The 55,414-nt window shown below is 69.9% G+C and carries 56 protein-coding genes (1 of these 56 cut by a window edge); 26 read left to right on the top strand and 30 right to left on the bottom strand.

The genetic code is table 11. The features are described from left to right. The 6 genes from WU80_RS03835 to WU80_RS03810 form a co-directional block, all read right to left on the bottom strand. Positions 1 to 392, bottom strand: partial view of a DUF1345 domain-containing protein gene (locus WU80_RS03835; protein WP_055401374.1) — the 5' portion only. 259 nt of this gene lie to the left of the window's left edge; only the first 392 of its 651 coding nucleotides appear in the window; the start codon lies at positions 390 to 392; its stop codon lies beyond the left edge, outside the window. A 40-nt stretch (positions 393 to 432) separates the two neighbouring features. Next, positions 433 to 834: a hypothetical protein gene (locus WU80_RS03830; RefSeq protein ID WP_055401371.1), complete on the bottom strand. Its 402-nt coding sequence runs from the start codon at positions 832 to 834 to the stop codon at positions 433 to 435. A 28-nt stretch (positions 835 to 862) separates the two neighbouring features. Continuing rightward, a complete protein-coding gene (locus WU80_RS03825) occupies positions 863 to 1,597 on the bottom strand; it encodes a superoxide dismutase family protein (RefSeq protein WP_055401369.1) in 735 nt (244 codons plus the stop codon). 37 nt (positions 1,598 to 1,634) lie between these two features. After that, complete coding sequence (locus WU80_RS03820) at positions 1,635 to 2,114, bottom strand: hemerythrin domain-containing protein (RefSeq protein WP_055401367.1); 480 nt, start codon at positions 2,112 to 2,114, stop codon at positions 1,635 to 1,637. Next, positions 2,111 to 2,995, bottom strand: a complete 885-nt coding sequence (locus tag WU80_RS03815; RefSeq protein WP_055401365.1) for a Rieske 2Fe-2S domain-containing protein — start codon at positions 2,993 to 2,995, stop codon at positions 2,111 to 2,113. The genes WU80_RS03820 and WU80_RS03815 overlap by 4 nt, the downstream gene beginning before the upstream one ends. 215 nt (positions 2,996 to 3,210) lie before the next feature. Next, positions 3,211 to 3,519 (bottom strand): WhiB family transcriptional regulator, encoded by a 309-nt coding sequence (locus tag WU80_RS03810; protein WP_055401363.1) that lies wholly within the window; start codon positions 3,517 to 3,519, stop codon positions 3,211 to 3,213. Positions 3,520 to 3,871: 352 nt separating this feature from the next. Between WU80_RS03810 and WU80_RS03805 the strand changes: the two genes are divergently transcribed. From WU80_RS03805 to WU80_RS03795, 3 genes are all read left to right on the top strand, one after another. Then, the gene (locus tag WU80_RS03805; protein WP_156349477.1) at positions 3,872 to 4,690 is read left to right on the top strand and encodes a hypothetical protein; all 819 of its coding nucleotides are present in this window, start codon (positions 3,872 to 3,874) and stop codon (positions 4,688 to 4,690) included. Positions 4,691 to 4,780: 90 nt separating this feature from the next. Next, complete coding sequence (locus tag WU80_RS03800) at positions 4,781 to 5,356, top strand: sigma-70 family RNA polymerase sigma factor (RefSeq protein ID WP_055401359.1); 576 nt, start codon at positions 4,781 to 4,783, stop codon at positions 5,354 to 5,356. Further along, the gene (locus WU80_RS03795) at positions 5,343 to 6,089 is read left to right on the top strand and encodes an anti-sigma-D factor RsdA (protein ID WP_197281159.1); all 747 of its coding nucleotides are present in this window, start codon (positions 5,343 to 5,345) and stop codon (positions 6,087 to 6,089) included. Before WU80_RS03800 ends, WU80_RS03795 begins: the two co-directional genes overlap by 14 nt. A gap of 6 nt (positions 6,090 to 6,095) precedes the next feature. Here WU80_RS03795 and WU80_RS03790 read toward each other — a convergent pair whose 3' ends face one another. Continuing rightward, positions 6,096 to 6,503, bottom strand: coding sequence for a DUF5319 domain-containing protein (locus WU80_RS03790; protein WP_055401395.1), 408 nt, complete (start codon positions 6,501 to 6,503; stop codon positions 6,096 to 6,098). A gap of 152 nt (positions 6,504 to 6,655) precedes the next feature. Here WU80_RS03790 and guaB point away from each other — a divergent pair, with 152 nt between their 5' ends. From guaB to WU80_RS03775, 3 genes are read left to right on the top strand one after another with little or no spacing between them, the layout of a single operon-like run. Next, a complete protein-coding gene (gene guaB / locus WU80_RS03785; RefSeq protein ID WP_055401355.1) occupies positions 6,656 to 8,254 on the top strand; it encodes an IMP dehydrogenase in 1,599 nt (532 codons plus the stop codon). Between the two features lie 7 nt (positions 8,255 to 8,261). Beyond that, a complete protein-coding gene (locus WU80_RS03780; protein ID WP_055401353.1) occupies positions 8,262 to 9,389 on the top strand; it encodes a GuaB3 family IMP dehydrogenase-related protein in 1,128 nt (375 codons plus the stop codon). A 49-nt stretch (positions 9,390 to 9,438) separates the two neighbouring features. Further along, positions 9,439 to 11,184, top strand: coding sequence for a GMC oxidoreductase (locus WU80_RS03775; protein ID WP_055401351.1), 1,746 nt, complete (start codon positions 9,439 to 9,441; stop codon positions 11,182 to 11,184). Positions 11,185 to 11,190: 6 nt separating this feature from the next. On the opposite strand, the gene WU80_RS03770 is transcribed toward WU80_RS03775, so the two are convergent. After that, positions 11,191 to 12,090: a TauD/TfdA family dioxygenase gene (locus tag WU80_RS03770; RefSeq protein ID WP_055401392.1), complete on the bottom strand. Its 900-nt coding sequence runs from the start codon at positions 12,088 to 12,090 to the stop codon at positions 11,191 to 11,193. A 61-nt stretch (positions 12,091 to 12,151) separates the two neighbouring features. Here WU80_RS03770 and WU80_RS03765 point away from each other — a divergent pair, with 61 nt between their 5' ends. Next, entirely contained in the window at positions 12,152 to 12,718 is a 567-nt protein-coding gene (locus WU80_RS03765) for a TetR/AcrR family transcriptional regulator (RefSeq protein ID WP_055401349.1), read from the top strand. 3 nt (positions 12,719 to 12,721) lie between these two features. Here the strand turns inward: WU80_RS03765 and WU80_RS03760 are convergent, their stop codons facing one another. From WU80_RS03760 to WU80_RS03730, 7 genes are all read right to left on the bottom strand, one after another. After that, a complete protein-coding gene (locus WU80_RS03760; protein WP_055401347.1) occupies positions 12,722 to 15,088 on the bottom strand; it encodes a glycoside hydrolase family 65 protein in 2,367 nt (788 codons plus the stop codon). Beyond that, positions 15,085 to 15,831: a beta-phosphoglucomutase family hydrolase gene (locus WU80_RS03755; RefSeq protein WP_197281157.1), complete on the bottom strand. Its 747-nt coding sequence runs from the start codon at positions 15,829 to 15,831 to the stop codon at positions 15,085 to 15,087. Before WU80_RS03755 ends, WU80_RS03760 begins: the two co-directional genes overlap by 4 nt. A gap of 91 nt (positions 15,832 to 15,922) precedes the next feature. Continuing rightward, a complete protein-coding gene (locus WU80_RS03750; RefSeq protein ID WP_231633735.1) occupies positions 15,923 to 16,807 on the bottom strand; it encodes an alpha/beta fold hydrolase in 885 nt (294 codons plus the stop codon). A gap of 5 nt (positions 16,808 to 16,812) precedes the next feature. After that, positions 16,813 to 17,628: a class I SAM-dependent methyltransferase gene (locus WU80_RS03745; RefSeq protein WP_231633734.1), complete on the bottom strand. Its 816-nt coding sequence runs from the start codon at positions 17,626 to 17,628 to the stop codon at positions 16,813 to 16,815. Continuing rightward, entirely contained in the window at positions 17,613 to 18,443 is an 831-nt protein-coding gene (locus WU80_RS03740; protein ID WP_055401340.1) for a methyltransferase domain-containing protein, read from the bottom strand. Before WU80_RS03740 ends, WU80_RS03745 begins: the two co-directional genes overlap by 16 nt. Beyond that, positions 18,440 to 19,528 (bottom strand): NmrA family NAD(P)-binding protein, encoded by a 1,089-nt coding sequence (locus tag WU80_RS03735; RefSeq protein WP_055401338.1) that lies wholly within the window; start codon positions 19,526 to 19,528, stop codon positions 18,440 to 18,442. The genes WU80_RS03740 and WU80_RS03735 overlap by 4 nt, the downstream gene beginning before the upstream one ends. Beyond that, positions 19,525 to 21,039, bottom strand: coding sequence for a DHA2 family efflux MFS transporter permease subunit (locus tag WU80_RS03730; RefSeq protein ID WP_055401336.1), 1,515 nt, complete (start codon positions 21,037 to 21,039; stop codon positions 19,525 to 19,527). The genes WU80_RS03735 and WU80_RS03730 overlap by 4 nt, the downstream gene beginning before the upstream one ends. Positions 21,040 to 21,117: 78 nt before the next feature. On the opposite strand from WU80_RS03730, the gene WU80_RS03725 reads away from it, so the two are divergent. Then, complete coding sequence (locus tag WU80_RS03725) at positions 21,118 to 21,759, top strand: helix-turn-helix domain-containing protein (RefSeq protein ID WP_055401388.1); 642 nt, start codon at positions 21,118 to 21,120, stop codon at positions 21,757 to 21,759. Between the two features lie 3 nt (positions 21,760 to 21,762). Here WU80_RS03725 and WU80_RS03720 read toward each other — a convergent pair whose 3' ends face one another. Further along, complete coding sequence (locus WU80_RS03720; RefSeq protein WP_055401334.1) at positions 21,763 to 22,416, bottom strand: TetR/AcrR family transcriptional regulator; 654 nt, start codon at positions 22,414 to 22,416, stop codon at positions 21,763 to 21,765. A 59-nt stretch (positions 22,417 to 22,475) separates the two neighbouring features. On the opposite strand from WU80_RS03720, the gene WU80_RS03715 reads away from it, so the two are divergent. Beyond that, complete coding sequence (locus tag WU80_RS03715) at positions 22,476 to 23,672, top strand: acyl-CoA dehydrogenase family protein (RefSeq protein WP_197281155.1); 1,197 nt, start codon at positions 22,476 to 22,478, stop codon at positions 23,670 to 23,672. Between the two features lie 10 nt (positions 23,673 to 23,682). On the opposite strand, the gene WU80_RS03710 is transcribed toward WU80_RS03715, so the two are convergent. From WU80_RS03710 to WU80_RS03700, 3 genes are read right to left on the bottom strand one after another with little or no spacing between them, the layout of a single operon-like run. Beyond that, on the bottom strand, positions 23,683 to 24,249 hold the full coding sequence (locus WU80_RS03710) for a TetR/AcrR family transcriptional regulator (protein ID WP_055401329.1): 567 nt from the start codon (positions 24,247 to 24,249) through the stop codon (positions 23,683 to 23,685). Positions 24,250 to 24,261: 12 nt separating this feature from the next. After that, on the bottom strand, positions 24,262 to 25,098 hold the full coding sequence (locus tag WU80_RS03705; protein ID WP_055401327.1) for an SDR family oxidoreductase: 837 nt from the start codon (positions 25,096 to 25,098) through the stop codon (positions 24,262 to 24,264). A 1-nt stretch (position 25,099) separates the two neighbouring features. Then, complete coding sequence (locus tag WU80_RS03700) at positions 25,100 to 25,903, bottom strand: SDR family oxidoreductase (RefSeq protein ID WP_067820437.1); 804 nt, start codon at positions 25,901 to 25,903, stop codon at positions 25,100 to 25,102. 204 nt (positions 25,904 to 26,107) lie between these two features. Between WU80_RS03700 and WU80_RS03695 the strand changes: the two genes are divergently transcribed. The 4 genes from WU80_RS03695 to guaA all read left to right on the top strand — a co-directional run bounded on the left by WU80_RS03695 (position 26,108) and on the right by guaA (position 31,381). Next, positions 26,108 to 26,536 carry an MmpS family transport accessory protein gene (locus tag WU80_RS03695; protein WP_055401323.1) on the top strand — a complete coding sequence of 143 codons (429 nt, stop codon included), beginning with the start codon at positions 26,108 to 26,110 and terminating at the stop codon, positions 26,534 to 26,536. Further along, positions 26,515 to 29,373: an MMPL family RND transporter gene (locus WU80_RS03690; RefSeq protein ID WP_197281163.1), complete on the top strand. Its 2,859-nt coding sequence runs from the start codon at positions 26,515 to 26,517 to the stop codon at positions 29,371 to 29,373. The genes WU80_RS03695 and WU80_RS03690 overlap by 22 nt, the downstream gene beginning before the upstream one ends. Continuing rightward, complete coding sequence (locus tag WU80_RS03685; protein ID WP_055401318.1) at positions 29,370 to 29,753, top strand: SRPBCC domain-containing protein; 384 nt, start codon at positions 29,370 to 29,372, stop codon at positions 29,751 to 29,753. The genes WU80_RS03690 and WU80_RS03685 overlap by 4 nt, the downstream gene beginning before the upstream one ends. 92 nt (positions 29,754 to 29,845) lie before the next feature. Continuing rightward, positions 29,846 to 31,381, top strand: coding sequence for a glutamine-hydrolyzing GMP synthase (guaA, locus tag WU80_RS03680; protein WP_055401316.1), 1,536 nt, complete (start codon positions 29,846 to 29,848; stop codon positions 31,379 to 31,381). 19 nt (positions 31,382 to 31,400) lie between these two features. Here the strand turns inward: guaA and WU80_RS03675 are convergent, their stop codons facing one another. Then, on the bottom strand, positions 31,401 to 31,994 hold the full coding sequence (locus tag WU80_RS03675) for a hypothetical protein (RefSeq protein ID WP_156349475.1): 594 nt from the start codon (positions 31,992 to 31,994) through the stop codon (positions 31,401 to 31,403). 99 nt (positions 31,995 to 32,093) lie between these two features. Here WU80_RS03675 and WU80_RS03670 point away from each other — a divergent pair, with 99 nt between their 5' ends. The 3 genes from WU80_RS03670 to cmaA1 are packed head-to-tail and all read left to right on the top strand — an operon-like array spanning position 32,094 to position 35,292. After that, positions 32,094 to 32,786, top strand: coding sequence for a hypothetical protein (locus WU80_RS03670; protein ID WP_055401314.1), 693 nt, complete (start codon positions 32,094 to 32,096; stop codon positions 32,784 to 32,786). A 36-nt stretch (positions 32,787 to 32,822) separates the two neighbouring features. Then, positions 32,823 to 34,364 (top strand): DNA polymerase Y family protein, encoded by a 1,542-nt coding sequence (locus WU80_RS03665; RefSeq protein WP_055401312.1) that lies wholly within the window; start codon positions 32,823 to 32,825, stop codon positions 34,362 to 34,364. Positions 34,365 to 34,404: 40 nt separating this feature from the next. Next, positions 34,405 to 35,292, top strand: coding sequence for a cyclopropane mycolic acid synthase CmaA1 (gene cmaA1, locus WU80_RS03660; RefSeq protein WP_055401310.1), 888 nt, complete (start codon positions 34,405 to 34,407; stop codon positions 35,290 to 35,292). Positions 35,293 to 35,343: 51 nt separating this feature from the next. On the opposite strand, the gene WU80_RS03655 is transcribed toward cmaA1, so the two are convergent. Genes WU80_RS03655 through WU80_RS03635 form a run of 5 tightly spaced genes read right to left on the bottom strand, consistent with a single transcriptional unit; the run spans position 35,344 to position 40,410 of the window. Continuing rightward, positions 35,344 to 35,802 (bottom strand): hypothetical protein, encoded by a 459-nt coding sequence (locus tag WU80_RS03655; protein WP_055401308.1) that lies wholly within the window; start codon positions 35,800 to 35,802, stop codon positions 35,344 to 35,346. Beyond that, complete coding sequence (locus WU80_RS03650) at positions 35,799 to 36,830, bottom strand: nucleoside hydrolase (RefSeq protein WP_055401305.1); 1,032 nt, start codon at positions 36,828 to 36,830, stop codon at positions 35,799 to 35,801. Before WU80_RS03650 ends, WU80_RS03655 begins: the two co-directional genes overlap by 4 nt. A gap of 20 nt (positions 36,831 to 36,850) precedes the next feature. Continuing rightward, a complete protein-coding gene (locus tag WU80_RS03645) occupies positions 36,851 to 37,594 on the bottom strand; it encodes a 2OG-Fe dioxygenase family protein (protein ID WP_055401386.1) in 744 nt (247 codons plus the stop codon). 43 nt (positions 37,595 to 37,637) lie between these two features. Beyond that, positions 37,638 to 39,644 (bottom strand): SDR family oxidoreductase, encoded by a 2,007-nt coding sequence (locus WU80_RS03640; RefSeq protein ID WP_055401384.1) that lies wholly within the window; start codon positions 39,642 to 39,644, stop codon positions 37,638 to 37,640. A gap of 52 nt (positions 39,645 to 39,696) precedes the next feature. Then, a complete protein-coding gene (locus tag WU80_RS03635) occupies positions 39,697 to 40,410 on the bottom strand; it encodes a histidine phosphatase family protein (protein ID WP_055401303.1) in 714 nt (237 codons plus the stop codon). Positions 40,411 to 40,494: 84 nt separating this feature from the next. Here WU80_RS03635 and WU80_RS03630 point away from each other — a divergent pair, with 84 nt between their 5' ends. Beyond that, positions 40,495 to 41,367, top strand: a complete 873-nt coding sequence (locus WU80_RS03630; protein WP_055401301.1) for a MaoC family dehydratase — start codon at positions 40,495 to 40,497, stop codon at positions 41,365 to 41,367. On the opposite strand, the gene otsB is transcribed toward WU80_RS03630, so the two are convergent. Together otsB and WU80_RS03620 are read right to left on the bottom strand one after the other, a co-directional pair. Then, positions 41,364 to 42,491, bottom strand: a complete 1,128-nt coding sequence (otsB, locus tag WU80_RS03625; RefSeq protein ID WP_055401300.1) for a trehalose-phosphatase — start codon at positions 42,489 to 42,491, stop codon at positions 41,364 to 41,366. The genes WU80_RS03630 and otsB overlap by 4 nt on opposite strands. Positions 42,492 to 42,532: 41 nt before the next feature. Next, the gene (locus WU80_RS03620; RefSeq protein ID WP_055401298.1) at positions 42,533 to 43,861 is read right to left on the bottom strand and encodes a wax ester/triacylglycerol synthase domain-containing protein; all 1,329 of its coding nucleotides are present in this window, start codon (positions 43,859 to 43,861) and stop codon (positions 42,533 to 42,535) included. 161 nt (positions 43,862 to 44,022) lie between these two features. Here WU80_RS03620 and WU80_RS03615 point away from each other — a divergent pair, with 161 nt between their 5' ends. Both WU80_RS03615 and WU80_RS03610 read left to right on the top strand, forming a co-directional pair. After that, positions 44,023 to 47,313 (top strand): error-prone DNA polymerase, encoded by a 3,291-nt coding sequence (locus WU80_RS03615; protein ID WP_055401295.1) that lies wholly within the window; start codon positions 44,023 to 44,025, stop codon positions 47,311 to 47,313. Between the two features lie 211 nt (positions 47,314 to 47,524). Then, positions 47,525 to 47,869, top strand: coding sequence for a hypothetical protein (locus WU80_RS03610; RefSeq protein ID WP_055401293.1), 345 nt, complete (start codon positions 47,525 to 47,527; stop codon positions 47,867 to 47,869). Between the two features lie 16 nt (positions 47,870 to 47,885). Here the strand turns inward: WU80_RS03610 and WU80_RS03605 are convergent, their stop codons facing one another. Further along, a complete protein-coding gene (locus tag WU80_RS03605; protein WP_055401291.1) occupies positions 47,886 to 48,302 on the bottom strand; it encodes a TIGR03667 family PPOX class F420-dependent oxidoreductase in 417 nt (138 codons plus the stop codon). Between the two features lie 22 nt (positions 48,303 to 48,324). Here WU80_RS03605 and WU80_RS03600 point away from each other — a divergent pair, with 22 nt between their 5' ends. After that, complete coding sequence (locus WU80_RS03600) at positions 48,325 to 48,969, top strand: nitroreductase family protein (protein WP_055401289.1); 645 nt, start codon at positions 48,325 to 48,327, stop codon at positions 48,967 to 48,969. On the opposite strand, the gene WU80_RS03595 is transcribed toward WU80_RS03600, so the two are convergent. Both WU80_RS03595 and WU80_RS03590 read right to left on the bottom strand, forming a co-directional pair. Next, positions 48,970 to 49,296, bottom strand: a complete 327-nt coding sequence (locus tag WU80_RS03595; protein WP_055401287.1) for a YciI family protein — start codon at positions 49,294 to 49,296, stop codon at positions 48,970 to 48,972. Between the two features lie 36 nt (positions 49,297 to 49,332). Further along, complete coding sequence (locus WU80_RS03590; RefSeq protein ID WP_055401285.1) at positions 49,333 to 49,797, bottom strand: tRNA (cytidine(34)-2'-O)-methyltransferase; 465 nt, start codon at positions 49,795 to 49,797, stop codon at positions 49,333 to 49,335. A gap of 17 nt (positions 49,798 to 49,814) precedes the next feature. Here WU80_RS03590 and WU80_RS03585 point away from each other — a divergent pair, with 17 nt between their 5' ends. From WU80_RS03585 to WU80_RS03560, 6 genes are all read left to right on the top strand, one after another. Then, positions 49,815 to 50,420, top strand: a complete 606-nt coding sequence (locus tag WU80_RS03585) for a bifunctional 2-polyprenyl-6-hydroxyphenol methylase/3-demethylubiquinol 3-O-methyltransferase UbiG (RefSeq protein WP_055401283.1) — start codon at positions 49,815 to 49,817, stop codon at positions 50,418 to 50,420. Positions 50,421 to 50,659: 239 nt separating this feature from the next. Further along, on the top strand, positions 50,660 to 53,413 hold the full coding sequence (locus WU80_RS03580; RefSeq protein WP_055401382.1) for an ATP-binding protein: 2,754 nt from the start codon (positions 50,660 to 50,662) through the stop codon (positions 53,411 to 53,413). Next, positions 53,410 to 53,808 (top strand): serine protease inhibitor, encoded by a 399-nt coding sequence (locus WU80_RS03575; protein ID WP_055401282.1) that lies wholly within the window; start codon positions 53,410 to 53,412, stop codon positions 53,806 to 53,808. Before WU80_RS03580 ends, WU80_RS03575 begins: the two co-directional genes overlap by 4 nt. Positions 53,809 to 53,814: 6 nt before the next feature. Then, positions 53,815 to 54,189: a DUF742 domain-containing protein gene (locus WU80_RS03570; protein ID WP_055401280.1), complete on the top strand. Its 375-nt coding sequence runs from the start codon at positions 53,815 to 53,817 to the stop codon at positions 54,187 to 54,189. After that, on the top strand, positions 54,170 to 54,763 hold the full coding sequence (locus WU80_RS03565; RefSeq protein ID WP_055401278.1) for an ATP/GTP-binding protein: 594 nt from the start codon (positions 54,170 to 54,172) through the stop codon (positions 54,761 to 54,763). Before WU80_RS03570 ends, WU80_RS03565 begins: the two co-directional genes overlap by 20 nt. After that, entirely contained in the window at positions 54,760 to 55,311 is a 552-nt protein-coding gene (locus tag WU80_RS03560) for a pentapeptide repeat-containing protein (protein ID WP_055401276.1), read from the top strand. Before WU80_RS03565 ends, WU80_RS03560 begins: the two co-directional genes overlap by 4 nt. Positions 55,312 to 55,414: the final 103 nt, after the last annotated feature.

Genomic DNA, 55,414 nt, shown 5'->3' with positions numbered 1-55,414 from the left:
AACAACGTGTGCACGGCGAACCAGGATGCCGCGACGGTCAGGATGCCGACGACGGCGGCCGTTACGGTTCCAGGGCCCGAGTGCGACGCCGCGGCCACCACGTAACCGACCCCGCCCAGGCTCGCGACGCTGGCCGACACGATGACGGCGTCGGCCACCCAGCGGGTGGGGTCCTCCTTCGTCACGTATCTGCAGGTTTGCTCGGCGTCCATTCCGCCCAGGATGAGCCTCGTCCACAGCACGTAGACACCCGCGGTGACGATCCAGCCGGCGAGCGCGAATCGCCAGCCGATGGTGTTACCCACCCCGAACGCGACGGCGACGCCGAGCGCGACCGCAACCCCAATCCGGGCCGCGACCGTGTCGCGAAAGAAGGCAGCGAGGGATTTCACAACCCGACCTAAGCACGAGCGCTCGTCGTCCGGCGCGAAATCAGATCCCGACGATGACGATGCCCACGCCCACGACGATCGCCAGCGCGAGTGAGACCAGCAGGAAGCTGACGATCCACTCCTTCGGCGCCGAGGCCTCGTGGTCGGCCGCCGCGATCGGGGCCAGCCTGCGGCCCGCGCCCCATGCCGCCGCGAGCAGGGTGGCCAGCCAGTTCGCGTAGGCGGCGTACACGATCAGCACGACGGCCGCGACGCCCCAGGCGGTCGGCAGGTGGACGTGTGGCCACAGCAACCCGAGCAGCACGAGGAACATGCCGTTGAAGACACCCTCCAGGTGGCTCGACAGGGCCATGCGCGAGTTCTTCAGCGCCGGCACCGCTAACCCGGTGAGCAGACCGATCAGGAACAGCACCAACCCGAGCGTGAAGAGCATTGTCTGCACGTCAAGCACGCCGGGTCGCTCCGCCGGATCAGCGGGTTCCGGGCGGAAGGCTGGGCGGCGTCGTCACCGTCGTGGTCGGCAGGGTCGACGACGTGTAGCTCGGGGTGACGGTGACGGTGCTGGTGCTCGTCGACGGCGGCGGCACTTCGGTCGTGGTGGTGATCGTCGTGACGCTGGTGGTCGTCGAGGTGGACGACGTCGTCGTCGCCGACGCGGCGGCGATGACGCCGCAGGCCACAATCTTGCCCGAATCGCCGGTGGAGGTGCCGCTCAAGTTGTCCGCGTTCTGGTGGACGACGAGCGCGGTGCCCGAGCTGCTCCTCAGGTCCGATGAGGTGATCAGGCTGGTGGTGGTGACGAGCTTCGCCGAGCCGTCGTTGCGCACCTGCAGTGCGGTCAGGTCACCGCTGGCCGGAAAGCCCGTGTGATTCGGCGCCTGGTAGACGGACCCCGAGGACTGGAAGTCCCCCTCGCATTTGCCCACCGAGTGGATCATCAGCGCGTGGAATCCGGGGCTCAGGACCTGGTTCGGGCCGGCTTCCACGGTCACCGTGGCGTAGCCGTTCGCGAAATCGATGGTGGCGGTGCCGACCTGGTTTCCGTCGGCGCTCTTCAATTGCGTGGTCATCCGCTCGCTGCCGGGCGGCGCGCTGGAGGACGGCGACGTGGTGGCCTGGCCACCCTGTTGGTTTGCGCATGCGGCCAACGGTGCAATGGCCGCGGCTAGCACCGCGGTCTTGAAGGATACGCCCTTGTTCTTCATGGGCCGGTCGTACCCCGATTGGCGGCGATCGAAACGATTACAGCAAACTCAGCATGGCCGCGCGGCCGCGGACGCGCAGCGTGTTGATGGTGGACCGGCGTAATCGATCCATCCGCTCGAGCATCCGCTCGCCCAGCGCGTCGAGCATCTCGGCGCTCAAATCTATTGGGGCGGGACACAAGTCACGCTCCTCTTCGCTGGCGTGCGCGTCCAGGACGGTGACGAAGGAATGCCACTCGTCCTCGTACTGCGGCGCCGACGCCGGTGTTCGAAGCAGCACGGCCAGCTGATCCCAGACTTGCCGGTGCTCGGCGTGGGCGATGGCGACCAGCGTGCTCGCCTGCGACACCGCCGGATAGAACAGGTCGTCCTCGATCCGCATGTGGATGTCGAGCTCGATCAGCAAGCCGTCGAGGGCGTCTTGGCGCTCGTCGCTGTCCGGGGGCAGCGCGGTGATCTTCTCGCAGAACCCGCGCAAGACCTTGTGGTGCTCGAAAAGCACGTCGTAGGCGTTCATCTCGCGGCTCCCCGCACCTCGACCAACCCGGCGCGTATGCGCGCCGGGTAGTGGGGGAGCGACGCCGTCGCCGGTCCCCGCAGCACTTCCCCCGACTCGCAGGCGAAGCGCGAGCCGTGCCAGGGGCAGACGATTCGATCGCGATCGATCCAGCCGTCGTCCATCGGCGCACCCAGGTGGGGGCAGTGCGCGCCGACGGCCAGCACTCGTTCGTCGTCCCGGTACAGCACCACGCCCACGCCGTTCAGCTCGACCCGCCGGGGCCGGCCGTCCAGGGCCGAAGCCGGCAGCACCGGCGTCCACCGGTTCTCGCTCAGCCGGCTGCCGGAACGATCCACCCCGGTGCCCGATCCGAACACCAAGGCGCCGCCCAGATAGCCGCCGCCCAGGGTCAGGCCATAGCCCAGCGCGCTGCTCGCCACCCCGCGTCGCCGGCGGCCGTGGCCGCGGTCCCACCACGACAGCGCGTACAACGCGGTCGCGACGCCGTTCACCACGCCATGGATGAGGCCGACCCGTCGGGACTCCTCGTGGGTGTGCTGCCAGTCGGTCAGGCCGGTCGCGGCGGCGCCGACGCTGCCGGCGAGCCCGACCCCGAGCGCGAACCTCGACGCGTCCCGCCACCGGCCGGCGTTTCCGGGCAGCAGCGAGGCCGCGTCCATCGCGACCGTCGTCGTCACGGCCCCCGTCGGCACGGACGTCAGCGCCGGGTGCAGCGGATGGCCCAGCCAGGTGCCGTGCAGCGCGTTGCTGATCCGGTCCCGGTGCCGGCCCATGGCCGCGAAGAGGAATGTCAGACCGTGCTCGAGCCGATAGCTCGGCCGATCCAGCCATTCCTGGCGTCCCAGGGCGGTCACTCCTGCGTGTGGTTGTTGCTTCACGGCACCTCCTGTGCGCGTGAGCGAACCGACGCGGGCTCCCCTGCACGACGGAACGCCCGAATTCTGTATCGGTGCGACGCCATTTCGCGCCGCTTCGATGCGAACTCGGCCGGTCGGCGGCCTAGTCCATGACGGTTACACGGATCGCGACGGCGAATCGTTCAACGACGTCGTGCGGGAGGCGTGCCGCCCCACCGGGGCGGCTGGATCGGCGCCTAGGCCGAGCGGCGGATGCCGCGGGCGCGACCGATGTCGCCCTTCAGCAGCAGGTCGCGCTCGGATTCCGAGAGGCCGCCCCAAACCCCGTAGGGCTCACCAACTTCCAGGGCGTGCGAGCGGCACTCCTGAATGACCGGGCACTGCCGGCACATTTCCTTCGCGCGCTGCTCGCGCTGCATGCGGGCCCGGCCGCGCTCACCGTCGGGATGGAAGAACATCGACGAGTCGACGCCGCGGCACAAGCCCTGCAGTTGCCAGTTCCAGATGTCGGCGTTGGGTCCAGGTAGCTGCTCCGGCTGTGGCATTGGTGTTTCCCTCTCTGCACGGCACGCCCAGTAAGGTCAGGATCGCGAAGCGATAGTGCAACTGAAATGAAGCGGCGTCACCGATGACTACCCGTCATGCGTACGTTAGGGCGGACGGTGAATTTGCGTCAATAGCCACTTAGCCCGACAAAATATGTAATGGTTATAAAAGAATTAACGTCGCGTTCATCTGCCACCCAATGGTGAAACATGCACCGTGCTACCAGGCACTTGACCGAAACGAGATTTCCCAGCTCATGGGCCGACGGAGGGGCGACCGCGGTTAGTACAGAATCCATTGTGATTAACAGTTCGGTAACGCGAACTGCACAAAGTGTTTACTACCATCGTGGTGATTGAAACTCGTCACACTTCCGTGATTGGCGGGCAGTTGGCCGCCGCCGCCTTCGGTGACCGGCCAGGCACCTGGCCGCTTCCGACGGCGGTCACGCCGGAGGACCTGTGGCTGCGCGCGGTGGCGGCGGGCGGGCAGGGCCGCTACGGCAGCGCCTACCGCGATTTGGCGGAGCTGCGGCGCAGCGCGCCCGCCGGGCGGCTGGTCTCGCTAACCCACAGCACGCAGGGATCGTTCCTGCGCCAACTCGGTTGGCACACCTTGGCGCGCGGCTGGGACGGGCGCGCGCTCGCGCTGGCCGGGGAGGACGCCCAGGCGCGCGCCGACGCCCTGATCGGGCTGGCGGCCGACGCGCTGGGTGTCGGCCGCTTCGCGGCCGCGGCGACGCTGTTGGCCCGCGCGGACTCGGAGCTGGCCGCCGGTGCGGTGCCCGACCGCCTGCCGGTGCGCCGCGGCTGGGTGGCCGCCGAGTTGGCGATGGCTCGGGGTGATGGCGAAATCGCCGTCCGCCATGCGAACGAAGCGGTGGACCTGGCCGGAGCCATGGCCGCCCCGTCGGCGCGGCACGCCGTCAAAAGCCGGGTGGTGCTGGCGGCCGCCCTGTGCAGCGCCGGGGCCGCCGAGCGCGCCCGGGCGGTGGCGGAGGAGGCGCTGGACGCCACCGGGGCGCTCGGCCTCGTCCCGCTGCGGTGGGCGCTGGCGTGCTTGCTGATCGATCTCGGAGGCGTCACGTTTTCGGCACAACGGCTGCGGGAAATTCGCGATGTCTGCGCAGGCCAAGTGCGGCTCGCCGGTGCGACGTGGCGTTCCGCTTGAAATGGCCTCGCGCCCGTTATTGTCATTGCGTTAGTTAGCCCGGTTAGCTCGCGATGTGTCCGGTTCGTAACGTTGGAGATACCGCCGTCGATGACAATTCAAGGGGATCGTCTCGACGCTGTGGTTGCCAAGGCCGTGGCGGGGGACACCAATGCACTACGGGAGGTGCTGGAGACCATCCGTCCGATTGTCGTGCGGTATTGCCGGGCGCGGGTCGGGACAGTCGAGCGGGGTGGCCTGTCAGCGGATGACGTCGCACAGGAGGTGTGCTTGGCGACTATCACGGCGTTGCCGCGGTATCGGGACCGGGGGCGTCCCTTTCTGGCCTTCCTGTACGGCATCGCGGCGCACAAGGTCGCGGACGCTCATCGCGCCGCCGGCCGTGATCTGTCCTACCCCACCGAGGTGCTTCCCGAGCGCTGGTCCTCCGACGCCGGCCCCGAACAGCGGGCCATCGAAGCGGATTCGGTCAGCCGGATGAGCGAGCTGCTCGAGATCCTGCCCGCCAAGCAGCGCGAGATCCTGATTTTGCGCGTCGTCGTCGGCATGTCCGCCGAGGAAACCGCGTCCGCCGTCGGCAGCACCACGGGAGCGGTCCGGGTGGCCCAGCACCGCGCGCTGTCGCGGCTCAAGTCCGAAATGATCGCGGCAGGTGACTGTGCCTGACTCCCTGGACGAATTCGCCCGCACCGACCTGCTTCTCGACGCGCTCGCCGAGCGGCGGCCGGTGCACGTCGGCGACCCCGACATGGACGCGGTGGCCACCCTGCTGGAGGACTGGCGCGACAACCTGCGCTGGCCGCCGGCCAGCGCGCTGGTGTCGGCCGAAGAGGCCGTCACGGCCCTGCGCACCGGATTGGCCGACCGCCGCCGCAGCCGTCGCGGGATGGCGACGATCGGATCGGTGGCCGCGGCGCTGTTGGTGCTGAGCGGATTCGGGGCCATGGTGGTCGAGGCCCGTCCGGGCACCACGCTCTACGGGCTGCACGCGATGTTCTTCGACCAGCCGCGGGTCAACGAGAAGCATCAGGCCTTGCTGTCGGCCCGGGCCGACCTGGCCAAGGTGCAGGAGTCGATCGACCGGGGTGAGTGGGACCAGGCCCGGAATCAGCTGACCGAGGTGAGCAGCCTGGTCCAGTCGATCGAGGACCCGGCCAGCAAACAGGAGCTGACGAATCAGCTGAATCTGTTGAATGTCCGCGTCCAGTCGCGCAACCCGAACGCGACGCTGCCGGCCCCGGCGAACACCCCGTCGGCGTGGTCGACTCCCACCACCGCGGCGCCAACGGCGTCCGGGGCGGCCCCGAGTTCATCGGTCACGCCGTCGCCCAGCCAGTCGTGGAGCAAACACCGGCATCACGAGCAGACACCCGGCCCGTCGGCGTCGAACACGCCCTAGCGGTGTTTAGCGCCGGTACCCGTCGGCGTCCGAGGTGGCCTCGTTGAGCGAGGCGTCGGCGTACCCCCGGCAGTAATCCCACGTGACGTAGGCGTCCGGCTCGGGGTCGTAGGCCGGCTCGTGCGGGCGGACGGTGCCGTCGATCAGCAGCTGCAGCAGGTTCGCCCGCAACATGTCCCAGTCGTGGTAGTGATCCTGCTGACATTCGTCGCAACACACCACGAGACCGCGAATGCCCTTGTGCGCCAACAGGGCCTCGTATACCGCCAGGTCGGCGAGATCCGCCTCGACCGCCATCCGCTCCTGGGCGTCCAGGGGTTGGCCCGGCTCTACGGCTTCCAGCGCCGCCGACGGATCGCAGGGTTCGTCGGCGAAAGGATCGGGCGGCAAACCCGGTGGGAGGTGATCGCGCACGCACACTAGCCTACGCAGCCCGGCCGGGATAACGCCAGCAGGGAAGCCCCACGTCGTTTCTGCGTTTCGGGTCCGCGGCGCGCCCCGGGTCGCCGGGGGAGCGTGCCGATAGGATGGTGGTCTCACGCCGCATCGTATGGAGGGCCCCACCGATGACCCGTGGCATGTCCCACCTGGAAGACAGCTCCGACCTGGTCGGTAGCCCCTACGTGCGCGACCCCCGGATCGGGGGACTGGTCGACGAGCCGGTGCCGACCGGCGGCGACAACCCGCACAAGGTCGCGATGCTCGGCCTCACCTTCGACGACGTCCTGCTGCTTCCCGCCGCTTCCGACGTGGTTCCCGCCACCGCCGACACGTCCAGCCAGCTCACCAAGAAGATCAGGCTCAAAGTGCCGCTGGTCAGCTCGGCGATGGACACCGTCACCGAGTCGCGGATGGCGATCGCGATGGCCCGGGCGGGCGGCATGGGCGTCCTGCACCGCAACCTGCCCGTCGCCGAACAGGCCGGACAGGTCGAGATGGTGAAGCGCTCGGAGGCCGGCATGGTCACCGACCCGGTCACCTGCCGGCCGGACAACACCCTGGCGCAGGTCGACGCGCTGTGCGCCCGCTTCCGCATCTCGGGCCTGCCGGTGGTCGACGACTCCGGGTCGCTGGTCGGCATCATCACCAACCGCGACATGCGCTTCGAGGTCGACCAGACCCGCAAGGTCGCCGAGGTGATGACCAAGGCCCCGCTGATCACCGCCCAGGAGGGGGTGAGCGCCGACGCCGCGCTGGGGCTGTTGCGCCGCAACAAGATCGAGAAGCTGCCCGTGGTCGACGGCCACGGCCGGCTGACCGGGCTGATCACCGTGAAGGACTTCGTCAAGACCGAACAACACCCGCTGGCCACCAAGGACAGCGACGGCCGGCTGCTGGTGGGCGCCGCCGTCGGCGTCGGCGGCGACGCCTGGGTGCGCGCGATGATGCTGGTCGACGCCGGGGCCGACGTGCTGATCGTGGACACCGCGCACGCGCACAACCGCCTGGTGCTCGACATGGTCGGCAAGCTCAAGGCCGAGGTCGGCGAGAAGGTAGAGGTGATCGGCGGCAACGTGGCGACCCGGTCGGCGGCCCTGGCGCTGGTGCACGCCGGCGCCGACGCGGTCAAGGTCGGCGTGGGCCCGGGCTCGATCTGCACCACCCGGGTGGTCGCCGGGGTCGGCGCGCCACAAATCACGGCGATCCTAGAGGCGGTCGCGGCGTGCGGGCCGGCGGGCGTGCCGGTGATCGCCGACGGCGGGCTGCAGTACTCCGGCGACATCGCCAAGGCGCTGGCCGCCGGCGCGTCGACGGCCATGCTGGGCTCGCTGCTGGCCGGCACCGCCGAGGCCCCAGGCGAGCTGATCTTCGTCAACGGCAAGCAGTTCAAGAGCTACCGCGGCATGGGCTCGCTGGGCGCCATGCAGGGCAGGGGCGGGGGGAAGTCCTACTCCAAGGACCGCTACTTCGCCGACGACGCGCTCTCCGAGGACAAGCTGGTGCCCGAGGGCATCGAGGGCCGGGTGCCGTTCCGCGGGCCGCTGTCCTCGGTGATCCACCAGCTCACCGGCGGCCTGCGCGCCGCGATGGGCTACACCGGATCGCCCACCATCGAGGCGCTGCAGCAGGCGCAGTTCGTCCGCATCACCTCGGCCGGGCTGCGGGAAAGCCATCCGCACGACGTCGCCATGACCGTCGAAGCGCCCAACTACTTTGCGCGCTGAGGGCGGCATGGTCGAAATCGGCATGGGCCGCAACGCCCGTCGCACCTATGAGCTGAGCGAAGTCAGCATCGTGCCGTCGCGGCGCACCCGCTCGTCGCAGGACGTGTCCACCGCGTGGCAACTGGACGCCTACCGCTTCGAGATCCCGGTGATCGCCCATCCGACCGATGCCCTGGTCTCCCCGGAGTTCGCCATCGAGCTCGGCCGCCTGGGCGGGCTGGGCGTGCTCAACGGCGAGGGGCTGATAGGCCGGCACGCCGACGTCGAGGCCAAGATCGCGCAGCTGGTCGAGGCCGCCAGCAAGGAGCCCGAGCCGTCGGCGTCGATCCGGCTGCTGCAGGAGCTGCACGCGGCGCCGCTGGACCCGGACCTGCTGGGGTCGGCGGTCGCGCGCATCCGGGAGGCCGGGGTGACCACCGCGGTGCGGGTCAGCCCGCAGAACGCCCAGGCGCTTACCCCGGTGCTGTTGCAGGCCGGCATCGACCTGCTGGTCATCCAGGGCACGATCGTGTCGGCGGAACGCGTGGCCAGCGACGGCGAGCCGCTGAACCTGAAGACCTTCATCTCCGAGCTCGACGTCCCGGTGGTGGCGGGCGGCGTGCTCGATCACCGGACCGCGCTGCACCTGATGCGCACCGGCGCCGCGGGCGTCATCGTCGGCTACGGCTCCACCCGGGGCGTGACCACCAGCGACGAGGTGCTGGGCATCAGCGTGCCGATGGCCACCGCCATCGCCGACGCCGCCGCGGCGCGGCGGGAATACCTCGACGAGACCGGCGGCCGGTACGTGCATGTGCTGGCCGACGGCGACATCCACACCTCCGGCGAGCTGGCCAAGGCGATCGCCTGCGGCGCCGACGCGGTGATGCTCGGCACGCCGCTGGCCGAATGCGCCGAGGCGCTGGGCGAGGGTTGGTTCTGGCCGGCCGCGGCGGCGCACCCGTCGCTTCCGCGCGGGGCGTTGCTGCAGATCGCCCTCGGCGAGCGGCCGCCCTTGGAGCGGGTGCTCAACGGCCCGTCCGACGACCCGTTCGGTTCCCTCAACCTCGTCGGTGGCCTGCGCCGATCGATGGCCAAGGCCGGCTACTGCGACCTCAAGGAATTCCAGAAGGTCGGGCTGACCGTCGGTAGCTGAGGCTCGCGGCCGCTGGTTTATTACCCGGCGGTAAGGCCATACTGGTGCGATGAGGCCGGATTACGACGTTCTGATCATCGGTTCGGGTTTCGGCGGCAGCGTCAGCGCGCTGCGGCTGACCGAAAAGGGCTACCGCGTAGGCGTATTGGAGGCCGGCCGGCGCTTCGCCGACGAGGATTTCGCCGAGACGTCCTGGGACCTGCGCAGGTTTCTGTGGGCGCCCAGGCTGGGTTGCTACGGCATTCAGCGGATTCATCCCTTGAAGAACGTGCTGATCCTGGCCGGCGCCGGCGTGGGCGGCGGGTCGCTGAACTACGCCAACACGCTCTACGTGCCGCCGGAGCCGTTCTTCGCCGACCGGCAGTGGTCGCACATCACCGACTGGCGCGACGAGTTGATGCCGCACTACGAGCAGGCGAAACGGATGCTCGGGGTGGTCACCAACCCGACCTTCACCGACGCCGACCGCGTCCTGAAGGAAGTCGCCGACGAGATGGGCTGCGGCGACACCTTCGTGCCCACCCCGGTGGGGGTGTTCTTCGGCCCGGACGGCACCAAGACGCCCGGCAAGACCGTGCCCGACCCATACTTCGGCGGCGCGGGACCGGAGCGCACCGGCTGCCTCGAGTGCGGTTGCTGCATGACGGGCTGTCGGTACGGCGCCAAGAACACGCTGCTGAAGAACTACCTCGGCCTCGCCGAATCGGCTGGCGCACAAGTCATTCCGATGACCACCGTCAAGGGATTCCAGCAGCGTCCCGACGGAGTGTGGGAGGTGCGCACCGTGCGCACCGGAAGCTGGCTGCGCAGGGACCGGCGCACCTACACCGCGACGCACCTGATCCTGGCCGCGGGCACCTGGGGCACCCAGCATCTGCTGTTCAAGATGCGCGACAAGGGCAAGCTGCCGCGGCTCTCCGAGCGGCTGGGCGTGCTGACCCGGACCAACTCCGAGTCGATTGTCGGCGCCGGCAAGCTCGAGGTCGACCCGAACCTGGACCTGACCCACGGCGTGGCGATCACGTCGTCGATCCATCCGACCTCGGACACCCACGTCGAGCCCTGCCGCTACGGCAAGGGTTCCAACGCGATGGGGCTGCTGCAGACGCTGATGACCGACGGCACCGGTCCCGAGGGCACCGACGTACCGCGCTGGAAGCAACTGCTGGACCAGGCCCGCGAGGACCCGCGCCGCATGATGCGGATGCTCAACGTCCACCAATGGAGCGAGCGCACCCTGATCGCCCTGGTCATGCAGCACCTGGACAACTCGATCACCACGTACACCAAACGCGGCAAGCTCGGCATCCGCTGGTACACCAGCAAGCAGGGGCACGGCGACCCGAACCCGGCCTGGAACCCCGTCGGGAACAGGGTGACCCGGCGCATCGCCGAAAAGGTCGACGGCGTGGCCGGCGGCACCTGGGGCGAGCTGTTCAACATCCCGCTGACCGCGCACTTCCTCGGCGGCGCGGCGATCGGCGACGCCCCCGACAACGGGGTCATCGACCCCTACCACCGGGTCTACGGCTACCCCACGATGTTCGTGGTGGACGGCGCCGCGATCTCGGCGAACCTGGGCGTCAACCCGTCGCTGTCCATCACCGCCCAGGCCGAACGGGCCGCCTCGTTGTGGCCCAACAAGGGCGAGGACGATCAGCGCCCGCCGCAGGGCCAGGCGTACCGCCGGCTGGACCCGATCGCACCGAGGCAGCCCGTGGTGCCGGCAACCGCGCCCGGTGCGCTGCGCTGGTTGCCGATCACCCCGGTGCGCTCCGCCGCCGACGCCGGCTAGCTTCGGTCAGCTCGCGATCGCCTCGAGCGGGGCGCCGCTGACCACCCGGCTGCGTTGCCGGTGCACGTTGAAGGGCACGTCGCCCATCAGGGTCACGCGGTGCATCAGCCGCGGCTGGTCGTCGTAGTCGTCGATGGCGCGGTGCTGGGTGGCCCGGTTGTCCCAGATGGCGACGTCACCCGGCGCCCAGTTCCAGCGAATGGTGTTCTCCGGCATAGTGATTCGCCGCTGCAGCATGTCGAAGAGCACGGTTGATTCGTAGTTGTCCAGGCCGACGAACCCGCGCACGAAATCTCCCAACAGCAGCGTGCGCTCGCCGGTCTCCGGGTGCACCCGCACCACGGGATGCTCGGTGCGGAAGTCCGGTTTCTCGAAGGCCTGCCGGAACGTCCGCTGCGCGTCGGTCATGCCCACGGCTTCGGCGGTCACGTAGTCGTAGCGGTTGCTGTGCAGCGCCCACAGGTCGTCGACGAGCCAGGCCAGCGGCTCGGGCAGGTCCTCGTACGCCGCGGCGGTGTTGGCCCACAGCGTCGACCCGCCGTAGCGGGGCAGCGTGACGGCACGCAGGATCGAGGCCGCGGGATAGTTCGCGACGAACGTGACGTCGGTGTGCCAGCGGTTCGCCTTGCCGAACTCGGAATTGATCGGGGTGATCACCGGCGCGTGCTTGGCGGCGAGCGCCTCGGCGGCCGGGTGGCCGACGGGCGTGCCCAACAGCCCGGCGAACGCCAGCTGCTGCTCGTCGTCGAGCTGGTGCTGGTGGCGGAAGAAGATCACCTTGTGGGCCAGCAGCGCCTGCTGGATCTTCTCGATCGCGGCCGCGTCGAGGTCGCCCCCGAGGCGCACCCCGTCGACGCGGGCGCCGATGCGGCTGCCCAGCTTGGTGACGGTTATCTGACCGATCATTTTCATCATTCCTACTGTTAAAGGGGCGTAGTCATCTGACTACATAGAGTACTGTAGTCGTATGACTACATCGTCCGCAAGGGCCGCCGGGAAAATGCCAACGGGTCGGGCCGAGGTCGCCGCCGCGATCCTGGCGGCCGCCACCGACCTGTTCGCGCAGCGCGGACCCGCGGCGACCTCGATCCGCGACATCGCCGCTCGAGCCAACGTCAACCACGGGCTGCTGTTTCGCCACTTCGGTACTAAGGAACAACTGATCGGCGCGGTGCTGGATCACCTCAGCGCCGACGTCGGCGCCCTGCTGAGCGACGAGGCGCCCGCCGGCGAACTGGACCGGGCGTTGGACCGGCAGATGCGCGTGATGGCCAGGGCCTTGCTCGACGGGTATCCGGCGGGTCAGCTGCAGACGCGCTTTCCCGCCATCGCGGCGTTACTCGACTCGGTGTTGCCCCATCACGACGACGAGGCCGAGGCGCGGCGCGCCGTCGCCAACGCGCTTGCGCTGCAATTCGGCTGGCGGTTGTTCGCGCCGATCCTGCGCGCGGCGACCGGAATCGACGAGCTGACGGACGCCGAGATACGGATGGCGGCGACCGCCGAGGCGGGGCGGCTGCTCAACCCCGGCTGATGCTCACTTCTTGCGGGTCAGCGCCCGGCGGTGCAGCGGCTCGCGGCCCGGCGGCTGCTGCGGGGGCGGCAGCAGTGGTTTGCGTTCGCGCACCGCGAAGGTCTTGGGCGCGTCGGTGCTCAGGGTGACATCCTCGCCGGCGTGCCGGATGGTGAGTTGGCCGCCCGGCCCGTCGCGCACCGTGTACGTGACGTCGGAATGGTTGACGTCGACGGTCACCCGGAAATCGCGCCACCGAAGCCGAAACCGCAGCCGCGAAATGCCGTCGGGCAGTGCGGGATCCAGCGCCAGGATGCCCTCGTCGTCGCGCAGGCCGCCGAAGCCGCCCACCAACGCCGTCCACGCGCCCGCGAGCGAGGCCATGTGCAGGCCGTCGCGGGTGTTGTGGTGCAGGTCGCGCAGGTCGATCAACCCGGCCTCGTAGGCGTAGTCGTGCGCCAGTTCCAGGTGTCCGACCTCGGCGCACATCACCGCCTGGGTGCACGCGGACAACGACGAATCGCGCACCATGCGCCGCTCGTAGTAGTCGACGTTGCGCGCCTTCTGTTCCGGGGTGAACGCGTGACTGCGCCACTGCATCGCCAGCACCAGGTCGGCCTGCTTGATCACCTGCGCGGGGTAGAGCCGCACGTAGGGGTCGTGCAACAGCAACGGATAGGAGTGGTTCTCCTGGAAATTCCATTCCGCGAGCGTGGTGAAGCCCTCGCACTGCTGATGCACCCCCAGGCCGGCGTCGTAGGGGATGTTGGCGGCGTCGGCCGCGTCGCGCCAGGAAGCCGTCTCCTCGGTGGTGACGCCCAGCGCCTCCGCCACCTCGGGGTGGCGGTTGCAGGCCTCGGCGGCGGTCCGCAGGTTGTGCGCGGCCATCAGGTTGGTGAAGACGTTGTCGCGCACGATCGCGGTGTACTCGTCGGGGCCGGTGACCCCGTCGAGGTGCCAGACGCCATGCCGGTCGTGGTGGCCGAGGGTGACCCAGAGCCGGGCGGTTTCGACGAGAACCCCTAGGCCGCAATGCTTTTCCAATTCCTCGTCGCCGGTGACGATGCGGTATCGCTCGAACGCCATGGCGATGTCGGCGTTGATGTGCCAGGCCGCGGTGCCGGCCGGCCAATACGCCGAGCACTCCTGCCCGCGGATGGTGCGCCAGGGGAAGGCGGCGCCTTCGAGGCCGAGTTCGGCGGCCCGCTCCTTGGCGAGGTCCAGCGTCGACGCCCGCCACTTCAGCGCGTCGGCCACCGCGTGCGGCGCGGTGTAGGTGAGCACCGGCAACACGTAACCCTCGGTGTCCCAGAAGGCGTGGCCGTCATAGCCGGTCCCGGTGAGTCCCTTGGCCGAGATCGCCCGGCGCTCGGCGCGCGCGCTGGCCTGCAACAGGTGAAACAGCCCGAACCGCACGGCCTGCTGGGACTCGGGATCGCCCTCGACCTCGACGTCCGCGCAGTCCCAGAACTCGTCCAGGTACTTGCGCTGCGCGTCCACCAGCCCCTGCCACCCGCTGTAGCGGGCGCTGTGGATGGCGGCGGCGGCCTGGTCGCGCAGCGCGGGGCGCGAGCGCATGCTCGACCAGCCATACGCGAGGTACTTGACGATGCGCAGCTTCTGCCCGGCGCGCAGCCCGCAGATCACGGTGGTTCGCGCCAGGTCTTCGCGCGCGTCGGTGCTGTACTCGACGCGACCGGGAACGTCGATCTCGTGATCCATCGCGGCGGACATCATCAGGGCGCTGCTGCGGGTGCGGTGCATGAGAAGCGCCCCGGTGTCGGTGTTTTCGTGGTCGACGGCCACCAGGGGGCTTTCCAGGATGGCCGCCACCCGCGGGTCGCCCGACGTCTGGGGCTGGTCCTCGTTGGTGACCAGTTCGGACTGCACCGTCACCCGGACGAAATCGCCGACCGCTTCCACGACGTATTCGATGGCGGCCACGCCGCGTTGCGCCAGCGACACCAGCCGGGTGGACACCAGCTTGATTTCCTTGCCCGCGGGCGAGCGCCAATGCGCGTGGCGGGCCATCGTCCCCGCGCGCAGGTCGAGAACCCGTTCGTGCGAGAGCAATTCGCCGTAGCGGACGTCGAACGGCTCGTCCTCGACCAGCAGGCGGATGATCTTGCCGTTGGTGACGTCGACGATTGTCTGGCCGGCCTCGGGGTAGCCGTATCCGGCCTCGGCGTAGGGCAGCGGCCGGATTTCGTAGAAGGAGTTCAGGTAGGTGCCGGGCAGGCCGTAGGGCTCACCCTCGTCCAGATTGCCGCGCAGCCCGATGTGCCCGTTGGACAAGGTGAACAGCGATTCGGACTGGGCCAACAGGTTCAGGTCGAGCTTGGTTTCGCTGACCAGCCATGGATCGACGGGGAAGGCTTCGTCGGTGATCATGACTGCAGCAACTCGGCGAGGTCGGTGACCACCACGTCGGCGCCGTTGCGCCGCAGATCGTCGGCCTGCCCCACCCGGTCGACGCCCACCACGTAGCCGAAATTACCGGCATGGCCGGCCTGCACGCCCGAGATGGCGTCCTCGAAAACGGCCGCTTCGTCGGCGCCGACGCCGAGCAACTCGGCGCCCCGCAGGTAGGAGTCGGGGGCCGGCTTGCCGGCGATGTGCTCGTCGCGCAGCGTGACGCCGTCCACCCGCTGCTGGATGAACCGGTCCAGACCGGTGATCTCCAGGACGTCGCGGGTGTTGGCGCTCGAGGACACCACCGCGACGCCCAGGCCCGCCTCCGAGACCGCCTCCAGGTAACGCCGCGACCCCTCGAACACCTCGACGCCGTCCTTGCGCAGCACCTTCTGGAACGCGTCGTTCTTGCGGTTGCCGAGCCCGTACACGGTGTCGGCGTCGTCCGGGTCGTCGGGACTGCCGTCGGGCAGATCGATGCCGCGGCTCTGCAGGAACGAGCGGACGCCATCCTCGCGCTTCTTGCCGTCCACGTATTTGCGGTAGTCGGCGGCCGCGTCGAAGGGAACGAACTCCTCCCCGGTGCGCTTGGCCCGTTCGGACAGGAAGTCGTCGAACATGGTCTTCCAGGCCTTGGTATGGACGCTGGCGGTATCGGTCAGCACCCCGTCGAGGTCGAACAGACAGGCATGCACTTTCTCGGGCAGACCCAAAGAATGCACCGGCGGACCTCGCTCTCTAGTGTCTGACGGACTAGGTAAGCGATACCCACTCCACCATGCCGAGCAATCCGCGCGCCACCTTGGGCGCCTGTTATGTGCGCCGACGGCTTTCCCGGATGAGGCGGACCATTTCCCTCGGGCTTTCGAGGGCCGAGAAATGGCCGACGCCCGGCACGGTGACGGCGTCCGCGGTCAGCCGGGCGGCGACGTGCTCGCGCTCCGCCGCGCGCGACCAGTCGCGCTCGCTGTAGACGAGCGTGACGGGCACGCTCACCCGCGCGTAGCGGCTTCGCGCGGCGACGAACCCGGCGAGGCTGCGCATGATGGCCCGGTTGACCCGGGGGTAGCCGCGGCGGCGTCCGCTGCGGCGCAGCTCGGCGAGGAACCCGCCGGGCAGCGCGTGGCGGTCGGCGAAGCCGCCGGCCAGCACACCGGCGAGGATCGGGCGGTTTTCCAGCCGGGCGAAAACCGGTCCGGTGCCGGGCAGGCGGACGGCCGTCCCGATCAGGCGGGCGAACCAGTTGCCGCGCTCCAGGCCGCCCGGGTAGTCGTAGGGATTGAAGGCCACCACGTTGCGCACCCGGCCGGTCAGGTCCATCGACGCCAGCAGCGCGATCGCGGCGCCCATCGATTCACCGGCCAGCGTGACGTCGCGCAGGTCGAGGGCTTCGACGAATTCGACGACGGCGCCGCACAGTTCCGGTTGGTCGTAGCGCGCGCCCGGCACGATGTCCGACCATCCCATCCCGGGCAGATCCAGCGCGTAAACCGTGAATTCGTCCCACAGCTCGGGCAACACCCGCTGGAAGTAGTCGAGCTGCGTCCGCACGGTGTGCAGCAAAACCAGCGGCGGCCCCGTGCCCGTCGTGAAGTAACGCAACCGCGATCCGTCGCGGCGACGTAGAAACTTCACCTCGCCGCGACCACCGCTCCACGTCATCGCGTAGCGCCGGTCGGCAATCTCGTTGGGGGACAAGTCTTTCAACTTTCGCACACGGCCTGGATGGCGCGCAGCCGTCCGTCGGCCAGCGCTTGGGTGAGGTGGTGGACTTTGGTGTCGAAGTCGGCGACGAAGGCGTGCAGCCCCAGCGGGCTGGCGGGCTGTGCCAGCAGGGCCCGCATCAGCGCGACTGCCTCGTCGGTGCGGTCGTTCCAGTGCGCGACGGTGAAACCCGCGGACTCGACGGCGGCGCGCAACTGATCGGGGGTGACCAGGTGGCTGCGCCCGGGGTTGTCGGCCCACGGCAGCGGATAGTCGAGCGGGCCGCGATCTCCCGTCGTGATGTCCCACAGGGCGAGCCGCCCGCCGGCCTTGAGGACGCGGCGCGCTTCGGAGTAGAGGCGCGCCTTGTCCGCGACGTTCATCTGGACGTGCTGGCTCAGGACCACGTCGAACGTCCCGTCGGGGAACGGCAGGTCGGTCACGTCGGCTCGGTGGACGGATATCCGGTCATCCAGGCCGACAAGGCGATTGAGCCAGCGGTGCGTGTCGCAGTATTCGTCGGTGAGATCGACGGCGGTGACCGCGCAGCCGTAGCGCGCGGCGACGTAGCGGGCGGTACCCCCGACCCCGCTGCCGGCGTCGAGCACTTCGCTTTCAGCGCCGATCTCGACCAGGTCCACCAGTTGGGCGGTGGCGATGCGGCCCATGGTGTGGAAGTCCTCCAGCAGCGCCAGGTCGGCGGGTTCGAGGCGGTCGAGGTCCTTGCCGGCAACGACCAGCGCGCGCTCGATGTTGTTCCGCGACAGGCCGGTTGAGTATTGCTCTTGGATGACGTTGCTCATTTGCGCACCCATGCCGTGATGATGGGCGGCATCGTGATGAGGGCATTGGCCGCGAGCACCTCCTCGCGGAAACGCGGCACGAACTCGTCGATGTCGGCGACCTCGTCGATGGCGAAGCCGCCCTGTTGCGCGATGGGGGAGACCAGCCGCCAGACTTCCGCGCCGTAGGCCAGGATGTCGGTGCGGGCGGCCGTGCCGATCGGGGCGCCGACGGTCAGCTCCGGCGAACCCAGGCCGGCGTCGGCGAATATCGTGTGCAGCGTGGTGCCGAACCGCGCGGACAGGCCCATGGCCTCGAAGGCCCGCACGATCCCCGCTATCACCTGACCGAACAGCGGCGTGTCCGGGTCGCTGCGCGCCGATTGAATGTCGTTCTCGGAGAACGCGATGACGCCGCCGGGCCGCACGAACTGACTCAGGCGCCGCAGCGTGTCGGCCGGGTCGGGCAGGTGCATGAGGATCAGCCGGCCGATCACCGCGTCCACCGGCTCGTCGGGCGTGATCGCGTCGATCGCGGATTGGGTGAAACGCGCTGTGCCGATGCCTTGTTCGGCGGCGCGGGCGCGGGCCAGCTCCACCATGTCGGGTGCGGCGTCCACCCCGAGCACGCTGCCGGTCGGACCGACCAGCCGGGCGGCGATGAACGACACGTCGCCGGGGCCGCTGCCGATGTCGAGCACCCGCATGCCCGGGCGCAGGCCCGCGAGCCGCAGCGCGTGCTCGGTGTAGTCGTTGTAAAGCCGCCCCTGCAGGAGCAGCCGCCGTACCTCAACGTCGGCATGGCCGAGGACATAGGTGCTGCCGCTGGCAGCCGGTGTGGTGTTCATCGTGCTATCGCCCTTTCCGGTTCGAATGTCGCTATGTGTTCTTGTCGCCACCCCACGGACTCGCCCGAGAATGTGGGATGTGCAGGGCGTGGATGTTGTTGGAGCCGGTCGAACCTGTCCAGCCGGCGCATCGGCACCAGCCCGGTCAACAGGAAGATGCCCAGCTGATGGATGAAATTCGCTGGGGTGCGGCGTGTTTCGGGACCGGTGGCGTAGCGGCGCGCTATCGTCAGGAAGTCTTCGGGCTCGACGCCCGCGACGTCGCGGACATGCGTCGTCGGGCCGCCCACCTCCCACGTTCCCAGCGCGTACTCCGGAAGGTAGTGGCGCAGGCCGGACTGGAAGAACAGGTCGACCCCGAGGCGCTTCGCGCTGACGCGCACCGCCCGCATGAAGATCCACGGGGGGATGTCGATGTGGCGCACGCGCCGGCCCAGCGCCTCCCCGACGGCATCGGCGATCTCCGCGCCGGACAGCAATGCCGGTCCGGTCGGGCGGTAGGCGCGGCCGTCGTGGCGGTGGGGGTCGAGCAGCGCGCCAACGGCGACCCGGGCGATGTCCTCGTTGGAGGGTGGGGCGTTTCGGCGGCCCCCGGTCGGCGTCGGCAACACTCCCAGCTGGGCGGCCATACCGATCAGCTGCAGGTAGTTGTCGGCGAAGTAGCCCGGGTCGACGGCCACGTGCGCGGTGTCCGGCAGGAGCTCGAACAGCTTGTCGGTGAGCCAGGCCTGCCGGGTCATCAGGGAGGGATGCTCGGGGCTGGCCAGCCATTGCCCAAGTGCCACCACCGCTTCCACGCCGGCGCGCCGGGCGGCGACCGCGAACGCGACCGCGCTGTCCAGCGCGTGAGGGTGATAGGGAGGGTTGAAATACAGCCGGCCGACGCCGTCCATCGCGGACGAAACCTGGTTGATGTCAAACATATCCGCGACCACGACCTCGGCGCCCAGCTGGCGCAGCCGCGCGCTGCGGGCGTCGTCGCGATGCACCATCGCCCTCGTTGGGACGCCCTTTTCAAGCAGCTGGGTGGCGACGGCACCGCCGACCTTGCCCGTGGCACCGGTTACCAATACCCGACTATTCATCGAATCTCCCTTTCCTGACGCGCCGGCAATAACCAGCCGACGACGATGGCCGCGCCCAGCGCGATGCCCGCACACACCAGCGAGCTCACCTGCAAGCCGTCCAGGAACGCGCGATCGACCGCGGCGCGGACGCCGACGGCCCGTTGCGCGGGCAGCTGCGCGATCACACTGTGCGCCAGCGCCATCGACTGCCGCATGGCCTCGGCGGGTAGCCCGGTCAACGCCGACGCGGCGAGGTGTCCCGAGTAGACCGAGGCGAAGATGCTGCCGGCGATCGCGACACCGAGCGTGCCCCCGAGCTCGCGCGTGGTGTCGTTGACGGCCGAGCCGACCCCGGCCTTGTCGGCGGACAGCGACCCCATGATGGCCTCGGTGGCCGGCGAGACCGTCAGGCCGAGGCCACCGCCGAGGAGCAGCATCTGGGTGGCGATCTGGGTGTACGGCGTGGCGGCGTCGGCCGTGGAGGCCCACGCCAGCCCGGCGGCGAACACGGTCAGCCCGGCGGCGACGACGGCGGTGGTGCCGACCCGCTCGACCAGCCGTGGGCTCGCGATGCTGGCCAGTGCGATGGATGCGGCGACCGGCAGCAGCCGCACCCCGCTCTGAAAAGCGGTGTAGTCCTTGATGAATTGGAAGTACTGGGTGATGACGAAGATGAAGCCGAACAGAGTCAGGAAGCCGGCCGTCACCGCCAGGCTGCCGCCGGAGAACCGCCGGTTGGCGAAGACCGAGATGTCCAGCATGGGCTGGGGGGTCCGCCGCTCCCAGAGCGCAAACACCACGAGGATCGCTGTGGCCAGGGCGAACCCGCCCGCGGTCCGGCCGTTGGTCCATCCCCAGGTGGGCGCCTCGATGACCGTGTAGACCAGCGCCGTGATGCCGGCCGCGGACAGGATCAGGCCGCCGACGTCCACGCGTGGCGCCGCGGGATCGCGGGAGGTCGGCACGAACAGGACGCCCCCGACGATCGCCAGCACGGCGATCGGGATGTTCACCATGAAGATCGAGCCCCACCAGAAGTGCTCGAGCAGCCAGCCGCCGCTGATCGGCCCGACGGCCACCCCGACGCCGACCATCGCCGCCCACAGCCCGATCGCCTTGGCCCGCGCCACCGGGTCGGTGAAGATGTTGGTGATCAACCCGAGCGTGGTCGGAAAAATCACCGCCGCGCCCACCCCCATCGCGGCGCGCGCCGCGATCAGCTGGCCGGCCGAATCGGTATGCGCCGCAACGGCAGAGGTGACCGCGAACAGCGCGAGCCCGGAGTTCAGCCAGCCGAGCCTGCCGAATCGGTCGGCCAGGCTGCCCGCCGACAGCAGCAGGCCGGCCATCACCAGGGTGTAGGCGTCGACGATCCATTGCAGCTGCGCGGTGTTGGCGCCGAGCTCGCGCGACAGGGTCGGCAGCGCGACGTTGACGATGGTGGCGTCGACGCTGATGACGAAGACACCGAGGCAGATGACGGCGAGCGCGGCTATCGGATGGTTGCGGACGCGGCTTGCGATGGGCATAGACGAGACCCTAAAGCGGGTAGACAAGGAAATCAAGCAAATAGTTGAAAAAGGTGTCTGAAGTGCTAGGGTGGGGTGGTGGCGACCCGCCGGACCTACAACCAGAACTGCCCGATCGCGCTCGGGCTCGACGTCCTGGGCGAGCGGTGGACGCTGCTGATCTTGCGCGAGCTGGTCGGCGGCCCCCGCCGCTACGGTGACCTGCGCGCCGAATTGCCAGGCATCGCAACGAATCTGCTGGCCGAGCGGCTCAAGGAACTGCAGGACGCGGGGCTCGTCGACCGCGCCGATCTGCCCGCCCCGATCGGGCGGACCGTGTACACGCTCAGCGACGTGGGCTGGCAGCGGGTGCTGCCCGTGCTGCGTAGCGTCGCGTGGTTCGGCCTGGACCGGCTGGACCCGGTCGAGGGCGAGCCGGTCTCTCCGCTCAACGGGTTTCTGGCCGGGATTCTGCTCGGCTTCGACTCGGCCAAGGCCGCGGGGCTGGAGGCGACGTGCCGGGCCGAGATCGACGGCCGGCGCTTCGACTTCGCGGTGACGCAGGGGCGGCTGGCCGGTGCGCGTGGTGAGCCGTCGGCGACGATCACCGCCGCCGCGGCCGATCTGGTGACCGCCCGCCTCGGCGCGAGCGAGGCCAAGCGCAAGGCGGCGGCGCGGCGCATCGCGGTGACGGGCGATGCGGCGGCCGTCGACGGCGTGCGTCAGGCGTTCGGGCTGTAGCGCTCAATCCGCGGGTTCGAGCAGCGCGCCGATGAGCGCGTCGGCGATGAACGTGCCGTATCGCTTGGCCGACCAACCCCGTTCGAGCACGAGGAGCTCGTAGAGCTCCGGCGCGTGATACGTCCACAGGATGTCGCGCGCTTGCTTCGAGCCGACGCGCAGCCGTCCCGTGCGGGCCAGATCGGCCGCGAACATCGTCATGGCGTTGAGAGTTTCCTGCCGAATCTGCTGCCAGACCTCGCGCGCGTCGGGTGACGACGCGGCGCCGTCGCGCGCGAGCAGCTGCACCGGAGCGCTGCGCGGCATGGTGGCGGCCAGGTGGTCGGCGTAGATCTGTAGCTTGCGGTCCGCCTCGGTCGCCTCGATGACGTTGCGGATCACGTCGCGCTGGGCCATCGGGATCGGCTCGTCGTCGCCGGCCACCGAGACGTCGAACAGCGCCTTGAGCACGCCCGCCTTGGTCGCAAAGGCCTTGTACACCGTTTCGACCGACACGGAGGCGTCCCGCGCGATCTCGGCGATCGTGGTGGTCGCGTAGCCCTGGGCCAAAAATCGCCGCCGGGCGGCGGCAAGCACCGCGTCCCGGTTGCGCTGCGCCTGTTCGCGGCGGCGGGTCGAGTCGTAGCGGCGTGGTGGCGTGCCCTTGACAGATCCCATAATTAGTTACATGCTCCTGTATCTATTACAGATTACTGTATCAGAATTAGGAGCATGACATGACCACCGCAACGTGCCCCGCCGTCGGCCTGTCCGGAGGCGCCCACCCCATGGACGTCGCGCGTGCCCTGGCGCCCGAGATCACCCGGCGCGCCGGCGAGGCGGAGGCGCTCGGGACGACGCCACCCGATCTGGTCGGGCGGCTGCGTGCGGCCGGTGTCTTCCGGGCGCTACAGCCGCGCTCGCTCGGCGGATTCGAAATGGCGCCAACCGAATTCATCCACATGATCGAGGAGCTGGCGCGCGCCGACGGATCGACGGGCTGGATCGCGGCCATCGGCGCCGGCGGCCCGGCATTCACCGCCTGGCTCGAACCCGCCGCCGCCACGGCGCTGTTTGGGCCGGACGCCGATTTCCTGGCGGCCACGGTGTTCGCCCCCACCGGGCGCGCCGTCCCGGACGGGCGTGGGCGCTTCGCCGTCGACGGCCGGTGGCCGTTCGCCAGCGGCTGTCGCCATGCCGAATGGGTTTTGGCCGGGATGTTCGTCTTCGACGGCGACACGCCGCGAATGATCCCCGACCAGGGCCCCGACTGGCGCCTGGCGTTCTTCCCCCGCGCCGAAGCCGAAATCGTCGACAACTGGGACGTTTTGGGGCTGCGCGCCACCGGCAGCAACGACCTGGTCGGCCGGGGCCTGCGGGTCGACGAGGAACACACCATCAGCCCGTTCTTCTCTCCGGCCCGCCAGGACGGCCCGTTGTGGAGGCTGGCGTTCTTCACGCTCGTCGGGGTCGCGATCGTGGGCGTCCCGCTCGGGATCGCGCGTCGCGCGCTGGACGAATTCACCGAGCTGGCGGCGACGAAGACGCGTGCCGGCACGTTCGAGCCGCTCGCCCAGGATTCCGCCGCACAGGTCGAATTCGCCGGTGCCGAAGCCGGTTTGAGGGCGGCGCGGGCCTTCGTTCTGGACGAGGCCGCCGCCCTGTGGGAAAGCGCGTGCGCCGGCGACCCGCCGACGCTTGGGCAGCGCGCCGGCTTCCAGCTCGCCGCCCAACAGGCGATGCGCGCGGCGCGTCACGCGGTGGATACGGCGTTTCACCTGACCGGCGCCGGCGCGGTGCACGCGAACCACCCGCTGCAACGATGCTTCCGGGACCTGCACACGGTCGGCCAGCACGTGTACTTCAGTCCGGCGGCGTTGAAGCGCTACGCCGGCACCCGCTTCGGCATCGCGCAACCGACACACCTGATGTGACGGCGCCGCGTCACACCTGCAGTGCAGTTATCCACTTCTCGAGGCGGCGGGCTTGTTGGGCCATCACTTCGGGCTGCCCCAGGGCGTTGGTCAGAACGGCACTGCCCTCGTAAGCGATGACGAGTTCGAGGGCCAGCTCGCGGGCGTCGCGGCGGCCCATGGCGTGGAACTGCTGCTCGGCCCAGTCCAGCAGCGTCTGCATGATGGGAGCGGTCAGGTCGGGCGATCGGCCTGGCTGGTTCGCGAGTTCGGTGCACAGTGTTCCGAGCGGGCATCCGTGGTCGGCGATCGTGTGGCGCGACTCCGCCAGCATCGCCACGAGTGCCTTGAGCCGCGCCTTGGGGCTGCCGTGCCGGCGCTGCAGGGCGGCGGTTGCGGATCGGACCTCCTCGGTGCGCGCCTCGGCTACCGCGGCAACGATGTCGTCTTTGGTCTTGAAGTAGTAGTACACGTTGCCCAGGGGCACCTGCGCGGCCTCGGCGATGTGCGCCAGTGTGGTGCCCGCTATGCCCTGGCGATAGAACAGGTCGCACGCGGCGGCGATCAATCGCTCCCGCTTGCCGGTTGAGTCAGCCATATCACTCACGGACTATAGACGGCATGCGTCCATGCTCAGGTTCCACAGGTGGTCGCGGTACTCCGGGGTGTTGTACGCGGTCCTGACCTTCTTCGGCCGGGCATTCGTGAAGTACTGACCGGAGACCCGCGACGCGGCGGGGGAGCCGGCGAGAAACACCGACGTGGCCGCACCCCGGTCCGCTGACCGCGAAAACGGCAGCGCCGCAAAAGAGATAGCGCGCAGTACCCCTTCCGCTTCACGCATCATCGGCGTCCTGACGATCCCGGGGTGCACGGCGTTCGCGGTGACGCGCGTCGGCGCCAGTCGCTGCGCCAGCTCGATGGTGAAAAGCAGCACGCACAGCTTCGACGAGGCGTACGCGCCGATGGTGGAGAACCGGCGCTCGCCTTGCAGGTTGTCCGGGTCGAACTTGCCGGCGCGGTACACGCTCGAGCTCAGGTTGACGACCCTGCCCTGCCGGCTCGTCTCCAGTGCGTCGAGCAGCAACTGGGTGAGATAGAACTGCGCGAGGTAGTTGACCTGAAACATCGTCTCGTAGCCGTCCTCGGTCAGCACGCGTTGCGGCATGACGACGCCGGCGTTGTTGACCAGAACGTCCAGCCGCGGGTAGCGCGCCGCGAACGCCGTGGCCAGCGCGCGCAGTTGGGAAAGCGACCCGAGATCCGCGGTGAGGTAGTCGACGTCGCGGTTGCCGGTCGACGCGACGATTTCGGATGTCACGGTCGCCGCCTTGGCCGCGCTGCGCGCGGCCAGCACGACGGCATAACCCTCGCGGGCGAGCGCGGTCGCGGTGACTTTGCCGATGCCATCGGTGGCCCCGGTGACGAGACAAATGGGCCTGTCCATGTTAATTGGCGGCCGTTTTGAGCTCGGCGGGCCGCGCCAACATGCGCGACATCATCGAGCGGGTGACGGTCGCGGGCACTAGCGCGGTGGTCACCCGGTTGAGCCGGCCCGGTATGCAACGGGCCCGGTTTCGCTCTAGCGCGCGCAGTGCGTCACGGGCGCAAACGTCCGGGGCCATGGGCGGCATCGGCAGTTTGTCTGGGTCGAGGCCGAGTTGGGCGATCGCCGGCGTGCGGGTGGGCCCGGGGTGCAGCACCGTGACGTGCACCCCGTGCTTGGCCAGCTCGCCGTGCAGGCCGGCACCGAGGCTGGCCACGTACGCCTTGGTCGCCGCGGTGTGCGCCAGGTACGGCACGCCGTGTATCGCGCCCAGGGCGGAGACCAGCACGATGCCGCCACGGCCGCGCCGCGCCAGCCGTGCACCGAAGTGGTGCGTGAGGCCCAAGTGCGCGGCGGTGTTGAGCCGCAGGATGGCCCGCTGCGCCTGAAGATCGGAGTCTAGGAACGGCCCGGGCAGGGCGGCGCCGGCGTTCGACACCAGCAGGCCGACGTCGATGTCGTTGGTGGCGTTGGCGATTGGGGTCAGCATCGCCGGGTCGGACAGGTCGACGCCGACGGCGCGAAAGTCGACGCCGCTTTCCCGGGCCAGCGCGCCACCAAGCTCCTCCAGCGCGGTCAGGCGCCGCGAGACGAGGACCACGTTGATGCCCGCGGTGGCGAGCTGGCGAGCGAATTCGCGCCCGATCCCTGACGACGCCCCAGTCACGACCGCCCAGGGGCCGAACCGATGTGTGTTGATACTCATGGTGTTTTGACCTCTCTGGTGGCCCGTTCGCGGCGCCGTCGTGGATGAGCACGTTAGTTACACAACTTACTATCGCCGACCTCAATCAAGCAAGCGATTGGCTTGAGAGGTGCAAATACGCAGTTCGATCCGGCTATTGTGCTGGAGGGGCGGTTGACCTAATGTGTTGGGCAACTAACTTATGTCGGAAGAGCGGGGTGGAGGATGGCCATCGTCAAACGTGCGTGGATCCCGCTCGTCGTGTTGGCCCTGGTCGTCGTCGCGGGTTTCGCCGTCTACCGGCTGCACGGTGCCTTCGGTGCCCGGGCCACCGCGTCGGCCGTCGGCGCCCGCGCCGATGACATCAAACCCTTCAACCCCAAGCATGTGACGCTGGAGGTCTTCGGCCCCGCTGGCAGCGTGGCCGACGTCAACTACCTCGACGTCGACGCCGTGCCGCAACGAGTCGACGGCACCCGGTTGCCGTGGACCTACAGCGTGGCCACAACCGCTCCCGCGGTGAGCGTCAACGTGGTGGCGCAGGGCGACGACGACAACATCGGTTGCCGGATCACCGTTAACGGCGACATTCGGGCCGAACGAACCGTGGCGGGAATTCATCCCCAAACTTTCTGCCTGGTGAAGTCCGCGTGATCGCTCGCACGGTTCGCCGGCTTTCGGTACCCATCCTGCTTTTCTGGCTGGGGCTGGCCGCGGTCACCAATATCGCTGTGCCGCAACTGGAAGCGGTCGGCGAGGCGCACGCGGTGTCGATGAGCCCCGACGATGCCCCGGCGATACGGGCCATGAAGCGCGTCGGTGAGGTGTTCAAGGAATTCGACTCCGACAGCGCGGTCATGGTCGTCCTCGAGGGCCAAGCCCCGCTGGGTGATGCTGCGCATCGGTTCTATGACGAGCTGATCCGCAAGCTCGCGCAGGACCACCGGCACGTCGAGCACATCCAGAACTTCTGGGGCGATCCGCTCACCGCGGCCGGCTCGCAGAGCGCCGACGGCAGGGCCGCCTACGTTCAGGTCTTCCTCGTGGGCCGCCAAGGCGAGACGCTGGCCAACGAGTCGGTCGACGCCGTGCGGCGCATCGTGTCGAACGTCCAGGCGCCCGACGGCGTCAGGGCTTACATCGCCGGCCCCGCAGCGGTGACCACGGATCAGCTCGAATTCGGTAACAAGAGCGCCCGCAAGGTGATGGGCGTGACGGTCGCGGTCATCGTCGCGATGTTGCTGATCGTGTATCGCTCTGTGGTCACCGTTGTGCTGACGCTTCTGATGGTCTTCATCGAACTGCCGGCAATGCAAGGCGTGATCGCCTTCCTGGGCGGTCACGGCCTACTGGGGCTATCGACATTTGCGGTGCAGATCCTCCCGATACTCGCGATCGCCGCGGGCACGGATTACGCGATCTTCATCGTTGGCCGATATCAGGAGGCCCGGCAGGCGGGTCAGGACGCAGAAGCCGCGTACTACACCATGTTTCGCGGCAGCGCCCACGTGGTCCTGGGCTCGGGGCTGACCATCGCCGGCGCGATGTTTTGCCTCAGTTTCACCCGGTTGCCTTATTTCCAAACGCTGGGTGCGCCGTGCGCGATCGGGATGCTCACGATCGTGGCGAGCGCCCTGACGTTGGGTCCGGCGATCGTCGCGTTGGGCAGTCGCTTCGGACTTTTCGATCCCAAACGCAAGATGAAGACGCGGGGGTGGCGACGGCTGGGAACCGCGGTGGTCCGCTGGCCGGGACCGATACTCGCGGCGAGCCTTGCGACCGCGTTGGTCGGGCTGTTGGCCCTGCCGTCGTTCACGACGAGTTACAACGATCGCAACTACCTACCCCGGACCACGCCATCCAATGTCGGGTACGCCGCGGCCGACCGGCATTTTTCGCCCGCGCGGCTCAATCCCGACCTGTTGCTCGTCGAGACCGACCACGATATGCGCAATCCCGCCGACATGCTCGTCCTGGACCGGGTGGCCAAAAGCGTCTTCGGGGCCGATGGTGTCGCGCGGGTCCAGTCCATCACCAGGCCGCTGGGCACCCCGATCGCGCACACCTCCATTCCCTTCCAGATCAGCATGCAAGCCACCACCTTGACCGAGAACATGAAATACCTGCACGACCGAATAGCGGACATGCGGGCCATTGCGGATCAGATGACCGGTGTCATCGACACCATGCAACGCATGCTCACGCTGATGCGCGAGCTCGCCGGAACCACACACGACGTAGCGGGCCAGACCAAGCAGATCGTTACCGACACCACCGAAGTGCGCGACCGCATCGCCGATTTCGACGATTTCTTCCGGCCGCTGCGCGGCTACTTGCACTGGGAACGGCACTGCTTCGACATCGGAGTCTGCTGGGCGCTGCGATCGGCCTTCGACGCGCTCGACGGCGTCGACAAGCTCACCGATGATCTTGGCGGCCTGGTCAACGATACCGATCGGCTGGATGCCCTGATGCCGCAACTAATCTCGCTCCTGCCGCCAATCATCGACGCCACGACGACCATGCGCACGATGACGTTGACGATGTACAGCACCTTCGCGGGCCTGCTGGATCAGATGGACGCCGCGCAGCAGAACGCCTCCGCGATGGGACAGGCGTTCGACAGCGCCAAGAACGACGACTCCTTCTACCTGCCGCCCGAGGTGTTCGATAACCCCGACTTCAAACGCGGCCTGGCGATGTTCCTCTCGCCCGACGGGAAGGCCGCCCGGCTCATCGTCACCCACGACGGGGATCCCGCGACGCCACAAGGCATCTCGCACGTCGACGCGATCAAGAAGGCTGCGCGCCACGCCCTGAAGGGGACCCCGTTGGAAGACGCCAGAATATACCTGGGCGGGACGGCGGCGACGTACAAGGACATGAGCGACGCGGCCAAATACGACGTGTTGATCGCGGCGATCTCCGCCGCGTGCCTGATCTTGATCATCATGCTGGTCATCACTGGAAGCGTGATCGCCGCATTGGTCATCATCGGGACTGTGGTGCTCTCGCTGGGCGCATCGTTTGGATTATCCGTCCTCATCTGGCAAGACATCCTCGGTATTCCGTTGCACTGGTTGGTCATAGCGATGGCGGTCATCATCTTGCTGGCCGTGGGATCGGACTACAACCTGCTCCTGGTCTCGCGGTTCAAAGAGGAAATGGGCGCCGGCATCAAAACCGGCATCATCCGCGCCATGGGCGGAACGGGGGCCGTGGTCACCTCTGCCGGCCTGGTGTTCGCGTTCACCATGTCGTCCTTCGTGTTCAGCGATCTCCAAATAATCGGCCAGTTTGGCACCACCGTCGGCATCGGGTTGCTGTTCGACACGCTCGTCGTGCGGTCACTGATGACGCCGTCGATCGCCGCCCTGCTCGGACGCTGGTTCTGGTGGCCGCGACGGGTAGGCGTCCGGCCTCGGGCGCGGAGATCCCGAGTGCCCGAAGTCGTTCCGATTCTGACGCCCACCGAAAGCCCGCGAACATGATCTTCCATCGCCCCAAAGCCCAAAGGCTGTCCGACTCGATTTACCTCGCCGCACCGCCCGACGAGGTGTGGGGCCTGATCACCGCGGTGAGGAGCATTGCGGAGTGGTACGACACGTGGGACGCCGTCGATCACGCCGCTGAGGTTGAACGACTCCAGGTGGGTACGTCGTTTCGGCTGATTCGTCACGGTGGCGGCCGCAACGACGTCGCGCTGTGCCGCGTGACCTCGTTGGAACCGCCCTGGCGGTTGTGCTGGGAGCAGTACGCCCCGCACCTGCCGACCATGTCGGTCGAATTCCAGTTGATGCCCGAGACCAACGGAACCGCAGGTACCCGGCTGAGCCACACCAGGAGCTGGATCGAACCTTTAGCCCCCTGATGCGCCCGCCAGCGGGTTTGGCGCCCACTATTAGACTCACTGCCGTGACCGAACCCGCTGAAGTCGATGGGCCCGCGGCACCGCCGCGGCCCGTGCTGGTCGTCGACTTCGGCGCGCAGTACGCGCAGTTGATTGCCCGGCGCGTCCGCGAGGCGCGGGTCTTCTCCGAGGTCATCCCGCACACCGCGTCGATCGACGAGATCAAGGCCCGGGAGCCGGCGGCGCTGGTGCTCTCCGGGGGGCCGTCCAGCGTCTACGAGCCCGGCGCTCCGCAACTCGACCCGGCGGTGTTCGACCTCGGCGTGCCCGTGTTCGGCATCTGCTACGGATTCCAGGCCATGGCGCAGGCCCTCGGCGGGACCGTCGCCCACACCGGCACCAGTGAGTACGGCCGCACCGAGTTGAAAGTCGCTGGGGGCGAACTGCATTCGGGGCTGCCGAGCGTGCAGCCGGTGTGGATGAGCCACGGCGACGCGGTCACGGCCGCGCCGGACGGGTTCGACGTGGTGGCCAGCAGCGCGGGCGCGGCGGTGGCCGCCTTCGAGAACCGGGCCCGCCGGCTGGCCGGCGTGCAGTATCACCCCGAAGTCATGCACACCCCGCACGGGCAGCAGGTGCTCAGCCGCTTCCTGCACGACTTCGCCGGGCTGGGCGCGGAGTGGACGCCGGCCAACATCGCCACCGCGCTGGTGGAGCAGGTGCGCGAACAGATCGGTGACGGCCATGCGATCTGCGGGCTCTCCGGTGGCGTGGACTCGGCGGTGGCCGCCGCGCTGGTGCAGCGCGCCATCGGCGACAGGTTGACCTGTGTCTTCGTCGACCATGGGCTGTTGCGTGCCGGCGAGCGGGATCAGGTGCAGCGCGACTTCGTGGCCGCGACCGGCGCCAACCTGGTCACGGTCGACGCCGCGGATACCTTCCTGCAGGCGTTGTCGGGGGTGACCAACCCCGAGGGCAAGCGCAAGATCATCGGCCGCCAGTTCATCCGGGCGTTCGAGGGCGCGGTGCGCGACATCGTGGGGGAGAGCGGCTCCGACGTCGAATTCCTGGTGCAGGGCACGCTGTATCCGGACGTGGTGGAATCCGGTGGGGGCAGCGGCACCGCCAACATCAAGAGCCACCACAACGTCGGCGGCCTGCCCGACGACCTGAAGTTCAAGCTCGTCGAGCCGCTGCGGCTGCTGTTCAAGGACGAGGTGCGCGCCGTCGGGCGTGAGCTCGGCCTGCCGGAGGAAATCGTTGCGCGCCAACCGTTTCCGGGGCCCGGGCTGGGCATCCGGATCGTCGGTGAGGTCACCGCGCAGCGGCTGGACACGTTGCGGCGGGCCGATGAGATCGCGCGCGAGGAGCTGACCGCCGCCGGCCTGGACAACCTGATCTGGCAATGCCCGGTGGTGCTGCTGGGCGACGTGCGATCGGTCGGGGTGCAGGGCGACAACCGCACCTACGGGCACCCGATCGTGCTGCGGCCGGTGTCCAGCGAGGACGCCATGACGGCCGACTGGACCCGGGTGCCCTACGAGGTGCTGGAGCGCATCTCCACGCGCATCACCAACGAGGTGGCCGAGGTCAACCGCGTGGTGCTGGACATCACCAGCAAGCCCCCGGGCACCATCGAGTGGGAGTAGCCAGTCCGCGAGTGTGCGGCTACTCGACGAATTCACGCCTGCCATAGGTGATCATGGCCGCATCCCAGTTTCCGCCGGCCGCGGTGACGAGCCCGCGGGCGATGTCGCGGTCGCCGTCTTCGGCGACCGGGATCAGGGTGTGGTCGGTCGTGGTGACGGATCCGCCGCGGATGTGGTCGCGGGCGACCGGGTCGGCCGCCAGCGCGTCGCCGAGGCGCACGACGTCGACGTTCGGCACGGTGATGAGGATCGCGTTCTGTCGCGGCGCGTTCTGCGGCAGGTAGTCGAAGGTCAGCACCGCGTCCTGGTCGAACTGGCGGCGCAGCGCCTCGGCGGCGGTGTGCGACGAGCCGTCGACCCCGCACAGATGAAATTCCCGCGAGCGCTCGTGGGTGGTTCGCTGCAGCGCGCTCGACCAGTACACCCCGTCGAGCGGGGTCGACCCCGTCACCGCTATGCCTTCCTGGGCGATCGTCACGTCGGCCTGCGGTTCGAACAGGGGATCGGCGTTGTCGGCGGCGAACAGCTCCGCGGGTTGGCAGGGCGCGGCGTGGGCCGGCGCGGGAAAAGTGATGCAAAAAGGCACCATCAGCCCCACCAGTATCGACCGCATAAAGCAGCCTCTCACGTTTCTTGACGGTTGTCGGAGGGTGGGTGTTAACTCTCAATCAGTCGAACATACTTTCGAAAACAGCGGTGGAGGAGGCTCGTCATGACTGCGGCTTTCGCCACCGATACCGGCCGGGAAACCCGCGCTGAGCAGCTCGAATCGCTTCGCCGGCGGATGGCCGTGATCGCCGGCAAGGCGCCGGGGCCCGCGCCCGCCCGCGCCGACGATCTGCTGCCGGAATCGGAAGCCCAACTGGCCCTGCCGACGTGGCTGGCGGAGTCGCTGCCCGCGCCCCTGCCACGCGGAACGGTGGCGGTGCTCTCCGGCGCCCGCTCGCTGCTGTTGGGTGTGGTGGCCGCGGTGACGGCGGCGGGCGGCAACGTGGCAATCGTCGGCCAGCCGGATATCGGATTGCTGGCCGCCGCGGAGATGGGGGCGGATCTGAGCCGGCTGGCGGTGATACCGGATCCCGGAACCGATCCGGTGGAGGTGGCCGCGGTGCTCGTCGACGGCATGGACCTGGTGGTCCTCGGCCTGGGCGGCCGCCGGGTGCCGCAGACCCGGGCGCGGGCGGTGGTGGCGCGGGCCCGCAGCAAGGGGTGCACGGTGTTGGTCACCGACGGCGACTGGCAGGGGGCGTCCACCCGGCTGGAGGCCCGGGTCTGCGGCTACGAGATCACGCCGGGGAGCCGGGGGGTGCCCGCCCCCGGCTTCGGCCGGATCGGCCGGGTGCGGCTGCAGGTCAGCGGGGTGTGTGCGGGACGACGGGTGACCGCCCGGGCGCGAGCCGGGTGAATCCCGGTGGCATCCCGGGTACTGGCCGTCTGGTGCATGGACTGGCCGGCGGTCGCGGCGGCCGCGGCCGCCGGGCTGTCCGCGACCGCCCCGGTGGCGGTCACGTTGGCCAATCGGGTGATCGCCTGCTCGGCGGCCGCTCGCGCGGCGGGAGTGCGGCGGGGGCTGCGGCGCCGGGAGGCGGCGGCCCGCTGCCCGCAGCTGCACGTCGCCACCGCCGACGCGGACCGCGACGCCCGCCACTTCGAAGCGGTCATTGCCGCGGTGGACGACCTGGTGCCGCGCGCCGAGGTGCTGCGGCCCGGGCTCTTGGTGCTGCCCGTGCGCGGGGCGGCCCGCTATTTCGGCTCCGAGGCCGACGCCGCCGAGCGGCTGATCGACGCGGTGGCTGTGAGTTCGGTGGCGGGCGCCGAATGCCAGGTCGGGATCGCCGACCGGTTGTCCACCGCGGTCTTCGCGGCGCGGGCGGGCCGCATCGTCCCGGCGGGCGGTGACGCGAAGTTCCTGTCGGTGCTGTCGATCCGCCAGCTTGCCACCGAACCCAGCCTGTGCGGCCCCGGGCGCGAAGAGCTGACGGACCTGTTGTGGCGGATGGGGATTCGCACCATCGGCCATTTCGCCGCGCTGTCGGCCACCGACGTGGCGTCCCGATTCGGCGCCGACGGGGTGGCCGCGCACCGGCTGGCCCGCGGCGAACCCGAGCGGGGACCGTCCGGGCGGGAGCCGCCGGAGGAGCTGGAGGCCGTGCTGGACTGCGACCCGCCGATCGACCGGGTCGACGCGGCGGCCTTCGCCGGGCGTTCGCTGGCCGCGGCGCTGCACCGGACGCTGATGGCCGCCGGGGTGGGCTGCACCCGGCTGGGCATTCACGCCGTCACCGCCAACGGCGAAGAGCTGCACCGGGTTTGGCGATGCGCCGAGCCGTTGGCCGAGGACGCCACCGCCGACCGGGTGCGTTGGCAACTGGACGGCTGGTTGAGCAGCCGGACCGCGCGTCACCCCCGCCCGACGGCGGCGGTGACTTTGTTGCGGCTGCAGGCGGTCGAGGTGGTGTCGGCCGAGGCGCTGCAGTTGCCCTTGTGGGGTGGTCTGGGCGAGGAGGACCGGCTGCGGGCCCGCCGGGCCCTGGTGCGGGTGCAGGGCCTGCTCGGCCCGGAGGCGGTGCGCGTGCCGGTGCTGTCCGGCGGGCGCGGGCCGGCCGAACGCATCACGCTGACCCCCCTGGGCGACGAACCGGTTCCGCGGGCCGACCCGGTTCAGCCGTGGCCCGGCCGGCTGCCGGAGCCGTCGCCGGCGGTGTTGCTCGACGACGCGGTGGAATTGCTTGACGCCCAAGGGAACCCGGTGCGGGTGACCAACCGGGGGCTGTTCTCCGCCGACCCGGCGCGGCTGACCGGGCACGGCCAAGACGAACGGCTGGACTGGTGGGCCGGCCCATGGCCGGTCGACGAGCGGTGGTGGGATCCCGACGTCGGAAAGGGCCGCACCGCCCGCGCGCAGGTCCTGCTGGAAGGCGAGCGGGCGTTTCTGCTGTGCTACCGCCAGCGGCGCTGGTACCTCGAGGGCAGCTACGAGTGAGTACACGCATCTCCGCCCGCTCGGCGACTAGGCTGACACGATGCCAACGACGTCGGAGCCCCCCGAGGGAAATGACTTAACGCCGCACTTCGACGATGTGCAGGCCCACTACGACCTGTCGGACGAATTCTTCCGGCTGTTCCTCGACCCGACCCAGACGTACAGCTGCGCCTACTTCGAGCGCGATGACATGACGCTGGAAGAAGCGCAGATCGCCAAGATCGACCTCGCGCTCGGCAAACTCGGGCTGAAGCCCGGCATGACGTTGCTCGACGTCGGCTGCGGTTGGGGCGCCACCATGATGCGCGCCATCGAAAAATACGACGTCAACGTCGTCGGCCTCACCCTGAGCCGCAACCAGGCCGATCACGTCGAACAGCTGATCGCCCAATCCGACAGCCCACGTTCCGCGCGGGTCCTACTGGAGGGCTGGGAGCAGTTCGACGAGCCGGTGGACCGGATCGTCAGCATCGGCGCCTTCGAGCACTTCGGGCACGAGCGCTACGACGCGTTCTTCACCCTGACGCATGACCTGTTGCCCGACGACGGAATCATGCTGCTGCACACCATCACCGGGCTGCACCCGACGGAGATGGCCGAGCGTGGCATGCCGCTTTCGTTCACGTTCGCCCGATTCATCAAATTCATTGTCAACGAGATCTTTCCGGGCGGGCGGCTACCGTCGATACCGATGGTGGAAGAGCGCGCCACCGCGAACGGCTTCACCGTGACCCGCGTGCAGTCGCTGCAGCCGCACTACGCCAAGACGCTCGACCTCTGGGCCGCCGCACTGCAGGCCAATAAGGACCAGGCCATCGCGGTGCAGTCCGAGGAAGTCTACGAGCGCTACATGAAATACCTGACCGGTTGTGCCGACGCATTCCGGATCGGATACATCGACGTCGATCAGTTCACGTTGCAGAAATGACCACGGCACGCCGGACACCGAGCGGCGCTTGAGCATCGACGGCTAGCGCCCTCAGCCCTGCCCGTCGCGCACCGCCCGCGCCCGCGCCATCAGCCCGGCGCCGCCGGGCAACGCCCCCACCACGGCGCGGGCCAGCCGATCGCGGCCCCGCACGCCGTCGGTCCTGGCCTGCCCGGCACGCAGGTGGCGCCAGCCCAGCGCCGCCCACGACGCCGCGACGGCCGCGTCGGTCACCCCGCCGCGGGCCCGGCGCCGGTCCACCGCGGCCAGGCCGAGCGCGGTGGCCGAGTGCACGGTGTCCACCCACACGCCGGCCGCCAGCACCTCCGGACCGGGATTGATCCCCGACAGCAGCGCCTGGACGATGTGACGTCCGCCCAGGATCCGGGTGACGACGAGCGCCTTGCGATCGACCTGCACGCCGTGAATGTGGTCCAGCACCTCGGACGGGGCGGCCAGCAGCACGGCGCCCCACCCCGCGCGGAGCACCTCGATGAAGCGAATCTTCATGGGGTACAGGGTAACCGGCTCGCGAAGGCCCCAACCCGGTCGATGAACCGGTCGAAGAACGCCGCCGCGTCGACGTCAACGCCGATCAGGGCGTTGGGCTTTCGGTGTCCCGACCAATCGGTCACCGTCATGGCGCGGGTCAGCGTCCCCGTCAGCTCGATGTCGACCGTCGCCGGGCGCGTGGTGACCAGCCCCGGGTCCAGCGCCGCGGCGGCGGCCAGCGGATCGTGCAGATGCGCCTGGTAGCCGTGGCCGTTGTCGTGGTAGGCCTCGAGGTAGAACCGCATCGCGTCCTCGACCACCCGGATCAGCGGGTTGGACGCCGTCGACCGGGTGCCGGGCTCGTCGTCCGCGCTCATCGGCGTCGCCGTCGACCCGGCGGCGGCCGCCAGCCTGGCGAGGTGATCCGGCGTCATCGCCACCTTGCGGGTCAGGTCCAAACCGCAGAGGATCGGAAGGCGCTCTGGCCCAACGACTTCGGGGTCCCAGGCGGCCAGCACCTCGGCGGCGGCCTCGGGGTCCACGCTGATGTTCCATTCCGCCACCGGCGTGGTGTTGCCCCGGTGATCGTAGGAACCGCCCATGACGACAAGCCGGCGCAACAGCGTCGGCAACGCCGGTTCGGCGCGCAGCGCCAACGCCAGATTGGTCAGCGGCCCGGTCGCGACGCCGATGAGCTCACCCGGAAAGGCGTGCGCGGCGCGCACCCAGGCGGTCGCCGAGTCGTGATCGGTGAGCCGGCGATCGGCGGGCGGCAGCTCGGCGTACCCCAGCCCCCGGGAGCCGTGGACCTTCGACGGCAGGCCCATGGGCCCCGACAGGGTCTCGTCGGAGCCCTTGGAGACCGGTATGCCGGTGACGGCGCACAGCTCGAGCAGGCCCAGGTTGTTCTCGCAAACCTGTTGCACGCCAACGTTTCCCCCGGTGGAGGCGATGCCGACCACGTCCGCGTCCGGGCTGGCGAAAAGGTACATCAGGGCCAGCGCGTCGTCCACGCCGGTGTCGACGTCGACGAAGACGGGGTTCACCGCGGTAACGATACCGGCGGCTACGGCCACGCCGAGGCGAAGGTGATCACCAGGACGTCACGCTGCGCGGGGCCCGAGCCGTCGATCGGCCGGATCGGGGAGACGCCGTGCAGCGTGCGGCGGTCGTCGCCCAGCATCAGCGTGCCGGGCTCGGCCAGCGTGGTCGCCAGCAACTGCCGGCCGTCGAGGTCGCACACGGTACTCTCGCCGCCGATGGCGTTGCGCCGCCCGACCAGCAGAGAGCTGACCAGGGTGACGCCGTCGCGGTGCATCCCCTCGGGCGTGGGATGGCCGCCCTCGTCCGTCAACGACCGGATCCGGAACAGATGCACCTTGACGTTCCAGTCCTGCACCCGGTCCAGGGCGTCCGCCACCCGGGCCAGCAGATCGATCAGCTTGCGCAGCAAGGGATCCCCAGCGAACGCCTCGGTCAGCGGCTCGAAGTCGCGGTCCTTGCCGATGTAGAGCGGATTGGAGTCCTCCGGCTGCACGAACGTGCTCCTGGGCATCGGTCGCAGCACCCCGTCGCGCAGGGAGTACTGGCCGTACCGGCGCAGCCGCTGCACGCCCAGCTCGGCCGCGTAGGGGTCGGGCCCCAGCCGCTGCCAATGCCGGGCGAACCGGGTCCACTCTTCGCGGCCGGCACCCAGGCTCCGCGTCACGTCGAACGAGGACATCACGGCGGCGCCGGTCGTGGCGACCAGCCGGGCCGCGGCGGCCACCGGGTCGGCGTCGGTCCGCTTTTCGGACAGAATCCGGGTCATCGCGCCGGAATACCGCAATCGCGCGCGGCGCAAACGCGTCGATTTACCAGTGCACTCCGGGCACCAAGCGCACCAGACGCTTGACTCCTCGCGGTGTCCGGATGCCCTTGGTGACCGCGCGGACGGGCCGCCTCGGCTTGCGCGGTGGCCGCGCAGCGGCGGCGGCCGGTTCGGCGGGCACGCCGCGGGCGGCGGCCGAGTCGGGGTAACCCAGGTACAGCTGGTGCAGGATGCGCCGGGACGTCCGCGGCGCGAAGTAGTTGCCCACCTCGGCCAGCGTGCCCAGCGGGGTGTCGATGCGGGCCGGCTTCTCGACCAGGCCGCGCACCACCATGGCGGCCGCGCGCTCCGGGCTGATGGCGGGCACCGGGTTGAGCCGGTGCGACGGCGCGATCATCGGCGTACGGACCAGGGGCATATGGATATTGGTGAACGTGATGTGGTCGGACAGCGTTTCCGACCCGACCACGTCGGCGAACGCGTCCAGCGCCGCCTTGGTGGGCAGGTACGAGCTGTACTTGGGGTTGCGCGCCTGCACGCCGGCGCTGGAGACGTTGACCACGTGACCGAAGCGGCGCTCGCGCCAGTGCGGCAGCAGCGCCAGCACCATGCGCACCGCGCCGAAGTAGTTGACCGCCATCACCCGCTCGTAGTCGTGCAGCCGATCGGTCGAATTGACCACCGAGCGGCGAATCGATCGGCCCGCGTTGTTCACCAGGTAGTCGATGTGGTCGAAGCGCCCCAGGATGTCCTTGATGGTGTGCTCGACCGAGGTGGAATCGGTGACGTCGCAGGTGAAGGCGTGGGCGTCGCCCCCGCCGGCGCGGATCTCGGCGACCAGCTGGTCCAGCGCGTCGGCATTGCGCGCAAGGGCGAACACGGTTGCGCCCCTTTCGGCGACGGCGATGGCCGCCGCGCGGCCGATGCCGCTGGACGCGCCGGTGATGATGACGTGCCTGCCCCGCAGCGGGGCTCGCGGATCGTCGCGGCGCGCCCGGTCGGGGTCGAGGTGCTCGGCCCAGTACCGCCACAGCCTGGGCGCGTAGTCGGAGAACTCGGGCACCTCGATGCCGGTGCCGCGCAACGCGTTCCGGGTCTGGTCGTTGACGAAGGTGGGCTTGAGGTCGACGAGGTCGAACACCTCGGCCGGGATGCCGAGCTGGGTGGCCGCCATGTTGCGCAGCACCCGGGCCCGGCCCCGCACCCTCAGCACCGGCGCGGCAACGGAGCCGGGCAGCGACCCGCGCGCGGGCGGCAGGCCCGCCGCGCTGGCGACGCCGCGGTAGATGCCGCGCAGCCCAACGGTTTTGGGGGCGGTCAGGTGGAACGTGCGGCCGTCACCACCCTCGGCGTGCATGAGCGCGACCAGCGCGTCGACGACGTAGTCGACCGGCACGATGTTGGTGCGACCGGTGTCGGGCAGCAGGACGGGTGTCAGCGACGGCAACGCCGCCAGCTTGGCCAGCACGCCGAAGAAGTAGTACGGCCCGTCGACCTTGTCCATCTCGCCGGTGCGCGAATCGCCCACGACCACCGCCGGCCGGTAGATCCGGTAACGCAGTCCCGGGGCCGAGCGCACCAGCAGCTCGGCCTCGAACTTCGTCCGGTGGTACGGGCTGGGCAGGCGCTGGCCGACGTCGAAGTCGTCCTCGGTGTACTCGCCGGGGAAGTCGCCCGCCACGGCGATCGAGGACACGTGGTGCAACGTCGCGCCCAGCCGCTGCGCCAGCCCGACGACGGCGCGGGTGCCGTCGACGTTGGTGGCCCGCTGCCGCGCCTCGTCGGCGGTGATGTCGTAGATCGCCGCGCAGTGCACGACGTGGTCGACCCGGCCCAGCTCGGCGACGGTCTCGTCGGCCAGCTCCAGCCCCGGCAGCGCCGCGACCAGCGGCTTCGCCCGCTCGCCCCACTCGGCCGCCAGGCGTTCGAAGCGGCCCAGCGACTCCCGGCGGACCAGCACCCACACCTGGGCATCGGGCCGGCCGTCCAGCAGGCGACTCACGACGCGGCGACCAATAAACCCGGTACCGCCGGTAACGACATACCGCATGCAGCCCATCGTGGCGGTCGCGACCGCCCGCGTCAACCGTGGCGTAGGGAGGTCAGTTGTGGAAGTCCTTGATGCCGTCCCACTCCACCAAGGTCCAGCCGTAGAGCGGGTTGCCGGTGATCACCACGCGGCCGACGTTGGGCAGGGGGTGGCTGGTCAGCAACGAGTCCTTGGCGTTCTTCGTGTTCATCAGCGTCCAGTACTCGATGGCGAACTTGTGCGAGAACACCACCGGGTCGTGCTGGCCGCTGTTGTAGACCTTCGCGATGGCGGCGGTGAACTGTTCGTTGAACTCCTTGCCGCTGACCGACCCGGGGATGCTGTCCTGCGTGTCGCCGCGGAGCCAGTCCGCCGGCGCCAGCAGATACGTCGCGTTCTCCTGCGGGATCGGCTTGCCCTCGAACCAGCCCGCGTTGATCTCCTGAATGCCCTGCAGCACCTCGACCTGCTTGCCCAGCTCCGAGGCCAGCGGCGCGGCGGTTTGCTGGGTGCGGACCATGGTGGAGGCGTAGATGCCGTCGTAGTCCTTGTGGCCCGCCTGGTGCGCGACTTGCTGGGCCTGCCCCTGGCCCTCGGGGGTCAGGCTGGGCCCGGGCACCGAGGTGTCGATGATCCCGCTGGCGTTGGATGCCGACTGGGCGTGCCGGATGAACGTGATCGTGATGCTGCGCGCCTGCGGTGTCCCGCCGCAGGCCCCGACGACGAGGACCGCGGTCAGCGCCGCGACGGCCTTCGAGACGTTCCGGATCAAGCTGCGCTTCGGCATGGCAAATAGCCTGCCCTGCCGACGGCATCGGTGGGAAGGGTTTGCGATGGTTAAGTGGAGAAATTACTTGCGAAGGAGACTCAGATGGCGATTGACCCGAGTGCCGTCGGCGCGGTGACCGAACCGATGCTGTTCGAGTGGACCGACCGGGACACGCTGCTGTATGCGCTCGGCGTCGGCGCCGGCCTGGACGACCTGTCGTTCACCACCGAGAACAGCCACGGCATCGATCAGCAGGTGCTGCCCACCTACGCCGTGATCTGTTGCCCGGCGTTCGGGGCGGCCGGCAAGGTCGGAACGTTCAACTGGGCCATGCTGTTACACGGCTCGCAGGAAATCCGGTTGCACGCGCCGCTGCCGCCGGCCGGGAAGCTGTCGGTGGTCACCGAGGTCGCCGACATCCAGGACAAGGGCGAGGGCAAGAACGCGATCCTGGTGTTGCGCGGCCGGGGCACCGACCCGGACTCGGAGAAGCTGATCGCCGAGACGCTCACCACCCTGGTGATCCGGGGCGAGGGCGGGTTCGGGGGCGTGCCGGGTCAGCGGCCGGTGGCCCCGGAGATCCCCGACCGCGAGCCCGACGCCCGGGTGGCGTTGCCCACCCGGGAAGACCAGGCGCTGATCTACCGGCTGTCCGGTGACCGCAACCCGCTGCACAGCGATCCGTGGTTCGCCCGTGAGCTGGCCGGGTTCCCGAAGCCGATCCTGCACGGGCTGTGCAGCTATGGGGTGACGGGCCGCGCGCTGGTCGCCGAACTCGGCGGCGGGACCGCGGCCAATGTCACCTCGATCGCCGCGCGGTTCACCTCTCCGGTGTTCCCCGGCGAGACGCTGACCACCATGATCTGGCGAACCGAGCCGGGCAAGGCGGTGTTCCGCACCGAGGCCTCGGGGGCGGAAGGCTCCGGCCCCCGGGTGGTGCTCGACGACGGCGCGGCGGAATACGTGCAGGCCTAGCCGGACAGCTCGCGCGCCAGCCGGGCGGTGAACTCGCTGGCGCGCTCGGGGCTGTCCAGTGCGAACTGCGCCGCGGTGGCGCGGTCCCCGTCGTCGTAGTGCCGCACCAGGATTGGCACGCCACCGTCGTGGACCGCGTCGAATGCGTCCTCGTCGGTGATGTCGTCGCCGAGGTAGACCGGCGTCCGGGGGGCCACCTCGGCCTCGGTCAGGTGGTCGAGCACCCAGCGCAGCGTTTTCCCCTTGTCCCAATCCAGGTCCGGGCGCAGCTCGATGACCTCGCGGCCGGTGGTCACCCGCAGGCCGTCGCGGCGGCCCGCCGCGCGCACCGCGGCCGCCACCTCGCCGACGCGGTCCCGGGCGGCGTTGCGGTAATGCACGGCGACCCCAAAGCGCTTGTGTTCCACCACGACACCGTCGATGGCGCCCAGTCGTTCGCGCAGCTCGCCGGCCGCGCCCTCCAGCACCGGAATGGCCGCCGCGGCGGCGTCGTTCTGGTGGTGCGTGCCGTCGGGCGCGGTCAGCTCGAATCCGTGGCTGCCGGCGTACCATATCCCTTGCACGCCAACCCGTTTCGTGACGTCGGCCAGGTCGCGGCCCGACAACACCGCGACCGGGCACCGCGCGGCCAGCTGCCGCAGGGCATCGGTGGCGCCGGCGACCGGGACGGCGGCGTCGGGGTCGTTGACGATGTCGGACAGCGTGCCGTCGAAGTCGAAGAACACCGCCGGTCGCCGCGCGGCCAGGTGGTCGAGGGCTTCCAGCGCGTCGGGCAGCTGCGACATCCGCCGGTCCCCGGTGCGCACGGCGACCTCGCGCAGGTCGGCGACGACCGCGTCCGCGCCGGCGTCCCGCAATGCGTCGCCGTGCCCGGTGCCGATCACCAAGGCGAAGCCGCCGGCCCGCGCGGCGGCGACGCCCGCCGCGTCGGCGGTGACCACCGCGCATCGACCGGGCCGCACGCCCAGGTCGTCGGCCGCCCTTGACAGGTCCTCGGGCGAGGAGAAAACCGCGGCACCGACGCCGATCTCGCGCAGTTGCCCATCCAGGACGGGGTCGGGCGCGTCGAACAGCACCGCGTCATGGCGGCGCGGGTCGATGATCACCGACCCGGAATCTGGCATGACCCAACCTTCTCACGCCGGCCGGGCCGGGCGGGAGTGGGTCAGCGCCGCGCTTGCCCCGGCGGGCGCGGCCCCGGTGCCCGGTGCGGAAACGTTCGCTTGCGGCGCCGATCGCTGAGCAACAGCACCGAGTCACCGCTGAGCGCCACCAGCCGCGCCATGCCCAGTTCGATGCCGGCGGCCAATTGCTTGACGTCGAACCCGGCGCCGGGCTCGGCGGTGATGCCGAACACCAGCTCATCGCCGTAGCTGAGCACCGCGACCCCGGTGCTCAGCTGGACGGCGGTCGGGGGAATGGGCAGCAGGCGCTCCATCGTCTGGCCCATCAGGCGCAGCCGGTGACGGGGGCCGGGCACGCTGGTCGCCAGCGTCACGATGGCGCGCTGCGGCAGCCGGGAGAGCAACGCATTGACGTTGTCCCGCAACACCGTTGGCAATGAATTGAGCGCCGACTCGAGCATGCCGCGGGCTGGCGGCGGGCCGGTTTCCCTTTCCTTCCACCGGATCTGCACGGTCCGCAACCGCTGGACCGGGTCGTCGTGTTCGACCGGCAGGTACGGCGATTGGACCGGCGCCGGCACCAGCGCACGCAGCGAGTCCGGCCGCGGCTCCTCGCCGCGGCCGATCAGCACCGTCCGGAAGCCCTCGGTGGCGGCGGCGAGCGCGACGTCGTTGACGGTCACCCCGAATTTGCGGCACACGCGGTCGACCTCGGCGATCGGGACCCGCACCGTGGCGTAGCGCCGCAGGGTGGCCCGGTCGGGCGTCCGCAGGCCGGGCAGGACCGCGCCGACGACGGCCCCGGTGGTCGCCCAGGACGCCCGCCACAACGTGTCGGCCCAGCCCGGTCGCCGCACCGGCTGCCGCGCAACCTGTTTCGCGCCGGGGGGATCGGCGAAGGTGGCGTCGTCGGCGTCGTCGCAAAGCCTGCTGAGCAGGTGGGCGGGCGACTTGCCGTTCAGCAGGCGGTGGTGGATCTTCATCAGGATCGCCCACCGGTTGCCCTTGAGGCCCTCGATCATCCAGCACTCCCAGGGCGGACGGTCGAGGTCCAGGGGGCGCTCGAGGGCGTGGGCAATGGCCCGGGACAGCTCGGTGTCGTCACCCGGCCGGGGGATCGCCACCCGGTGCACGTGCTGGGCGAGGTCGAATTCCGGGCAGTCGACCCAGTCCTGGTCCGCCGGGCGCGCGGGTAGCACCTGGGTGCAGCGCGGTATCGACCGAATGCGTTCCGCCAGAAGCGCTTCGAGACGCCGGTAATCGGGGGCGGCGCCGTCGACGATGGCGACCGCGCCGATCGCCAGGCCGGCGTGCTGGTCGGCGTCGTGAGCGTTCAGGAACGCCGCGTCCGGTGACCTCACCTGCGCCATGTTCTCCCCGCCGCCAATCTGCCCTCGTACCAGTGTCCGCCTGCCCGCGCGCCCGCGGTAGGCCCGCGGCGTTAAGAGCTTGTTTAGGAGTTGACGATCGGTTTAACAACGGTTGGCCTGCGCCGGAGGTAATTCGAACAAACATTCGATAGACTGGCGCGGTGGGCTGGTTTAACGGTCCGCCGAGCTGGGCGGAGATGGAGCGTGTCCTCGACAGCAAGCCGCGCCACGCCGGCGTGCCGGTGGTCCCCGGGGAGGATGCCCCCCTGTCGTCCAAGCGCGGCACGTACCGGCCGCCGGACGACGCCCGGCCGGCCCGCACGTCGGTCGCTTATGCCGAGTTGCACGCGCATTCGGCGTTCAGCTTCCTCGACGGGGCCAGCACGCCGGAGGAGATGGTCGAGGAGGCGGCCCGGCTGGGCCTGCGCGCTCTGGCGCTCACCGATCACGACGGCCTGTACGGGGCGGTGCGGTTCGCCGAGGCGGCCGCCGAACTCGACCTGCGCACCGTGTTCGGCGCCGAGCTGTCGCTGGGGCCGGGCGCCCGCACCGAGACGCCCGATCCGCCCGGCCCGCACCTGCTGGTGCTGGCCCGCGGCCCGGAGGGCTACCGGCGGCTGTCGCGGCAGCTTGCCGCGGCGCACCTGGCCGGCGGGGAGAAGGGCAAGCCGCGCTACGACCTCGACGCGCTCACCGAGGCGGCCGGCGGCCACTGGCACATCCTGACCGGGTGCCGCAAAGGCCATGTCCGCCAAGCGTTGTCGCAAGGCCCGGAAGCCGCGCAGCGGGCGCTGGCCGATCTGGTGGACCGGTTTGGCGCACATCGGGTCAGCATCGAGTTGACCCACCACGGTCACCCGCTCGACGACGAACGCAACGCGACGCTGGCCGGGCTGGCGTCCCGCTTCGGCGTCGGCGTGGTCGCCACCACCGGGGCGCATTTCGCGGGGCCGTCACGGCGCAGGCTGGCCATGGCGATGGGCGCCATCCGGGCGCGGCAGTCCCTGGACGCCGCGGCCGGATGGCTGGCCCCGCTGGGTGGTTCGCACCTGCGGTCCGGCGAGGAGATGGCCCGGCTGTTCGCGCAGGTGCCTTTTGGAGGCCCCGACGCGGTGACCGCCGCCGCCGAGCTCGGCGAGCAGTGCGCGTTCGGGCTGGCGCTCATCGCGCCGCAGCTGCCGCCCTTCGACGTGCCCGCCGGGCACACCGAGGACAGCTGGCTGCGGCAGCTGACCATGGTGGGTGCGCGGGACCGTTACGGGCCGCCCGACAGGGCGTCACGTGCCTACGCCCAGATCGAGCATGAACTGAAAGTGATTGAACGGCTTACGTTTCCGGGCTACTTCCTGGTGGTGCACGACATCGCCCGGTTCTGCCGCGAGAACAACATCCTGTGCCAGGGCAGGGGATCGGCGGCCAATTCCGCGGTCTGTTATGCCCTCGGCGTCACCGCGGTGGATCCGGTGGCCAACGAGCTACTGTTCGAGCGGTTCCTGTCGCCCGCCCGCGACGGGCCGCCCGACATCGACATGGACATCGAGTCGGACCAGCGCGAGAAGGTCATCCAGTACGTCTACGACAAATACGGCCGCGACTACGCCGCCCAGGTCGCCAACGTCATCACCTACCGGGGCCGGATCGCGGTGCGCGACATGGCCCGCGCCCTGGGCTTCTCGCAGGGGCAACAGGACGCGTGGAGCAAACAGATCGGCCACTGGAACGGGTTGGCCGATTCGCCCGACGTCGAGGGCATCCCGCCGCAGGTGGTCGACCTGGCCAACCAGATCCGGAACCTGCCGCGGCACATGGGCATCCATTCCGGCGGCATGGTGATCTGCGACCGGCCGATCGCCGATGTGTGCCCGGTGGAGTGGGCGCGCATGGAGAACCGCAGCGTCCTGCAATGGGACAAAGACGACTGCGCGGCAATCGGTTTGGTGAAGTTCGACCTGCTCGGGCTGGGCATGCTCTCGGCGCTGCACTACGCCATCGACCTGGTGGCCGAGCACAAGGGGATCGAGGTCGACCTGGCCCGCCTCGACCTCTCCGAGCCGGCGGTGTACGAGATGCTGGCCCGCGCCGATTCCGTCGGCGTGTTCCAGGTGGAGTCGCGGGCGCAGATGGCCACGTTGCCCCGGCTGCGGCCGCGGATCTTCTACGACCTGGTGGTGGAGGTCGCGCTGATCCGCCCCGGTCCCATCCAGGGCGGATCGGTGCACCCCTACATCCGGCGGCGCAACGGCCTGGACCCGGTGACCTACGACCACCCGTCCATGGAATCGGCGCTGCGAAAGACATTGGGGGTGCCGCTCTTTCAGGAGCAGTTGATGCAGCTGGCGGTGGACTGCGCCGGCTTTTCGGCCGCCGAGGCCGACCAGCTGCGGCGCGCCATGGGGTCCAAGCGCTCCACCGAACGCATGCGACGGTTGCGCGGGCGGTTCTACGAGGGCATGCGCGCGCTGCACGGCGCCCCCGACGAGGTGATCGACCGGACCTACGAAAAGCTGGAAGCCTTCGCCAATTTCGGCTTCCCGGAGAGCCACGCGCTGTCCTTCGCGTCGCTGGTGTTCTACTCGTCGTGGTTCAAGCTGCACCACCCGGCGGCGTTCTGCGCGGCGCTGCTGCGCGCGCAGCCGATGGGCTTCTATTCGCCCCAGTCGCTGGTGGCCGACGCGCGCCGGCACGGCGTGACGGTGCACGGGCCGGACGTCAACGCCAGCCTGGCGTACGCCACCCTCGAGAACGGCGGGACGGAGGTGCGCCTGGGCCTTGGCGCCGTGCGGCACATCGGCGACGACCTCGCCGAGCGGCTGGTGCAGGAGCGAAAGACCAACGGCGCCTTCGCTTCCCTGTTGGACCTGACCACCCGGTTGCAGCTGTCGGTGCCGCAGACCGAGGCGCTGGCGACGGCCGGTGCGCTGGGCTGCTTTTCCATGTCCCGGCGCGAGGCGTTGTGGGCGGCCGGGGCGGCCGCCACCCAGCGCCCGGACCGCCTGCCCGGGGTGGGCTCGTCGTCGCACATCCCGGCGCTGCCCGGGATGAGCGAGCTGGAACTGGCCGCGGCCGACGTGTGGGCCACCGGCGTCTCCCCGGACAGTTACCCGACGCAGTTCCTGCGGGCGGACCTGGACGCGATGGGTGTGGTGCCCGCCGAGAAGCTGCTTTCGGTGCCCGACGGCGATCGGGTGCTGATCGCCGGTGCGGTGACCCACCGGCAACGGCCCGGCACGGCCCAGGGGGTGACGTTTCTCAACCTCGAGGACGAGACCGGAATGGTCAACGTGCTGTGCACGCCGGCGGTGTGGGCGCGGCACCGCAAGCTGGCCAACACCGCCCCGGCGATGCTGGTGCGCGGCCAGGTCCAAAACGCCAGCGGCGCCGTCACCGTCGTCGCCGAGCGGCTGGGGCGCATCACGCTGGCGGTCGGCTCGAAGTCGCGCGACTTCCGCTGAGCCGCCCGGGCCGCCAAGACCACCGCACCGAACGTGCACTGACGGCGAGGTTTTGGCGAAATTCTCGCCGTGACTGCACGTTCGGCGCGGCCGAAGCGGTTGTCGAGCCGTTTGCGCGGAAAGGCACACAGCACATGCGCCGCGCCGTACGCTACTGCAAACAGATCGCTGGGAATCGGCTGTATTGATCGAGGGTGTCAAGGGAGTCGAAATGAGATTCAAGCCCGTTCGCCACGGCGCCGCGATGCTGGGTTGTGCTGCGGCGCTTGTTCTTTCGCCCGCCGCCGCCAGCGCCGATCCGCCGGACCCGCACCAGCCGGACATGACGAAGGGCTTCTGCCCGGGCGGTCGATGGGGTTACGGCAATCTGGCCGTGTGCGACGGCGAGAAGTATCCCGACGGCTCGTTTTGGCACCAGTGGATGAAAACCTGGATAGTCGGCCCGCAGTTCTATTACGACTGCGTCGGCGGCGACGAACCCCTGCCGGGGCCGCCTCCGCCGGGCGGCTGCGGCGGGGCGATCCCGCCCGGCGAGCCGCCCCCGCCCGCAAGCTGACCGGGACCGATCACGACTAGGCCTCCGGTGTCGTCCAGACCCGGGTCGGGGTGATCGCCAACCGGGTGCTGAACGCCTCCATCGACATGCCCGTCTCCGACTCCAATTCCTCGGCGAGCGTCCGGTATTTCGCCCAGTAGGGCGCGTCGTCCCGGCAGTTCACGCCGGTCGCGTCGACCGTCGCGGTGCCCCCGATGACGATGATGCCGCCGCCGCTGCCGTCGGAATCCAAATTGAGGCTCACCTCGGGATGCCTCTTGATATGGGCGACTTTGGCGGCTTGCGGCAACGTGTACACCGTGAGCCTGGTGCCGTCGAAGTAAAACCAGACCAGCCGGGGAACCGGTTGACCCGATTTGGCGACGGTGGTCAGCCAGCCGAAGTTGTCCGACTCGAGCCGCTGGGAAACCTCTTCTGTCAGTTCGACGCTCATAGGCCGAATGTAACCTCCAAACATGACCCTCAACTTGTCCGTCGACGAAGTCCTCACCACCACCCGCTCGGTCCGCAAACGCCTCGACTTCGACAAGCCGGTACCCCGCGAGGTGCTTATGGAATGCCTCGACCTGGCGCTGCAGGCGCCCACCGGATCCAATTCGCAGGGCTGGCAGTGGGTGTTCGTCGAGGACGCGGACAAGAAGAAGGCGATCGGCGACGTCTATCTGAAGAACGCCCGCGCCTATCTGAGCTCACCCGCTCCCGAATACGCCGAGGGGGACACCCGCGGGGAGCGGATGGGCAAGGTGCGCGACTCCGCGACCTACCTCGCCGAACACATGCACGAGGCGCCGGTGTTGCTGATTCCCTGCATCTTTGGCCGGGAGGAGAAGCAGCCGCTGGGCGGCGTGTCGTTCTGGGCGTCGCTGTTCCCGGCGGTCTGGAGCTTTTGCCTGGCGCTGCGCTCACGCGGGCTGGGGTCGTGCTGGACGACGCTGCACCTGCTCGGTGACGGTGAAAAGCAGGTCGCCGACGTGGTGGGCATCCCGTTCGACGAGTACAGCCAGGGCGGGCTGTTCCCCATCGCCTACACCAAGGGCACCGACTTCCGCCCGGCCAAGCGGCTGCCCGCCGAGCAGCTCACCCACTGGAACACCTGGTAATCAGGTTTGCAGAGGCCAAACCTCGACGACCCCGTGCGCGACCGCACACGGCGTCTGGCTCACCCGCTCGATCGCCGCGTCGATGTCCTCGGCCTCGACCACCGCGAACCCCGCGATCGGCAACGCCGAGCGCAGGAAGGGGCCGGGCTCGATCCGCACGCCCGCGCCGTCCGGGTTGCGCACCTGCACGGGTTGTCCGGCTCGGCCGACGAGGGCGCCGGCCGCGCTGAGCTCGTCGTCGCGAGCGTGCGCGGCGTGTTTGCGGTCGTCGCTCAACTGGTGGTATCCGGCCGCTTCGCCGTAACCGATCGTGATGAAGGTGGGCATATCAATGTTGACCGCCGCCGGCCGCGTAACTCATCGCTAGACACCGCCCGGGTAGCCGTGCTGGCGCCAGGCCTCGTAGACGGCGACGGCCGCGGCGTTGGACAGGTTCAGCGAGCGGCGGCCGGCCAGCATCGGGATGCGCACCTGCTCGGTGATGTGCTCGTCGGCCAGCGTCGCGGCGTCCAGCCCGGTGGGCTCGGGCCCGAACATCAACACGTCGCCCGCCCGGTAGCGGACGTCCGCGAACGACGTGGGCGCGTGCGACGTGAACGCGAACACCCGGGCCGGCGTGAGCGCCTCCCACGCGGCCGCGAGCGAGGCGTGGACCGTGACCGACGCCAGGTCGTGGTAGTCCAGCCCGGCCCGCCGCAGCTTGGGCTCGGACAGGTCGAAGCCCATCGGCTCGACCAGGTGCAGTTCGCAGCCCGTCGCCGCCACGGTCCGGATCGCGTTGCCCGTGTTCGGGGGGATGCGCGGGCAGTAAAACATCAGCTTGAACACAACGCGATAATGGTCGCATGGTCGAGCAGAGCCTCTGGATGCAGAAAGTCGCTGCCGATCCAGGACATTCGCGCTGGTACATCGAGCGGTTCCGGGCGATGGCCCGCGCCGGCGACGACCTGGCCGGCGAGGCCCGCTTCGTGGACGCGATGGCGCCGCGCGGTGCCCGCATCCTCGACGCCGGTTGCGGGCCCGGCCGCCTCGGCGGGTACCTGGCCGCCGCCGGCCACCACGTCGTCGGCGTCGACGTCGATCCGGCGCTGATCGAAGCGGCCGAGCAGGACCACCCCGGCCCGCGCTGGCTGGTTGGCGACCTCGCCGAGCTCGACCTGCCCGCGCGCGGCATCGCCGAACCGTTCGACGTGATCGTGTCCGCCGGCAACGTGATGACGTTCCTCGCCCCCAGCACCCGCGTCCGGGTGCTGGGCCGCCTGCGCGCCCACCTCGGCGGCGAGGGCCGGGCGGCGATCGGCTTCGGCGCCGGCCGCGACTACGGGTTCGCCGAGTTCCTGGGCGACGCGACGGCCGCCGGGTTCGAGCCCGACCTGCTGCTGTCCACCTGGGATCTCCGCCCGTTCACCGATGACTCGGACTTCCTCGTCGCGGTCCTCCGCCACGCCTAGCGGGTTTGCCAGGATCGTCCGCCCGTGCGCGGCACCACCTTGGAGGAGCCTGTCTGCTCAGTACGGACTGTGGTGACCTGGACCGCGGGCTGTCATACTCGTCGGATTGCCACGTTGACGCGCTCGCGCCCCTCTGGCGTGGCACGGGTGGATAAAGCAGGAAGTCTCATGAGCCTCTCGTTTTCTCGAGCGCTGACCATCAGCGCAGCGGCCGGTCGCGCGGCCGCGGCGACGTGACCATGTTCGCCCGCCCGGCCCACGCGGCCGAGGCGGTCCGGTCCGAGTCGCCGCAGGTCCACGCCGACCCGGCGCCGGCCAAACGCCCCCCGACCTGGTCGCTGAGCAACTGGCCGGTCCGGTGGAAGGTCCTGGCGATTGTGCTGGTCCCGCTGGTGCTGGCGACGGCGTTCGGGGCGCTGCGGATCCAGGGCGCGATGGCGAACTCGGGCGGCCTGCGGCTGGCCGCCGCCCGCGCGGACCTGGTGCCGGTGGTCACCAAGTACATGTCGGCGCTGGACGTGGCCCTGCTGGCGGGCAGCACCGGGCGCGACGTCGACGGCGCCAAGAAGAACTTCGAGGCCCGCAAGTACGAGCTGGACACCCGGCTGCGCGACACCGACGTGACCCCCGAGGTCCGGTCGGGGGTGAACAACTTGCTCGACGGCGGCCAGATGCTGGTGAACAAGGCGTCCGACAACGGCCTCGGTTTGCGGGAACGGGTGACCCTCTACGCCCCGATCCTGCTGAATGCGGAGGACGTCATCAACGCCTCGGTGCGCGTTGACGACGAGAAGATCCGCGCCCAGACCCAGGGCCTGAGCCGGGCGGTCGGGGCCCGCGGGCAGATGACCATGCAGAAGATCCTGGTCACCCGCGGCGCCGACCTGCCCGAGCCGCAGCTGCGCACCTCGATGATCACCCTGGCCGGCACCGAGCCGTCGACGCTGTTCGGGATGAGCGAGGTCCTCGGCGCCGGTTCGCCCGCGGCCAAGACCCTGCAGCAGCAGTTGGTGACCCGGATGGCGATCATGTCCGATCCGGCCAGCGTGCTCGTCGACAACGCCGACCTGCTGCGCTCGATCCAAACCACCGACGACATCGCCGATCAGGTGATCAGGGACGCGACCGCGTCGGTGACCAAGGCCGTGCACGCCCAGGCCGCCGACAAGCGCAACGCCGCGATCCTCGACACCGTCCTGGTGCTGTCCGCCATCGTGATCGCGCTGGTGGTCGTGCTGCTGGTGGCGCGCGCGCTGGTGCGGCCCTTGCGGATCCTGCGCGACGGCGCCCTCAAGGTGGCCCACACCGACCTCGAGGAGGAGATCGCCCGGGTCAAGGCCGGCGGCGCCGAGCCGACGCCGGAGCCGCTGCCCGTGTACACCACCGAGGAGATCGGCCAGGTCGCGCACGCGGTCGACGAACTGCACACCCAGGCCCTGCTGCTCGCCGGCGACGAGGCCCGGCTGCGGCTGCTGGTCAACGACATGTTCGAGACCATGTCGCGGCGCAGCCGGTCGCTGGTGGACCAGCAGCTGTCGCTGATCGACCGGCTGGAGCGCAACGAGGAGGACCCCGAGCGCCTGGACAGCCTGTTCCGGCTGGACCACCTGGCCGCGCGGCTGCGCCGCAACAGCGCCAACCTGCTGGTGCTCGCCGGCGCGCAGCTCGCCCGCGACCAGCGCGACCCGGTGCCGCTGTCGACCGTGCTCAACGCCGCGGTGTCGGAGGTCGAGGACTACCGCCGCGTCGAGATCGCCGGGCTGCCGGAGAACGCCACGCTGATCGGCGCGGCCGCCGGCGGCGCGATCCACCTGTTCGCCGAGCTGATCGACAACGCCCTGCGCTACTCGCCGCCCGCGACGCCCGTGCGGGTGTCGGCGGCCCGCGGCGGGGACGGCGGAGTCGTGGTGCGGGTCGCGGACTCCGGCCTGGGCATGAACGACACCGATCGGCGGATCGCCAACATGCGGCTGCAGGCCGGCGGCGAGGTCAGCCCCGACAACGCCCGGCACATGGGCCTGTTCGTGGTCGGCCGGATCGCGGCCCGGCACGGCATCCGGGTGGGGCTGCGCGGCCCGGCGGCCAACGAGGCGGGCTCCGGCACCACCGCCGAGATCTACCTGCCGCCCACGATCCTCGAGGGCACGGCCGCGGCCCAGCCCGCCCGGGTGGCCCGGATCCGGGCGGTGTCCTCGCCCAGCGCGCAACCCGCCGCCCCGGCGCCCGAAGCCGAACGCAAGCCGGAGCCCGCCGCCCAGGAGGCCGCGCCGTCCGTCACCCTGCTGCCGCGCCGCAACCCCGGTTCCAGCGGCATCACCGAGGTGCCCGACGCGCCCGCCGCGCGGCTGCCGCAGCGGCAGCGCCGCGAACTGCCCAGCCCGTGGTGGGAGAGCGGCGGCGCCCCGGCCACCCCGGCCGCGCCGCCGAGCCCGGCGGCGCCGCCGGCTCCGGAGCCCAAACCCGAAGCGCCCCAGCCGGTGCGGGCGGCGTCGGACACGTCGGCGTTCTTCGCCGCGCGGTCCCGGGAGGCCGACAAGCCGGCGACCCCGAGCGCGCCCGGCCCGTCGATCCCGCCCGCCCCCAAGGCCGCCACCCAGCCCGCCACCCAGGCGGCCGACGACGACGTGATCTACCGGCGCATGCTGTCGGAGATGCTGGGCGACCCGCACGACCTGGTCAACAGCCCCGACCTGGACTGGCAGTCGGTGTGGGACCGCGGCTGGACGCTGGCCGCCGCGGCCGAAGACAAGCCCGTCGAGTCGCGCACCGCCGAGCACGGTCTGCCGGTCCGCACGCCCGGCGCCCGGCTGGTTCCCGGGGCGGCCAACGGGACGGGCCTGCCCGGGCCGGACCAGCCGGACTCCGATCGGGAACCGCAGCACGCGGCCACGGCACGCGACCCCGAGGCGGTTCGGGCGTCGTTCAGCAGCCACTTCGGCGGCGTGCGCACCGGCCGGTCGCACGCCCGCGAGCAGGGGGATGATCAGGAATGACGTCGCCCGGTAATCCGCTGGACTGGCTGGTGACGCGGTTCGCCCGCGAGGTCCCCGGCGTGGCGCACGCCCTGCTGGTCTCCGTGGACGGGCTGCCCATCGCCGCCAGCGAACACCTCCCGCGCGAGCGCGCCGACCAGCTGGCCGCGGTGGCCTCCGGCCTGGCCAGCCTCGCGACCGGCGCGGCCCAGCTGTTCGAGGGCGGCCAGGTGCTGCAATCGGTGGTCGAGATGCAGAACGGCTACCTGCTGTTGATGCGCGTCGGCGACGGTTCGCACCTGGCCACGCTGGCCGAGACGTCGTGCGACATCGGTCAAATCGGCTACGAGATGGCCATCCTGGTCGAGCGCGTCGGCGGCGTGGTGCAGTCCACCCGCCGGTCTGGCGTCTCGTGAGCCGCGATGGACGAATCCGAGCCCCGGCCGAGCCCGCGTAGCGGCAACCTGGTCCGCCCGTACACCCTGACGTCCGGACGGACCGGCACCGACGTCGACCTTCCCGTGGAAGCGCCGATCCAGACGCTGCAGGCCGGCCTGGCCCACAAATGGCCGCCCGACGACGCGAAAGGCAAGATCATCCAACTGTGCGTCGCCAGCCCGTCGGTCGCGGAGATCTCGGCCCGACTCGATCTGCCGCTCGGCGTCACGCGCGTCCTCGTCGGCGATCTGGTGTTGTCCGGCTACCTTCGGGTGCATAGGACGTTGTCCGAGCGTTCGACAAGGGATGAGCGCCACGAACTGATAGGAAGGACCCTGCGTGGCCTTAAGGCACTCTGAGGCGCGGCCCGACGTGCACTCCGATTCCGCCCACGCATCGACCAAGATCGTCATCGCGGGCGGATTCGGCGCCGGCAAAACGACTTTCGTCGGTGCGGTGTCGGAGATCATGCCGCTGCGCACCGAGGCGATGCTCACCGACGCCTCGACCGCCGTCGACGCGCTGGAGGCCACCCCGGACAAGCGGACCACCACCGTCGCGATGGACTTCGGCCGCATCACGCTCGAAGAGGACCTGGTGCTCTACCTGTTCGGAACGCCGGGGCAGCGCCGGTTCTGGTTCATGTGGGACGACCTGGTCCGCGGCGCCATCGGGGCGATCGTGTTGGTCGACTGCCGCCGCCTGGAGGACAGCTTCGCCGCCGTCGACTTCTTCGAGCACCGCAACCTGCCGTTCTTGGTCGCGGTCAACGAGTTCGACGGCGCGCCGCGCTACCCGGTCGCCGAGGTGCGCGAGGCGCTCACCTTGCCCGCGCACATCCCGGTGATCACGGTCGACGCCCGGGACCGCCGGTCGGCGACCGACGCCTTGATCGCGGTGAGCGAATACGCGCTGACCACCCTCGCCAGTTGACCGACCCCTGGGCCGATCGCGAGTTCACCGGCCACGATTTCACCGACTCAGATCTCAGCCGGCTGCGCACCGAGCGGGCCGTGTTCGACCAGTGCAACTTCAGCGGCGCGAACCTGGCCGAGTCGCAACATCGCGGGTCGGCGTTTCGCAATTGCACCTTTCAGCGAACATCGTTGTGGCACAGCACGTTTGCGCAATGCAGCATGCTGGGGTCGGTCTTCGTGCAGTGCCGGTTGCGGCCGATCGTCTTCGACGAGGTCGACTTCACGCTCGCGGTGCTCGGCGGTAACGACCTGCGGGGCGTCGACCTGAGCGGCTGCCGGTTGCGCGAGGCCAGCCTGGTGGAGGCGGACCTGCGCAAGGCGGTGTTGCGCGGCGCCGACCTGTCCGGCGCGCGGGCGACGGGCGCCCGGCTGGACGACGCCGACCTGCGCGGCGCGACCGTGGATGCCTCGCTGTGGCGAACCGCGAGGCTGACGGGGGCGCGTGTGGACGTCGGTCAGGCCGTCGCCTTCGCGGCGGCTCAGGGGTTGCGGCTCGACGGCTGAGCGGCTCAGTGCTTGAGCCGGATCCGCCACCGAACGACGGCGGTGTACGCGATCGACAGCCCCACGAGCATGCCCATGTCGAACAGCCAGGCGCCGGCGGTGT

The organism is Mycobacterium sp. UM_11 (assembly GCF_001414075.1).
GTDB lineage: Bacteria > Actinomycetota > Actinomycetes > Mycobacteriales > Mycobacteriaceae > Mycobacterium.
This window is presented reverse-complemented; position numbering and strand designations above follow the sequence as displayed.

What these genes read in the sequence shown, in the direction of transcription:
- WU80_RS03825 (WP_055401369.1), bottom strand. Translation starts at nt 1,597, where the DNA reads ATGAAGAACAAGGGCGTATCCTTCAAGACCGCGGTGCTAGCCGCGGCC.
- WU80_RS03820 (WP_055401367.1), bottom strand. Translation starts at nt 2,114, where the DNA reads ATGAACGCCTACGACGTGCTTTTCGAGCACCACAAGGTCTTGCGCGGG.
- WU80_RS03810 (WP_055401363.1), bottom strand. Translation starts at nt 3,519, where the DNA reads ATGCCACAGCCGGAGCAGCTACCTGGACCCAACGCCGACATCTGGAAC.
- WU80_RS03800 (WP_055401359.1), top strand. Translation starts at nt 4,781, where the DNA reads ATGACAATTCAAGGGGATCGTCTCGACGCTGTGGTTGCCAAGGCCGTG.
- guaB (WP_055401355.1), top strand. Translation starts at nt 6,656, where the DNA reads ATGACCCGTGGCATGTCCCACCTGGAAGACAGCTCCGACCTGGTCGGT.
- WU80_RS03780 (WP_055401353.1), top strand. Translation starts at nt 8,262, where the DNA reads ATGGTCGAAATCGGCATGGGCCGCAACGCCCGTCGCACCTATGAGCTG.
- WU80_RS03775 (WP_055401351.1), top strand. Translation starts at nt 9,439, where the DNA reads ATGAGGCCGGATTACGACGTTCTGATCATCGGTTCGGGTTTCGGCGGC.
- WU80_RS03770 (WP_055401392.1), bottom strand. Translation starts at nt 12,090, where the DNA reads ATGATCGGTCAGATAACCGTCACCAAGCTGGGCAGCCGCATCGGCGCC.
- WU80_RS03765 (WP_055401349.1), top strand. Translation starts at nt 12,152, where the DNA reads ATGACTACATCGTCCGCAAGGGCCGCCGGGAAAATGCCAACGGGTCGG.
- WU80_RS03760 (WP_055401347.1), bottom strand. Translation starts at nt 15,088, where the DNA reads ATGATCACCGACGAAGCCTTCCCCGTCGATCCATGGCTGGTCAGCGAA.
- WU80_RS03745 (WP_231633734.1), bottom strand. Translation starts at nt 17,628, where the DNA reads ATGGGTGCGCAAATGAGCAACGTCATCCAAGAGCAATACTCAACCGGC.
- WU80_RS03740 (WP_055401340.1), bottom strand. Translation starts at nt 18,443, where the DNA reads ATGAACACCACACCGGCTGCCAGCGGCAGCACCTATGTCCTCGGCCAT.
- WU80_RS03735 (WP_055401338.1), bottom strand. Translation starts at nt 19,528, where the DNA reads ATGAATAGTCGGGTATTGGTAACCGGTGCCACGGGCAAGGTCGGCGGT.
- WU80_RS03730 (WP_055401336.1), bottom strand. Translation starts at nt 21,039, where the DNA reads ATGCCCATCGCAAGCCGCGTCCGCAACCATCCGATAGCCGCGCTCGCC.
- WU80_RS03720 (WP_055401334.1), bottom strand. Translation starts at nt 22,416, where the DNA reads ATGGGATCTGTCAAGGGCACGCCACCACGCCGCTACGACTCGACCCGC.
- WU80_RS03715 (WP_197281155.1), top strand. Translation starts at nt 22,476, where the DNA reads ATGACCACCGCAACGTGCCCCGCCGTCGGCCTGTCCGGAGGCGCCCAC.
- WU80_RS03710 (WP_055401329.1), bottom strand. Translation starts at nt 24,249, where the DNA reads ATGGCTGACTCAACCGGCAAGCGGGAGCGATTGATCGCCGCCGCGTGC.
- WU80_RS03705 (WP_055401327.1), bottom strand. Translation starts at nt 25,098, where the DNA reads ATGGACAGGCCCATTTGTCTCGTCACCGGGGCCACCGATGGCATCGGC.
- WU80_RS03700 (WP_067820437.1), bottom strand. Translation starts at nt 25,903, where the DNA reads ATGAGTATCAACACACATCGGTTCGGCCCCTGGGCGGTCGTGACTGGG.
- WU80_RS03695 (WP_055401323.1), top strand. Translation starts at nt 26,108, where the DNA reads ATGGCCATCGTCAAACGTGCGTGGATCCCGCTCGTCGTGTTGGCCCTG.
- WU80_RS03685 (WP_055401318.1), top strand. Translation starts at nt 29,370, where the DNA reads ATGATCTTCCATCGCCCCAAAGCCCAAAGGCTGTCCGACTCGATTTAC.
- WU80_RS03675 (WP_156349475.1), bottom strand. Translation starts at nt 31,994, where the DNA reads ATGCGGTCGATACTGGTGGGGCTGATGGTGCCTTTTTGCATCACTTTT.
- WU80_RS03670 (WP_055401314.1), top strand. Translation starts at nt 32,094, where the DNA reads ATGACTGCGGCTTTCGCCACCGATACCGGCCGGGAAACCCGCGCTGAG.
- WU80_RS03665 (WP_055401312.1), top strand. Translation starts at nt 32,823, where the DNA reads ATGGACTGGCCGGCGGTCGCGGCGGCCGCGGCCGCCGGGCTGTCCGCG.
- cmaA1 (WP_055401310.1), top strand. Translation starts at nt 34,405, where the DNA reads ATGCCAACGACGTCGGAGCCCCCCGAGGGAAATGACTTAACGCCGCAC.
- WU80_RS03655 (WP_055401308.1), bottom strand. Translation starts at nt 35,802, where the DNA reads ATGAAGATTCGCTTCATCGAGGTGCTCCGCGCGGGGTGGGGCGCCGTG.
- WU80_RS03645 (WP_055401386.1), bottom strand. Translation starts at nt 37,594, where the DNA reads ATGACCCGGATTCTGTCCGAAAAGCGGACCGACGCCGACCCGGTGGCC.
- WU80_RS03640 (WP_055401384.1), bottom strand. Translation starts at nt 39,644, where the DNA reads ATGCGGTATGTCGTTACCGGCGGTACCGGGTTTATTGGTCGCCGCGTC.
- WU80_RS03635 (WP_055401303.1), bottom strand. Translation starts at nt 40,410, where the DNA reads ATGCCGAAGCGCAGCTTGATCCGGAACGTCTCGAAGGCCGTCGCGGCG.
- WU80_RS03630 (WP_055401301.1), top strand. Translation starts at nt 40,495, where the DNA reads ATGGCGATTGACCCGAGTGCCGTCGGCGCGGTGACCGAACCGATGCTG.
- otsB (WP_055401300.1), bottom strand. Translation starts at nt 42,491, where the DNA reads ATGCCAGATTCCGGGTCGGTGATCATCGACCCGCGCCGCCATGACGCG.
- WU80_RS03620 (WP_055401298.1), bottom strand. Translation starts at nt 43,861, where the DNA reads ATGGCGCAGGTGAGGTCACCGGACGCGGCGTTCCTGAACGCTCACGAC.
- WU80_RS03610 (WP_055401293.1), top strand. Translation starts at nt 47,525, where the DNA reads ATGAGATTCAAGCCCGTTCGCCACGGCGCCGCGATGCTGGGTTGTGCT.
- WU80_RS03605 (WP_055401291.1), bottom strand. Translation starts at nt 48,302, where the DNA reads ATGAGCGTCGAACTGACAGAAGAGGTTTCCCAGCGGCTCGAGTCGGAC.
- WU80_RS03600 (WP_055401289.1), top strand. Translation starts at nt 48,325, where the DNA reads ATGACCCTCAACTTGTCCGTCGACGAAGTCCTCACCACCACCCGCTCG.
- WU80_RS03595 (WP_055401287.1), bottom strand. Translation starts at nt 49,296, where the DNA reads ATGCCCACCTTCATCACGATCGGTTACGGCGAAGCGGCCGGATACCAC.
- WU80_RS03585 (WP_055401283.1), top strand. Translation starts at nt 49,815, where the DNA reads ATGGTCGAGCAGAGCCTCTGGATGCAGAAAGTCGCTGCCGATCCAGGA.
- WU80_RS03580 (WP_055401382.1), top strand. Translation starts at nt 50,660, where the DNA reads ATGTTCGCCCGCCCGGCCCACGCGGCCGAGGCGGTCCGGTCCGAGTCG.
- WU80_RS03575 (WP_055401282.1), top strand. Translation starts at nt 53,410, where the DNA reads ATGACGTCGCCCGGTAATCCGCTGGACTGGCTGGTGACGCGGTTCGCC.
- WU80_RS03570 (WP_055401280.1), top strand. Translation starts at nt 53,815, where the DNA reads ATGGACGAATCCGAGCCCCGGCCGAGCCCGCGTAGCGGCAACCTGGTC.